Genomic DNA, 57,671 nt, shown 5'->3' with positions numbered 1-57,671 from the left:
TCGACTACGCGTTACGTGAACTGGTGGCCGGCGAGCCCCTGCCAGCCGAGCCCAAGCGACCGGTCGCCGAATTCGAAGTGTGCCACTCCATAGACGTTACCAGCGACACCTGGGAGTTCTTCATCCCGGACGATGCCCTCAACTTTACCGACTACGCCCCCGGTACTCTGATCTGGCGCGATGGCGACCAGGAATACCGGGTGGGCGACGAACCCGAATACATTGTGTTTCCAAACCCCAAAGTCCCGGTGGGGCAGCGCGCTGGCCTGATGCTTAAAATTCGTCGCTGACGCGGGTCTCAAGGCTCAAGTTTCGAAGTTCGCCCAGGGGCATACCCGGTATCCGGCGCAGACCAATGCCTCTCAGGTCACTCGAACTTCGAAACTTGAGCTAAAGCCCGGTCATCCAGTAAGGCACCAGCGGCGGCACCAGAAAAGCGGTCACAACGCCGGTGAGACTCATCGAAAGCCCCGCAAAGGCACCGCAGGTCGCTGACTTTTCAAACGCCTGGGCCGTGCCGAAACCATGGGCCGTGAGGCCCAGTACGTAACCGTACAGAGCATGATCGTCCAGTTTGCAAAAGCGCATGAGTGTCGGGAGCATCAACGTGCCAATGGCACCAGTCAGCAACACCAGTCCGGCCGCCAGCGAGCCACTGCCGCCAACGTTTTCAACCATGCCGATGGCGATAGGCGTGGTGATCGACTTGCCGCTCATGCTCAGCGACAGCACATCATCGCCCGTGATCAGGTCGGACAGGATCACCGCACTGCCGGCGGCTACTAATGCACCGGTGAAGCAGGCAACCAGCAAGGGCATCGCCATTTTGCGAATCAGCGCCATGTTCTCGTGCAGTGGCACCGCCAGGGCCACGGTAGCCGGGCCGAGCAGGAAGTGGATCATCTGGGTATCGCGTTGATATTGCGGGTAATCCCAGCCGAGCAGGGTTATCAGACCCATGATGGAGAAGATACTGACGATTACCGGGTGAACCAGAGCCGACCGACCGGCCCGACGGTACAGTTGTTCCGCCAACAGGTAGATACCCAGTGTCATGCTGATGGCCAGCAACAGATCAATCGAGACATTCATGTGTTTTTAACCCGAAACAGACGGAAGATGCCGACCATGGCCAGGGCCGAGAGGGCGGTGCTGGCGGCGATGATCAGCAGCATCCAGTGGCCATTGCTCATTAGCCGGTCCCAGTGTTCAATCAGCCCCACGCCAGCGGGTACGAACAGCAGGGTCAGGTAGCGGATCAGCATTTTACTGGCTTCGGCCACCGGTTTGGGCACCTTGCGGATGATGGTCAGGGTGACCCACAGCAGCACCAGCCCGACCACGTTGCCCGGAATTGGCCAGCCGATCCACTGCGATACCGCCTCGCCCGCGAGCCAGTAGACCAGCAATACCAGAAAACCCAGAACCATCGTCTTACCCTTTAAACAGTCGATCCGGGGTCAGTGTGCCTGAAACCCGGTATCGGATCAGCGCAAATGCCGCAACTGATTGATTCACAGAATGAATTCCTCTCATCAAGCGCTTGCGCCCGCCCGGGGGAAGGGCGGTATAATGCGCGCCATGAGCAAATCCAAGAAAAGCACCGTCCACACAGGCGGTACCATCGCCCAGAATAAACGAGCCCGCCACGAATATCATATCGAAGAAAAGTATGAGGCCGGGCTGGTACTGTTGGGCTGGGAAGTCAAAAGCCTGCGCGCAGGCAAGGCACAGCTGGTCGACAGCTACGTCATCTTCAAGGACAACGAGGCCTGGCTGATCGGTGCCCATTTTTCACCGCTGGAAGCCGCCTCAACCCACGTGATTGCCGATCCTACGCGCACTCGCAAGCTGCTGCTCAACCGCAAGGAGATCGATAAAATCTCCCGCCAGTCCGAGCAGGATGGCTATACAGCGGTCTGTTTGTCTCTGTTCTGGAAGAAAAACAAGGTCAAGGCCGACATTGCCCTGGTAAAAGGCAAGAAATTGCACGATAAGCGGGCCACTATCAAGGAACGCGAATGGGGCCGGCAGAAGCAGCGGGTGCTGAAGGCGTATAATACCTGACGCCTTCGTGTTAAACTGTAGGGCTGCTGAAAGGGGCTTGAACTGTGATGGTTCGGCACCATTTAATGGGTTGTAGAGAAATTGCATTACGTTTTAGAAAGTCAGGAAGAACCACCAGAGTTTGGTCATCACGGATGAATGACACACCAGTTTCGGGGGCGACATGGCTTCGACGCGGGTTACAAAGCTCAAGGTGCATGCCGAGATGGTAGCCAATCTCGTAAAACCAAAGCTGCAAACTCATAGTTGCAAACGATGACAACTACGAAGGTTACGCGCTAGCCGCATAATCCTTCAAACTGGACCCATTAACCGGTCCGGCGGTCACTGTCCTGTGCCTGAACGGGGCTGCTGACTGTCAATAATTCAGGATCGCAGTGTAAGGTTGTCTGGGCCGGAGCTGCTAAAACCTAATTCCAGGCTCCCCGAGTCGCACCTGTCCTTCGGTAACGGCAAGGGTAAATTAAAGAAGTGACTAAGCATGTAGGACCGAGAGTAGAGGGCTTGCGGACGCGGGTTCGATTCCCGCCGCCTCCACCAATCAAAAAAAAGGGCCACCCTCAGGGGTGTCGTTTACAGCATACCTTGTCACAAAATGACAAAGTATGCTGTAAACGACCAGGGTGGCCTTTTAATATCAATGAGTTACCTATTTTTGACATCGTATGCTGTAAGTAATGATTAATAATTTTGGGTTATGCCAGCATACTCTGTCATTAACCTGACCAAGCGGTCATCTTCTAGAAGTTTCTTCGGCTGTTTGAGCCACATCCAGATGACGGTATTCCCCTCCCATTGCTGCTTTCAATAAGCTGTTTACACTTCCCCCCATTCGAGAACCTTCAAGTTTTTTGGGAGCCGGGCAAAACAGTTGCCAGATAGCTGTCAATCCAGTTGCCTGCTAATATGATAGTCATGGTTTTGGCTCCGATGCGCGGAAGGGTCCTATGAAAAAGAAAGTGTACACTGAGCAGGAGTTATTAGAGGATCTTGACGCTGAGTCCGCCCAAGCCGACGAACTAGCCAAACTGCTTCCGCAAGAACTTACACCGTTAGAGCGCCTCAAAGGCTCGGTCTTAAGCTATGAGCAGCCATTTGATTCGGTATGGGTTGACTGTTCTGATTCAGAAGAACGCTCTAATGTGCAGGAACCATAGTAGGTGTTTTGACAGACCTTGGTGACAATATGAGTATATTTGACAGTCTTAAAGTGTCTTTAGAAGAAGCCGTAGAAATCAAGAACGGGGAGCAGACCGCCTCAAAAGTATCTACATTTGAGGTAACCGATGTACAAACGGGAAAGACACAGCAAAGTGGATTCAAATATGAATTTACTACAGCACTGGGCACCAGGATTGGTATTGTTAAAATAAAGTAGTACAAAAAAGCGAGCAACAGCACTTCAGGAACACCATTCCGTTTCATATATTAAAGCTATCATAAATATATTAGAGATAGATATGCTGTATGCGTGACTCTCCAAATCCTCCCCTCTGCCAAGTTTGACCTTCGACAACATAGGTTCACAATTTTATTAGAGTACATACTGCTCCGCTCAAATACCGACTTTAGAGCCCATTCAAGCATCAAAGAGTCTTGTGGTGTCGATTTCAGTAAAAGTCTGAACAATGGTAAGCGATCCATTAACCCCATGATCTCACTAAGCTGTTAAGTCAATGTTCCATGGCAGTAATGCATCGATCTCATCATCAGATGTAGCCAGCGGCAGCTGCTCAAAGACCCGCTTCAGATAGTGGTAAGGTTCCAGGCCATTGGCCTTCGCCGTTTCCATGATCGAGTACCGCACAGCACTAGCTTTGGCCCCGTTGACTGTGTCACTGAACAACCAGTTTTTGCGCCCCACAATGAACGGTCTTATTGCGTTTTCTGCACCGTTGTTGTCGATGGGCATAGCGCCATTATCCAGATAATGCATCAGACCATGCCGCTGGTTCAGCGCATAGTTGATCGCTATACGCAGTTTGCTTTTCGGTGTCACTGAATGCTGCTTTTTCTCCAGGTTCTGATAGAGCTTTTCCAGTATCGGCGTGGCTTCCTGCTGCCGGATGGCCTGCTTTTGCTACCGGTGGCAGCGGCTGGAGTTGCTTTTCAACACCGTAGAGCTTACTGATCTCAGCCAGGATGGCCGTGATCGCCGGGCTTTTTTTGCCCTTGGGTAATGCCTTTTCAGCGTCAATGAACTTGCGCCGTGCATGTGCCCAGCAGTGTCCATGCTGCAAGCCATACAGTTCGGCGGTTTTGTTGTAGCCGGCATAACCATCTGTGACCAGCACACCCTGGTAACCCCGCAACAACTGCGCGGCGATGGCTCCGCTTCGGCTCGGGCTGTAATGATAGAGAGTAACATCCGGCCTTCGGCCGTGTTCATCCGGGGGTGATAACCCGCGTCGGACCCACATGTAGGATTGGCTGCCAGGGTTTTTGTCGGGTTCCTTGTTGACCTGCAGTCGGGTTTCATCCATCAGGATGACCTGGGCGGTTTTTAGGGTCGCTTCGAACCGCTCGATCAGCGGCCCAACCTTGTCGCTGGCCTGGATGTGCCAACGCGCCAGGGTGTTGCGCGGGATATCAATGCCGTGACGGGCTAGGATGTTCGATTGGCGGTGCAGTGGGACACTGTCCTGGAAATTGCTGACCAGAGTGTACGCCAGCAGGCCGGGTCCGGCGTTGCTCTTTGGCAGCAAGCTGGCCGGTCTATCTGCCGTCTGGACGCCCCGTTATTCACAGCACGGGCAGGCATACAGATGACGCACGTGGTGTTCGACGTAGAGCTTGGCCGGAATGAACTCCAGCCGTTCACTGGTCTCGGCGCCGATGCGTGCTTTGGGTTGGCCACAGTCACACACTTTATCGGCTTCCGGGAGGTTTTGTTCGATGACTTCACGGGGTAGGTCGTCCGGCAGGGGCTTGCGACCAGAGGCCTTGTGGCGAGTGTCTGGGCGTCGTAATTCATGCGCCCAGATTATCACAAAGCCCGTTAAGCCGGGATCATAACAGTGTTAAAGTTCAGCGGGGAATGCGGCGTCAACCGTTCGATGTCGATGCCATCCAGCAGCCAACTGAACTGTTGGATGGTCAGTTCTGATAGCTGCTTGGGCCACTTGAAGCGTTGTTTTTCAAGACGCTTGTACCAGAGCACAAAGCCGTTGGTTTCCCAGTACAGCAGCTTCACTTTGTCGCGCTGGCGATTGCAGAACACGAACAGGGCGGGTTGGAACGGAGACAATTCCACTTCCAGCTCGACCAGGCCGTCAATGCTCTTGCGCATGTCGCATGGTTCGCGATAGACAAACACCTGCTCCACTGGCCATTGCCGAGGCCTCATGATGACAACGCAGCCAGGACAGCGCGTAACCGGCTCGCCGGTACAGTCATCCAGACCGGTTGGCCATTGGCCAGTTGTGTTTTGAGTTCAATGCCAGCGTCCGGTATTGAACTCGTGGACGTTGTGCTCGGGACCGCCACAATAGACGAGTCCGCACTTTTTACGCGACAGGATGCATGCTCTACCGGCACGAGCCAGCCCTTTTTGCGCAAGGTATAGCGGTAGTTGTAGATCGCATCGATCCGGATGCTCAGTTGTTTGGCCAGTGCTTTCATGGACTGGCCATTAGCTTCAGTATCTTGGAGCTGTTTCAGGTAGTACGCTTGCTTGGGGGTTAGAGGGCTATTGCTCATGGTAGTCTCCGTTGAGTGAACAGAGGCCACGCTATCGCATTAGACTGAGCATCTTTAGATGTGGTTTGTGGAGAGGTTACTGTTATTCTATTATCGTTAGCCATGGTATTGCTCATTAAATTAACGCCTGAAATAGTCAGCATATTCAGTTGTTTATAGTCTAATAGAACACTTTCCATTTCTGTCAGAAAACCGGCAGCAGTGGCAGTGGTTGTGGTGCAAACCTGATAAGTAGCTGTCGCGGTAGCCAGCTACTTGTTTGTATACCTGTTCGAATTTCTTATCCACTATAGTTTGAGAGCCTTAGAAATACCGAGCACTTCAAATCGGGCATATCCCGTATTTGTCATGGCAGGAATTTTTCGATAATAGCGATTTTCTCGTCACGCGCTCTCTCTAAGTGCCGAGTCAAATATTTGGACGCATCTCTCAGGTTTCCTGATTCAATAATATCCAGGATGTGAATGTGTTCTTCACACTCAACTTTGGAAGACTCGCGATGTGAATAAATATTGTATTCAATCAGTCGGCGGAGCCTATTAGCCCGTTTTATCCCCTCAAACAGGAAGTTGTTATTTGAGCAAGCGACAATACTCTCGTGAAAATAACTGCCTCGCTTATACATTTCACCATCGCTCTGCTTTTCTGCTCCATCTTTTAATCGCTGCTCCTGCATAAGTCGCAATTGGCGAAACAATGTCAAATCAACCGAATAGGTAGGCTCAAGCAATGCTGTTGGCTCTATCAATATTCGATAGCGGAAGCATTGATCATACGTCTCACGAGAAGTAAGAAAATCATTGAATTCCCACCCGTACCCGATTAGCCGTCGAATCCAGCCCTCAGCCTCCATGGCAGTAGTGGCGGTTTGGGCCACACTTCGGGTCGTGTTGTACTGTTTAGCGATATCCGCATCCGTGAAGGTAGCCGAAAGCTGTCCTCTCAAATAATCACGCGCTATGGTAAAACAGATTTGGGGTAGTGAACCTTCCCCCTGATGCAACACTGCCTCTTGATACAATGGGCTGGATTTTTCAGCGCGTATCAGGAAGAAACCCTTGTTCGGCTCTTTCCGAAGACACCCGCTCTCTGCCAGAAACTGAAACGCCGATCGGACCGGTGTTCTTGACACTTTTAACTGTTCGGCAAAGTAGGACTCAGGTAAATGACTACCTGGCTCATACCCCTTGTCGTAGATCATTTTATAGATGTTTTTCGCAAGCAGTTCTGTCGATCTTGATTTTTTAATTGATGTCGTCATATGCGAATAGCGCCTTGCTGCAAGCCTGACCCGCTCAGACTTGACTACCAAATATCTGGTTACTCTACATTATTTTTATTCCCTCGGAAATACCACACAGAACAACTAAAACACCCATAATTTGGTCCTTACAGCCGAAAAACTAATTGCTCAAGCCTACTTTTTGTATTACTGTTTCAAAAAATACAATAAATCAGGGCTACCTTAGCAAGCGGTTATCTGATGCACACACAGATTTTGAAGTCTAGCCACACTTGCTGGCGTGTCAATCAACCAGTGTTTGAGTGACGTTGCAGACTAATGTCAGAATTAGAAACAACAGGACAATGCATTTCTATGATTACAGATGCCACCGGCTCTTTAAACACAGGCAACCAGGTGTTCAATTACGTTGATCTGAAGCAGTGCTTTGGCGACAAACTGACCCAATTGCCCATAGTGCTGAGACTCCTGCTTGAAAATGTACTTCGCACAGCCACCGGGCTAGAGCGGGAAGAGGCCGCCAAAGCCATCGAAACCTGGCTGTCTGGAGGTTCAAGTTCAGCAGAGATTCCTTACCGTCCTGGCCGAATACTGATGCATGACACAACAAGTACGCCGGCTCTGGTTGATATTGCTGCCATGAGAGACGCAGTAGCTGAAGCTGGCGGGGACCCCAGTGCATTAAGACCTATGCTGCCGGTTGATGTGTCAATTGATCACTCCGTCGCTGTTGAAGCCTATGCAAGTCGCACCGCTGTACAGGAAAATCTGCAACACGAGATTCGTCGAAATAACGAGCGCTACCGGTTTCTTAAATGGGCTTCACAGGCATTGGAAGGCGTACGGATTCACCCTCCTGGTACCGGTATCATGCATACCATAAACCTTGAGCAGCTGGCTACGGTGGTAACCTATGATGCTCGTGAAGACAGTGTCTGGCTTGCACCGGATATGATGATCGGTACGGATAGCCATACTCCAATGATCAATGGCATAGGCGTACTGGGCTGGGGTGTTGGCGGGCTCGAAGCAGAAATGGTGATGTTCGGTATACCGCTAATGCTGCGATTACCAGAGGTTGTAGGCGTCAGGCTGGTCGGAAAGTTACAGGCAGGCACTCAGGCAACAGATCTGGCCCTGGTTGTCACCAAACGGTTGAGAGAACTGGACGTAACAGGGCAATTTGTGGAGTTTTTCGGGCCTGGGGTGAGTGCCTTGACGGCGGGTGATCGATCGGTGATCGCAAACATGGCACCAGAATACGGTGCAACAACCGGCTACTTTGGTGTTGACCTGCAAACAATCGACTATTTACGGTCTACGGGCCGCTCTGAGGAACTAATTTCACTAGTGGAAAGTTACTTCAAGGCTACCGACCTCTGGTTCGACCCGTTAGCGTTTCCTACCTATACGAAAACCATTGAAATTGACCTGGATCAAGTAGGCATTCACGTAGCTGGCCCAACACGGCCACAGGACTTGCATGATTATGGCGACGTGGCACATGTACTGTCGAAACTGAATTTTCAACCCCTACCGGGTTCACGGCTACCCCGGCATCCGGTAGCCATAGCCGCGATCACCAGTTGCACCAATACCAGCGACCCCAAATTATTGATAACTGCAGGGTTGTTGGCTCGTAATCTTCGCTTAGCTGGGCTCAAACCTCCAGCCTGGGTAAAAACGTCGCTGGCGCCTGGGTCACCTGCGGCGGCCAACTACCTAAAAAAGGCGGGCCTGATGGACGACTTATCGGCCATTGGATTTGACATCGTCGGGTACGGCTGCACAACCTGCATTGGTAATCCTGGCCCCCTGACCGAAATTATCCGTAAAGACCAGATCGACGGACATTGCAGGCCTGTGGCGATACTGTCCGGCAATCGAAACTTTCCAGGAAGGGTTCATCCAGATCTGGATCTTGGGTTTATCATGTCGCCGGCCATGGTGCTTGCATTTGCAGTAGCCGGTGATGCGGAGATCAACCTGAGACAAAACCCGGTTGGATTCGACAGGGAAGGCAACCCCATGATGCTTCGCGACCTTTGGCCAGCCAGTGAGGAGGTAGAGACCATTGTCAGCAGTATTGAGTCAACCATTTATCAGAAAGACTTTCTGATCGCGAGCCAGAATTCAGACTGGCAAGCACTGGAATCCTCTGAACAAGCCCTGTTCCCCTGGAACAGTGAATCGACCACCTTACGCAGACCACCTTTCGCGACCTCGACTGAAGGCTCTCAACTCGGCACCTATTCAGCCTACCCACTATTGTTACTTGGCGACGATGTAACCACCGATCATATCTCTCCAGCTAGCGCGATTCCAAAAGACAGCAATGTGGCGGACTTCCTTGTCGAGCGTGGTGATTCTAGAGATGACCTCAATGTTTTCGCTTCCAGGCGAGGAAATTGGGAAGTCATGATGCGTGCGACTTTTCACAACAAGGCCGTTCGTAATGGACTCACCCCCGACGGGCCTGTAGCACACACCCTGCACATCCCAACCGGAGAAGTTGTCCAGCTGGTAGAAGCAGCTCGGCGGTATCGCGAACACGACGACTCAGTCGTTGTTGTCGCAGGTGAACGCTATGGCATGGGCTCATCAAGAGACTGGGCGGCCAAAGGGCAGCGCCTACTCGGTATAAGAGCCGTTCTTGCCATCAGTTTTGAGCGCATACACCGCACGAACCTCATAGGAATGGGTATCCTGCCATTGCAAATCCCGCAGAATTACCGATCGGCCATGCTGTCGCTAAATGCGGGCTCTGTCATACACATTGATGTCCAGCCAGACGCACTGAGCCCGCGAGCAGCCGTACCAATTAAGGTCGAACAATCAGATGGCAGCTCGCTCGAATTCAATTGCGAAGCACAGGTTGATACCCAGGCTGAAGTGGCGCTTTTACGTGCAGGTGGCGCCATTCCGTTCATTCTGGCCAGAAACCAGGCTCACTGAGTCAATTGCACGGGGTCAACTAACATTGAGGTAGCACTATATGAACAAATCTCAGATACGCAATGCCCTAGCGCCGACGGGAAAGCTGCGCACCACGATCAATACCGGGAATCCGATACTCGCAAGAAAAGGCACAGCTACTGAAGAACCTTGTGGCGTTTCGGTTGACCTAGCTAAAGCAATCGCCGCTGACCTAGATATTGAGCTCGCTTTACAAGTGTTCGACTCCGCCGGAGAGGCAGTCACAGCCGTCACTGAACAAAGAGCAGACATGGGTTTCTTTGCACTGGACCCGGTTCGTGCTGAATCAATCACCTTTACTGAACCCTATATACTGATCGAAGGGTGCTACTTGGTTACACAAGACTCCCCCCTACAGAGCTCCAGGGAAGTAGACGCTCCAGGTATTCAGGTTGTGGTCGGCAAAGGCAGCGCTTATGACCTGTATCTCTCTCGCCAACTCCGACAGGCGCAGATTGTACGCTCGGAGACCTCTCCTGGCGTGGTCCCATACTTTATGGAGCACCAGGCCGACGTGGCCGCTGGAGTAAGACAACAACTGGAACAAAGCGCTGAAGAATTTGGACGACTAAGAATTCTGCCTGAACAGTTTATGATGATTCAACAGGCCATGGGCGTACCAGCGGCACGTCATTCCGTGGCGAGCAACTATCTTATTCGATTCATTCGGGAAGCAAAACAGTCTGGTCTGGTGAGCTCATTATTAACGCGTCACGGTATTCATGGCGCCTCTGTGGCACCGCTTTCCTGAATGAACCGCCAAAATTCTGCTTACGGGAGCTTGTCGGGCTCCTGACTTTTATACCTCCCGTAAGCATCAACTACAAAGAAGATACAAAATCGTGCCGACAGCAGGGTTGACGTGGTCAGAACTTCGCCTTAAAATGTATTTATATTAATAAAAATACAAAAGGTTTAGAGTGAAATACAATCCGAACCCAAGAATCTACCTGATTCATGCTGTTAAAGCCGCCATGCTACCTGTGCAGGAGCAACTCTCAGTACAATGGCCAGAAGCAGAGATATGTAATCTACTTGATGACTCGCTCGAACGGGACAAGACTAAACCCGGAGCTGACTTGTCTGGCAGAATTCTGGATCTGACCTACACAGCTGTCAAATCCGGGGCTAATGGCATTCTGTTCACTTGCTCTGCCTTCGGAGAAGCCATCGAGTCGGCTGCCGCCCAATTCAGAATCCCCGTCCTAAAACCAAACGAAGCCATGTTCCACCAGGCTATCAACACCGGCAAGCGCGTGGCTATGCTTGCAACCTTCGAGCCCGCCATGGCCGGCATGGAACGTGAGTTTCAGGAAATGCTCGGCACCCAACATCGACCGGTTGAGTTTCTACCCGTCTTTGTACCAGGTGCACGCGACGCGCTAAATGCAGGGGACATCGACACTCACGACAAGTTGGTTGCTGAATGCGCATCGAATCTGGAAGGGGTCGATACAATTATGCTGGCTCATTTCTCAACCGCTAGTGCGCTTTCAACCGTCACTGCCCTTACAAATGCCGCAGTACTTACAAGCCCGGCTACTGCTGTAGCGATGCTTAGGGAAAGTGTGCAACACGCTTTAACACAAACAAAACCACCGCAGTAAAACCACCCAAAATGCCGTTACTTATCAGCTACTCGGGTAGCTGCCAAGTCGGTAACGACTTTCAGCAAAGAGAGGAATCTATAATGAAGTTTCTTGTTTTGCCAGGTGATGGCATCGGTCCGGAAATCATCAGCGCTTCAGTCGATGTACTTGAAGCAGCCAACAAAAAATTCGATCTTGGCATCGAACTTGAGTATGACGAAGTCGGATTTGTCAGCCTGGAGAAATACGGGACCACCTTGCGCGACGAGGTATTGGAAAAAGCAAAAAGTTTTGACGGTGTAATCCTCGGTACACAGCAACACGCAGACTATCCGGCCCCAGAAAAAGGCGGACGCAACGTTTCGGCTGGCTTTCGCGTCGGCCTCGATCTGTATGCCAACGTAAGACCTGCACGTACCCGGCCGTTCATCGAATCCAACATGAGGGCAGGTAAGAGCATGGACCTGGTGATCATGCGTGAAGCTACTGAAGGGTTTTATCCGGATCGCAACATGGCGCGCGGTTGGGCTGAAGTCATGCCCGACAACGATATGGCTTTGTCAATCCGCAAGATCACTCGTAAGGGCAGTGAACGCATTGCCCGCCAAGCTTTCACACTAGCTATGAAACGGCGTAAAAAGGTCACTGCCATCCACAAGTCCAACAGCTTTCATATGACTGATGGCCTGTTTCTTGAGGCCGTATACGACGTTGCCAAGCAGTTCCCAGAAGTGGAGGTCGATGACATGCTGGTAGATGCCTCCACCGCACACATGGTAAGAAACCCAGAAAAATTTGATGTACTTGTTGCTACCAACTTCTATGGCGACATCATCAGCGATCTGGCCAGTGAACTGGCAGGCAGCCTGGGACTGGCAGGTTCAATAATGGCCAGCGATGACAACTGCTGTGCACAGGCACAGCATGGTTCAGCACCGGACATTGCAGGTAAGAATGTCGCCAATCCGGTTTCAATGATCCTGTCTGTCGCTATGCTTTTGCATTGGATCGGCGAGAACAAATCAATGGAAAAATACATACAGGCTGCCAAAGCCATGAACGATGCAATTGATAACGTTCTGCGTGATGAGTCAAAAAGAACCCGCGACCTCGGTGGACAATACGATTGCAGTGGCTTTGGCGAGGCGGTTGCTAAAGAAGTCTAAATGGTGCTTTTTTAAGCAAAATGAAAAGATGCCAAATATACATGTGTATGGCTCGCCGTCAGCTTTCACCACTCGGGCTGCTGACGGCACATACTGCCCTGTAGGCTCATGGCCATCAGAGCGGTAGTCATTTAATACAGCCGATATTAACTTGAAAACTGACTACTTAAGTGAGCGTAGGAATGAGCATAGTACTGGGTGTTGTTGCCGATGACTTTACCGGTGCAACCGATATTGCGAACAACCTTGTCCGTTCAGGCATGAAATGCATACTGTTAATCGGCGTACCAGGCTCGAAAACAGATATCACCGAAGCCGATGCTGTCGTAGTCGCTCTTAAGTCAAGATCCTGCGATGTCAATCAAGCCATCAATGATTCCGTGAGCAGCGTTTCCTGGCTTAAGGATCAGGGTGCAAAACAGATATTCTTCAAGTACTGCTCTACCTTTGATTCTACCGAAAAGGGCAACATTGGCCCTGTTTCTGACGCGCTGATGAAGCTATTGGTCACGAAGCAAACGGTTTTTGTACCCGCATTCCCTGAAAATGGGAGAACGGTATACCAAGGTAATCTGTTCGTCGGTGATCGCCTGTTAAATGAAAGCGGTATGGAACAGCATCCACTAAACCCAATGAAAGACTCAAACGTTGTTCGACTTCTGAAATCCCAAACGCAGTATGGCGTAGGTTTGATCAATCGCCAGCTTATCGAGCAAGGTGCTCAAGCTGTCCGAACAGCAATGGAAGACCTTAGAAGTGAAGATAAGTGTCACATAGTTTGCGACGCTATCAACGATGGAGACTTGGAAGTGCTGGCTACGGCCGTGGTAGATCTGCCCCTGGTAACCGGCGGTTCGGGATTGGCCAAGGCCCTGCCACACGCTTACCGGGCTCGTGGCTGGCTTCAGGATCGGAAACAACCCGGTTATTTGTCCAGTGACAGCGGTGCACAATTCATACTGTCAGGCAGCTGTTCGCGAATGACCCTTGCACAGCTGGATCACTTTTTGAAAGATCACCAGGGGTTTCCGCTCAACCCGCTTAAGCTTGCCTCAGAAGGTGAAGCACACATTGCAGAGGCGCTCACCTTTGCAACTAACAATATGAAGCGTGGGACACCGGCCATTATTTATGCGTCAGCCAATCCGCAAACGGTTGAGGCCGCACAGAAGTCACTTGGCCGAGAGAAATCAGGTGAACTGGTAGAAAATGCCTTAGGTGAACTGGCAAAAGCTCTGGTTGCTCTTGGCACAAGTCGCTTGATTGTAGCCGGCGGAGAATCGTCAGGGGCCGTGGTGTCAGCATTGGATATTGCACAACTGCGAGTGGGTGATCAGATCGACCCCGGCGTACCGTGGACACAGACCATCGCCGACGGCACCAGTAGACCCCTGCTACTCGCACTGAAATCAGGGAACTTCGGCACCGTCGATTTCTTCAGCAAGGCGTTCAAACTGCTGGATAATCCTAATACTGGGGAGCATTGAGCCATGACAACCGAATCCAAGCAACGAGAAGAGATTGCACTGATTGGACAATCACTGTTCGATCGCGGGCTGACCATGGGTTCCAGTGGCAACATCAGTGTTCGTACTTCCGATGGTGGCTGGTTGATGACCCCTACCAACGCCTGTCTGGGTCGACTCGACCCGGATCGAATCTCTAGACTTGATGAGCAGGGTCAATGGTGCAATGGTGATAAACCCACCAAAGAATCGTTTTTACATATGACTATGTACCAGGAGAATAGGAATTCTTCAGCAGTTGTACATCTGCATTCAACCCATTCAGTGGCTGTTTCCTGCCTGCCGGAGATTGATCATTCAGACTGCATCCCACCCATTACAGCTTACTATGTAATGCGCGTTGGCAGACTGCCACTGGTTCCCTATCACATACCAGGTGACCCTGAATTGGCTGATGCTGTTCGAGGACTGGCGGGCAAGCACAGTTCAATTTTACTTGCCAATCACGGGCCAATCGTTGCAGGAAAATCCCTGGAAGCTGCTACCTATGCTATTGAAGAGCTGGAGGAGACCGCAAAGCTCTTTTTACTGCTACGGGGACACAACCCCCGTGTTCTAACTGAACAAGAAGTGGAAGAGCTTTCCCGAAAATTTGGCTAATCTAAAAATTCATTTCTGTGGCTAGCAAAAAGCTAGCCATACAGTACTTCGTCACACTCCCTTCTACTAGTTGAAATATCCACTTCTCAATATCTCAGTTCGTCTGTTTATTCATGCTTCTACTCAGCATTTATTTTTATATTTTTGAAGCAGGAGAGGAGCAATTAAATTGATCAAAACATTGCGCAACGCTTGATGAACTGAAACATATGCTGGATTAACGCCCAAAACAGTAGCCAATACAGACATTTCCGCAACACCACCAGGTACCATGGCAAGAAAGGCAACTGGTAGTGGTATCTGGGTAAAATAGGCGATGATATATGCTCCTCCTGCAGATAGCCCGGTCATAATGACTAATCCGCCTGAGGCGTACACTATCACTTGCCTCATCTTCCTGAACGATATGGTCGAAAACCTAGTGCCGGAATAAGTACCGATTACGACAAAGACGGCCGCAAGAATGGTGCTAGGAACACTTATTGATAAACCCATGGATGACATGAGAGCACAGGCAATAAGACTGGCAGTAAATTCTGGCATAGGTATCCGTACTCTTATACCTATCCAAACAGCAATCAGGCTGATCAAAATTGCTATCAGAAACCCGATCCCATCATTCTGTTCTAAGTTAGGTTCAGGCTCGAATACACCCTCTATTACTGCATATTCAGTATATAATATGGGTATCAGTGTCAACAAAGTGACCACACGGAGTAAATGAGGCAGCAAGACGTGCTCCACTTTGCCACCTACTATTACCGTAAATGGAGGTATGGTCCCAAGCCCCCCTGGAAACGCAGAACCAATTGCTTCAACCCAAGAAAAATGGGCAATCTTTTTATAATAAAACGTTCCTGCTAACGTAGTTACTAATCCGGTTAGCAACAGTACTACTATGCTTACCTTCCAGTTGATCAAGTCTTCCAGTGCATCCCCTGTAATTGAGGAACCTACAACCACGCCCATCATAAATCTGGCTGATAAGGAGAGTTTTCGGGGTATATATACCTTCACACCTAATACAGCACACAAACCAACACCGGAAATTGGTCCCAGTAGCCATGGGAATGGTATATGAAAGTATGAAAATAGACATGCAAAGCAGAGAGCAATAAATAGTGTAAAACCTGCAGACAAAAAAAGGAGAGAGGCCGAACTCAGCTTCTCTCCAAAAGGGTCGTTATTCATAGTATATTTTCGATTATGCGTTCCTGGTTTCAGTTGTGGCAGACACTCTTCGTCTAATTTTCCGGCCGATATAGGGCCCGACAATCAATAGGATCAAGACGCTTGTCATGATTGCAGACAGCGGCCTCTGGAAAAATATCAACAGACTTCCATCTGACATAATCAGTGATTGTAACAAAGTGTTTTCCGCCATGGATCCCAATACCAGTGCCAACACCAGCGCTGCTGGTGAATAGCCATACAGTTTCATACCAAAGCCGAGCAAACCGGCTATCAGAAAAATCCACGTTTCGATAATACTGCCATGTAACGTATAGGAGCCGACCACGCACAGCATGACAATGATTGGGACTACAAACCGATACGGAACATCCAGGAATTTTACAAAGAACGGGATGGCTATGATGCTCATCAAAATCAAAGCCATATTACCGAGGTACATGCTCGCAATTAGCCCCCAAATGAACTCGGGCTCCTCCACGATCATCATAGGTCCTGGCCGCAAACCCCACATCATAAAAGCACCCAACAAAACGGCAGTAGAGCCTGAGCCAGGTATACCTAGTGACAGCAAAGGTACCATAGAGCCGGAAGATGCTGCGTTGTTAGCACACTCTGGTGCTACAAGCCCTCTCATATCACCTTTTCCGAACTTGGAGTCATCCTTGGCTACTTTCTTTTCGACTGAGTAACCCATGATCGAGCCAATGGTTCCACCCGAACCCGGCAATAGACCAGCGACAAAACCGATGATCGAGCCTCGTACAAAAGTATATTTTGAATCCGTAAAATCCTTCTTGGTAGGCCAAAAATTCTTACTTCTGAAGCCAATTCTCATTGGTTCAGGATCCAAGCGATGCTGGCCCTGATAGATACAGTACATCAACTCACCCATGCCAAACAATCCAATGGCGATGGGGACAAAGTAGATGCCTCCAATCAGCTCGGGAGATCCGAATGTAAAGCGCTGCATCCCACTGATTATGTCGACACCCACCATGGCGATCGCAAAGCCAATCAAGGCGGAGACTATGCCATTTATCTTATTTTCACCCATAACGGTAGTAAGCAATAACAAACCGAAAACAATAATCAAAAAGTACTCGGTAGGCCCAAATGACGCGGCAAAACTTGCAAGATAGGGGATGAGACCACATATCAGAATCACACCCGTAGTTCCACCAACGAAGGATGCTACTGCTTGCATAACCAGAGCGGGACCGGCCCTACCTTGCTTTGCAAGGGGATATCCGTCGAGCGTGGATGCAACTGTCGCCGACTCCCCGGGAGTATTGATTAGGATGGACGTAATGGTGCCACCATACATCGCACCGTAATAAATGCCAGCTAGCATAATGATGGCCGATGTTGGATCCATCCCAAATGTCATGGGAATCAGAATGGCGATACCGGCTGCAGGCCCAAAACCTGGAAAGAGACCAACGATCATTCCTACAACGGAACCAATCAGTAAGAAAAGGATGTTGGCTGGAGAAACAGCTACGCTGAACCCAAGCGCTAAATTAGAAAATATGTCTGCGATCACGACCGACTACCTTTTGTTATTTAAAGTCCAAGGATGCCTTCCGGCAAGCCCGCCTTTAGCCAGATTTCAAACAACCCATACACAGCAAGCGAGATTCCAATACTGAAAGAGATGTTCTTCAGGTGCGCGCCTTTGTTGAAAACTGCTAGTAATGAAAGATTAAATAGCAGCATTGCAAGAAGACCACCAAGAACATTCAATAGCAGAATGAATAGGCCTACGGTCAAAACCAGGTAAAGCACATCAAAAGAGCATGGGATAAAGCCCGACTCATTGTCATCAACACCACTGGCCAGCACTGTCTTCTTTTCTTTGAAAGCTAGAATAGTGTTGTAGGAAGTCAGAACAACTAACGATATGCCTACTACAAAAGGAAAGAACCCTGGACCTAAGCGACCGGTAAACGTTAAAAGGTCAAGTGAATAGATGCCGTAAGTGAAATAGAAAACAGACAGCACCAGGAGAGAAAGTGAAAACCATGGCTTCATAATGTATTCCAAAAGATAAAGAAGAGGCGGAGAACCGCCTCAAGTCATTATGGGACTTATCTGATAGCACCAATTTCCCGGAGGGTGGACTCGAACTTGCTATTGGTATCATCAAGATAGTCGGCGAATTCCTCACCCCAGATCGGATTGCCAGACAAGCCGTTCCGCTGCAAATACCCTTCCTGCCACTCAGGGGTTTGAATGACAGTCTGAAGGGTATCAATCCACCATTGCTGGGTATGTTCTGGAACATCCGCTGGCAACATTACACCACGTGGGAGGGAGAATACGACGTCGTAACCTTGCTCTACAAATGTTGGAATCTCTGGATAGATATTACTGCGCGTGTTTTCCGAGTAGGCCAGGATTCGGAAATTGCCGGCATCGACTTGACCGGCCACTTCAGAGGGGCCACCAAGCACGGCGTCAACACTGCCGGAGGTCAGTGAAGTTAACAATTGTCCACCGTCTTGCTGAGGTACATATTCCAGTGTAATCCCTGCGCTATCCTGCAATAACCCTGCTACTACCCGGTCTGGCCCGGCAGCGCCAATACCACCGATGGTTACTCGGCGATTCTTCGCTTCATTCACAAAGTCTTCCAATGTGGAAAACTCAGAGTCTGCAGCAACGGCAATTACCAGAGCATCGTTTGCAAGCAAGCCGACCGGTGTGAATGACTCATAATTCCAATCAGTGTTCGAGACAAGGGGTGTACCGATGAAATTTCCGCTTGTAGAAGTAATGTGGTAGGGATTGCCAGCCTGCTGATTTACATAACTCCAGCCGATGGCGCCACTTCCGCCCTCCCGGTTCCGAATGATGATGTCTTCCGGGTAGAGCTCGTACTTACGAATGACCTCTACCAGTGACCGCACCATGGTGTCATTGCCGCCGCCGGGTCCGAAAGCAATGGTAAAGTTCAGGGATTGTGAAGGATAGTCTGCATAGTCTTCCGCTGAGGCGATGCTCGCAAATGCGCACACCATTGTTGCAGCGGTAACCTTGAGAAGCTTGGTAGTTTTTATCATCTCTGTACCTTTAGGGGTCAGTTATTGTTGTAAGTAACTCTCAACCTCATAGCAACTGACCAGCGGGAATACAGAAACTATGAACTGCTGCTAAGCAGCCACGGTCTCCGATCCACTTAATGCGACAACAGTACTGTCAGTACTGTCAGGCCTATGAGCTAGGATGCTACTTCTTATTCACCAAATATTGTTTTTCTTGATGAATAAATACTATGTTACCTTGCGATTCCATACTGTCAACACCTGCTATTGAAATAAGGCGGATTTCAGTTGATTTTTCTTCAAGAGCCCCAGAACAAGGCCTATTTGAAGTAAGGCATTAGCCAGTTATTTTGACTTTCTAGGTAGGGAATCAGCTATCAATGACTATTTTCTGGTTCGATGAATGAAATCTTGGATGTATTTTCTATAAAGTTTGTACTTTGTACAGGAAGCACTTAAGTGTGCGCTATTTCGAACGTCACTGCCTATTGTTTTCATATAGCAACAGTTATGGCTCTTGCCAGGCCCTATTGGACTGATATAGCACAGTGTTCAAAAGGGGTGTTGTTTTAGGTCAGCTAGCGGAGAAAGCCGTCAACCTTTTTTGTTTTTTGGCCTCCTGGGTCTTTTATAGCGAGTCAACTATCTTGGCTGGTTTCACTGAGCCTATGACGCCTGCTTTTCAACTGACTGCTTCCTTTGATGACTGTCAACCTCACACTGAATGATTGCGGCGTGGTGCAACAGTTAATCAATGGCGGGGACCTACGGTATCGCCACGATTGACCCACTCTGAGCTTGAAAGATCAGTGAGTGCCCTGCTCCGTCGGCGGAAGCAGCCCGCTGGAGCCAACTAACAATCGAATACAAATGTCCAATTTGATCCTTCGTAGAAATAGTTGACATATCAACATAAAGCCTTAAGCTTTCCGTATGGTTGATGAGTCAACTATATAAAAACCTTAGGTTGAAAAACCGAGACCTCTACAAAAATAATTAGGAGGCGGAATATGCAAGTGTCCCCCACGAACGGCATCGGGGCTGATCGCCCGGTAAATGCTCAGGATCCTTTCGACCTCGAGATTCTGGCTAATCCCTATGCATTCCATGAGGAATTGCGTGAAGCAGGGCCCATTGTCTGGCTTGAACACTATGGACTCTGGGGCATGGGCCGCTTTGAAGAAGTGCACGCCACCCTGAACGACTGGCAAACCTTTTGTTCTTCGGCAGGCGTCGGCATCAGCGATTTCCGCAAGGAAAAGCCCTGGCGCGAACCCAGTATTCTGCTGGAAAAAGACCCTCCCGAACACGATCGCGCCCGGTCGGCGATGACCAAGGTGTTGTCCCCGGTTGCGATTCGGAAATTACGAGCCGACTTCGAAGCCTTTGCCGAGGAGCTAGTGGAACAACTGGTTGCCAAAGGCGAGTTCGACGCCGTCACAGACCTTGCTGAAGTCTTTCCTCTAAAGGTGTTCCCCGATGCGTTGGGCCTGGAGTCAGGCGAACGCGACTACCTGTTGCGCTACGGCAACATCGCCTTCAATGCCTTTGGTCCTCGCAATAGCCTGTTTGAGGAATCGATGGCGGAAATGCCGGAAGTGGCGAAGTGGATCAACGCACGCTGTGACCGGGCCAAGTTGAGCCCGGATGGCCTGGGAGCCGAGATTTTCGGTTTTGCCGATGAAGGTAAGATCACCGAGCACGAAGCCGGCATGCTGGTGCGGTCACTGTTGACGGCGGGTGTTGACACCACGGTCAACGGTATCGGTTGTGCGCTACGAAGCCTCGCCGCTCATCCGGAACAGTGGGCTGCGTTGCGTGACGATCCAACCCTGGTGCGCAATGCGTTTGAGGAAACATTGCGCTACGACTCCCCGGTTCAAACCTTCTTTCGTACCACCACCCGCCCGGTCGATATCGGCGGTGTGCAGGTTGGCGAAGGTGAAAAGGTGCTGATGTTCCTGGGTGCTGCCAACCGCGACCCGCGCAAGTGGGAAAATGCCGATCAGTTTGACATCCGTCGCAAGGCCGCCGGCCATGTCGGCTTCGGCTCCGGCGTGCACGGTTGTGTCGGTCAGATGATTGCAAGGCTGGAAGCGGAAGTGGTGCTCAAGGCACTGACGAAGCGAGTGCATACGCTGGAACTGACGGGCGAACCGACGCCGAAACTGAACAACACCTTGCGCGGCTGGGCTCACATTCCTGTGCGCGTTACGGCGAAGTGAACGCCGGGTAACGACCCGACTATCGAGTCGTAAGCCAACTTAAGGGTTAAGAGGAGAACATCATGCCTACCATCACGTTTATTACTCCGGATGGCGAGCGTCATCAGGTTGATGCCAAACCCGGTATCTCCGTCATGCAGGCGGCCATGGCCAACGACATTGGCGGCATTGTTGCCGAATGTGGCGGCTCTGCAATGTGTGCGACCTGCCACGTCTACGTTGGTGACGATCATGCCGACCGGTTGGATCCGGTGGGTGAGGTTGAACATGAAATGCTGGAATGCACGACCAGCGAGCGGACCGGTAGCAGTCGTCTGAGCTGCCAGATCGAAGTTAGCGATGAACTGGACGGTCTGGAAGTCTATCTGCCGGAGAGCCAGGTATGAGTCGGGCTGGCTGCGTCATCGTCGGCGCAGGGCAGGCGGGAACACAGTTGGCTGTCTCGCTGCGTGAGCGCGGTTATTCAGGCCAGGTCACGCTGGTGGGTCAGGAAACAGCCGATCCGTACCAGCGGCCACCACTGTCAAAGGCCTATCTTATGGGTAAGGTCGACGCCACAAACCTGACGCTTCGTTCGGCCAACTACTTACGCGAGCACGATATCGATTACCGCGCAGGGGTAGTCGTGGAGTATGTCGACGCCGAGAATCGGGTTGTGCAATTCAATTCCGGTGATGACTTGCCCTATGAGCACCTGGTGTTAGCCACCGGTGCACGTAACCGACGTTTGGCACTGCCAGGGTTTAACGCCCCGAATGTGCATTCGCTGCGCGATTTAAACGACGCACAATGTCTGCGCGATGTGCTCGGCCAACATCACAAAGTAGCCGTCATCGGTGCTGGTTTTATCGGTATGGAATTCGCGGCCGTGGCACGACAATCTGGTTTGGATGTCACCGTTATCGAATATGCGGAGCGACCTTTCGCCCGGGCATTGACTGACGTTATGGCTCGTCGTTTGCGCGAACTCCATGAAGCTGAAGGGGTGCGCTTTAAATGCCGCACGGAGTTGACCGGTGTTCACGTTAACGCCAAGGGACTGGTGAGCGCCATTACTGTTGCCGGGGGAGCGCCAATTACTGCAGATCTGGTTTTAGTTGGTGTAGGTGTTGAACCTAATACTGAACTGGCTCAGGCAGCAGGCGTTGCTGTAGACAATGGCATTCTCGTTGATGCTCAACTTGCCACCAGTCAACCCGGTATTTATGCCATCGGTGATTGCGCCCGGTTTCCAAGCGTCCACGCAGAGGGACGCAGCGTTAGGCTCGAATCGGTGCAAAACGCTGTCGATCAGGCAAAGACCCTTGCTCGAACACTCACAGATGAACCCACCGACTACTGTGCCATCCCCTGGTTCTGGAGCGATCAATACCGCAACAAATTGCAAATCGCCGGTTTGTCGGATGGGTATGACCGAACGGTGGTGCGGCAACTGCCTGACAAATTGGGCTTCTCAGTCTTTTGCATGAAAGGTTCCACTCTGCTGGCCGTCGAGTCGATCGACCGCCCGGCGGATCACTTGCTGGCCCGCAAACTGATCGGTCAGCGTGTGATCTTGAAGGACGAAGAGATTAAGGATCCGGATGTTGATTTAAAGGCGTTTCTATCTGGTTGACATATCAACCTAAACCCTTAATCTGTTCTATGGTTGATATATCAACAATAACGCAAGTCATCCATTACTCAGGGTGGTGTGCAGACGGCATTACCCAGTGAGGAATTTAATACCACTCTGAAGCTGTACCAAAACAAAACCTAAACCCCATCAGGCCCGGACACTAACAACAAGAGAGGATGCTATGGGTACTCTGATTAATATTCTGATCGATGGCGTAGTCTACGGTCTGCTCCTTTTCATGATCGCCGTTGGCCTGACCATCACCATGGGCCTGATGCGGTTTATCAATCTGGCGCACGGTGTGTTCGCCATGCTCGGTGGCTATGCTGCCATCTGGTTGATTCGCCAAATGGGTCTGCCCTGGTTGCCGGGCGTTATCATCGCCGTATTAGCGATAGCGGCGATTTCTGTGCCTCTGGAACGCTGGTTGGTCTCCAGGGTGTATCAGCGTCCACCATTGGACCAAGTACTGCTGACCATAGGCATCGTGTTTTGCATGGTCGCCATTAGTGGGCTGGTGTTTGGCACGCGAGTCTCGTCGATGCCGTTCCCCGAGTTTTTAAGCGGTTCTCTGGACCTTGGTTTCAAGGTATTGCCTGCTCAGCGAATACTGGTGGTCTCCGTTGGCGTAGCAAGCTTTGTTGGCCTTTGGCTGCTGCTGGAGAAAACCCGGTTTGGAATTCAGTTACGCGCAACGGTCGACAATGTACAAACTGCCAGTGCCATGGGTATCAATACCCGACGCGTAGCAACACTGGCGTTTGCGCTGGGTGCTGGGATGGCGGCCTTGGGCGGCATCGTCGGGTCAGCCTTAATGCCTATCGAACCCTATTACCCGCTCACCTATATGGTGTTGTTTTTAGCGGTGGTTGCTGTGGGTGGGCAGGGCAATTTGACCGGCACGCTGGTGGGTGCCTTGCTGCTGGGAATGATTGATACCGCTACCAAATATCTGGCGCCGCAGTTGTCTTCGATACTCTTCTTTGTCGCCATTATCGTCATTATCAGTCTCAGACCTAACGGATTGTTCGGGAGGGCCGCCGTATGACTCAAACCACTGTAAAGCCAAGTTTGGCGTTGGGCACCCTGCATACCGGGCGACTGCCAATACCGGAGCTGATTGCTCTGGTGGTTGGGCTTGGTTGTTTTTTCGCCTTTCCAAGTAATCTGGGCTTTATGACTGAAATTGTCATCATGATCCTGTTGGTGCTCTCGCTCGACCTGCTACTTGGTTATACCGGCATTGCTTCTTTGGGGCAGGCCGCCATGTTTGGTGGCGGTGCCTATTGTGCAGGCCTTTTTGCACTGCATATCCATAATGACCCATTGTTGGGTTTGATCATGGCCGCGTTATTCGGAGGACTGATGGCTGGTGTGTCGGGCCTACTGTTTCTTCGAGCCCATGGCTTGTCCTTTATCATTCTGACCATCGCGTTTGGCTCACTTACCTTCGCTGTTGCCAACCAGTTGAACTGGCTGACGGGCGGCGATGACGGGCTTTACGGCTACATAATGGCTCCACTCTTTGGCGCCTTTGAGTTTGACTTCTTTGGTCGCACCGGCTTTCTGTATTCCCTTGGTATATTACTGGTTGTGTTTTACGGACTTCGACGCCTGGTCAATTCTCCTTTTGGTCTGAGTGCTCAGGGTATCCGGGAAGACCGGCAGCGCATGACATCACTGGGCTTTCCGGTATATCGGGTCATGCTCATGATTTACATTATTGCGGGAGCCATCGCCGGTATTGCCGGTGCGTTATCGGCGCAAACCATTCAAGTGGTTGGCTTGCAAAGCCTCAGTTTCACTATGTCGGCTGAAGCATTGGTCATGTTGATTCTGGGAGGGACCGGCCGTCTTTATGGTGCCGTTATTGGTACGGTCGTGTTCATGGTGGTCCACCATTACGCCGCCGACCTGGACCCGTCCACCTGGATGCTGGTGATTGGTTTAATGCTGATCGCCGTTGTGTTGTTTCTGCCCAAAGGCATGGTGCAACTGGTCGATATGACCCGAAATAAAGTGTCACGCTTGAACGGAGGGGCTGGCCATGACAACTCTAAATGAGCAGCCCGCTGTAACCCCCACAGCCAGTCGCTTTTCGGTGCAGGGCCTGAGCAAGCGCTTTGGTAATCTCGTGGTCGCTGACGACATTCATATCGACCTGACCCCCGGGGCGCGCATGGCGCTAATTGGCCCAAACGGCGCCGGGAAATCCACCTTTGTAAACCTGGTAACGGGATTGCTGACGCCAAGCTCCGGACGCATTGTGTTGGACGGTGAAGATATCACCACAATGTCCGCCTCACGCAGGGTTCGCAACGGGCTGGTTCGCTCCTTTCAGGTAACACGATTGTTCAGGGAACTAACCGTTGCAGACAACATCCGTCTGGCGGTACTGCAAGAGCGTCAGCAATATATGCGACTGTTTTCCGGCCTTGCGAACACCCCCGGGTTGGACGAGGAAGTCCAGCGCATTCTGAATGAACTGAATATCAGAGATCGTGCCAGCAGCCTTGTCCACAACCTGGCGTATGGTGAGCAACGCCTTGTTGAAATTGCACTGGTACTGGCTCTAAAACCCAAAGTTCTGCTGCTGGATGAGCCAGCGGCCGGTGTGCCCGACAGTGAGAGTGATCTCATTCTTGAAGCCGTTGGTAACCTTCCAAAAGACCTGGCTGTTCTATTGATAGAGCACGATATGGATCTGGTGTTCAGCTTTGCCGAGCAGATCGCTGTTCTGGTCAATGGCGCGGTGATGGCCACCGGAACACCTCAGGAAATTGCACATAACGAAACCGTAAGAAACATCTACCTGGGCAAGGGGCATTGAGATGACTGAACTGAAACAGATGACCCTGACCGTCGATGATTTACTGGCCGGTTACGATGGCACCCGTATTCTCGAAGGTGTGTCGTTTAGTCTGAAGACCGGTGAGCGATTGGGGGTGCTGGGTCGTAACGGTATGGGTAAAACCACAACCCTGGCCTCCATTATGGGATTGACCGAATTTCAGGGAGGAAACATTGCCGTTGATGGTCAAAGCATATCGGCAATGAGCACCTTTCAGCGGGCTCGGCTTGGGCTTGGGTATGTTCCCCAAACACGCGATGTCTTTCCTTCACTAACCGTTGAGGAAAATCTCCTCTCGGCGCTTGGCAAGCAACCTGAAAGTCGAATAGAGCATGCCTATCAGCTCTTTCCGAGACTCAAAGAACGCAAGCAGAATTACGGAAACCAACTCTCTGGTGGAGAGCAACAAATGCTCTCGGTCGCCCGCGCGTTAATGGGCAATCCGTCCATCCTGATTCTGGATGAACCCCTGGAGGGGTTGTCGCCCCTATTGGCCGAGCAACTGATGACCGACATTGAACACCTCGTCGAGACAAGCGGTATGGGCTGCATTTTGGTCGAGCAGCATGTAGACGTCGTTTTGAGGTTCGCAACCCGAGTTATCATTCTCGAACGCGGTAAGGTCGCCTTTTACGGCACACCTGCCGAACTGGAACAGCAACCCAAGCTATTGGAGGAAACCATCGGACTGCAAAAAATATCGGCTTAACCCTATCATTCATTTGGAGATTCATCATGAAGGTAACAAAAACAACAATTGCCACCGTCATACTATCAAGCTCCCTGATAACAACGGCTGTGGCCGACACCATCAAGGTTGGCGTGTTAACACCCATGTCCGGTCCATTCTCGGACTACGGACAGCAGTTCAGCCAGGCCATTGAGGCTTACCAGACTCAGCATGGCCGTTCCGTTAATGGCACTGAGATTGAGTTTATCTATAAAGACCTCTCCGGGCCCAACCCAGCCCGTGCCCGTTCACTGGCACAGGAATTGATCGTCCGTGATGGTGTTGACTACCTGGCGGGTTTCGTCTTTACACCCAACGCCTTTGCTGTAGCACCGCTGATCAACCAGGCTAAAGTGCCTACCGTTATTTTCAATGCAGCCACCTCTGCCATTACCAAAGAGTCTGACTACTTCGTCCGTACTTCCTACACGTTGCCACAAGTTAGTGTACCCGTTGCACGCTATGCTCTGGACAACGACATTGAGAGTGTTGTGACTCTGGTTAGCGACTATGGCCCGGGTATTGACGCAGAAGTATCATTTGTAGAGGAGTTTGAAGCCAAGGGTGGTACGGTCGTGGAGACCATTCGTATGCCGCTCGATAGTACCGACTTCGGACCCTACATGCAGCGCGCTGGCTCTTTGAACCCGGACGCCATATACGCCTTCCTGCCGGGTGGTCCGCCAACGTATAGCTTCGTTCAGGCGTTCTCTGACAATGGACTAAAAGAAGCCGGTGTTACCTTCCTGGGAACCGCAGAAACACAGGAGCTGGATCTGCAGACACTGGGCGATTCTGCCCTGGGTCTGGTGACCGGGTTTCACTATTCGGAAGCTCACGATTCGGAAACGAATCGGGCATTTGTGAAGACGTTGAAGGATGCCGATGCTGATGCGGTAGCTAACTGGGCCTCTGTAGGTGCCTATGACGGGGCTCATGTGATTTATGAAATGGTACGTGCTACCGAGGGTCGTAAAGATCCTGATGCGGCGATTGATGCTGTGCGTGGTCTTAGTTGGGAAAGCCCACGAGGGCCAATGGAAATCGATGCAACCTATCGTAGCCCCATTCAGAACGTCTACATGCGCCGTGTTGAGCGCAATGACGAGGGTAACCTGGTGAATTTTGAGTTTGATGTACTTTCGGATCAGCCTGATCATGGCTGGAACCCTTAGGCGGTAGATTGTTAGTTCAATATAGGAGGCAAGTAACTTGCCTCCTAATCTACTTTTTTGGTGTGTTGCTTTGGGCTGTCAAGAGTCGGGACATAGTGCTCTATGGTTTCGTTTTCATAGGTCAGCAGATTAACCTTTTCGACCTGGCGATGCAGTCTTTGAAAGTAGTCTACCAGTTGCTCAGCTTCAGATTCTGAAAATGCTTCCAGCAGTTTCTGCTCACGCATTAAGGCCACCTTCATGATCTCATCATGAACATTTTTTCCGGAATCTGTGAGCTGGATAACGGTGCTGCGCTTGTCTGTATTGTGATGTTTCGATTCTTGGACGAAACCTCGTTTTCTTAAATTCAGAAGAGCTCTGCTGGTAGCTGCTTTGTCCAGACCAATAACCGTGCATATACGCGCAGCAGTAATATTTGGTTCAACCGCTAACATAGCCAGGATACGCCAATCTGTTATACCGATATCGAATTTTTCCCGGTAAACACGTGAAGCACCCGTAGACAGCTTGTTTGCCGTGGCAGTTAGCAAGAATGGAATATATCGATCTAAATCCAGCACGAAGTGAGACATAAGTATCCGGTTCTATAGAATGACGATATCACTATACAATAGAGAGGATAATAATGGGAGACACGAATTGATGAGTTTTTGAAAGGAAAATGGGTTCTACTAGTCACGCACTGGCGTGGAATAGGTGGCCATTGGTAGGTCGTAAACATCCATGCTAACCAGATTTTTGGCTACGTAACCTAAAGGTTTAACTTGTGCCTCAATATGATGCAAGATTTGCTTCGTAGCAGTTCAACTCTAAAAGAATAAGATGCGCATTTCATCGATTCTTAGCTGTAAAATCCAGAGTTTTCTGTCATCAGGTTGGTTATCATCGCTGTGCAGTTTGAAGGCCGCCTATTCTTTCCTTCCTGTATAGGTAGCATATCCGATCCGGTGTCGAAAAAGCTGTTGGGAGATGGTTGGCTTCACAGAAATGAAGAATTTGGTTTGAGTGTCCCTTAGTGTGCTGTTCCAGCGACAATGGAGGGAACACACGTTGTTAGTTCTCAGTACGGAGGATTCAACAGCCGTAAAATTGTGCTCAAAGAAACATCAAGAGCCATTTTCAATCCAAGGGCATTCCCTAGTGTATAGGTATTGATACAGTGGTAGTCAGGTCAAGTTTAAATGGGTCTACTACAGTACCTATGTTATGGAAGGTCAAAATATGTGACGGGCAGACATACGTAAATCTCGTGTAGTATATATCTATTAGAATTCGATCTCTGATAGATTTTTTTATTGCGACAGATAGGTATCTCGATAGCTCACGTGGCTCGTTTGAGTGATCGGAAAGGATGATATGCTCGGACGCATACATATTGTCAGCAATAGTAACAGGCAATAAGTAAATTTGACATGGTTTCATATCAGACGCACACTTATTGTTCTCGTTGGGATTGTTGTTGCGGTAAAGTCTTAACATAGCGAGTTGTTAGACAATGAAAGACAGTCTAGAAATGCTTAAGTTACAGCAACTTGTCGAAAATGGGCAAAACGTATTGTTGTTTGGACCGGAAACTCCCAAGTCACAATTAACAGTCAAGAATTATTTTCGTACGCTTCAGAGCCACGGTAAAAAAGTCACAACTGTTGAGATATCTGATAGTTGGAATGCTCTTGAATTTTCCAATCGCTTAAGTTCAGCTATTATAGAAACATTTCAAAGCATTCCAGTGCATATGCATAGTCGGAAGGATTTACGATACCAAGTCATATTGGAAGATGCTTTAAGCTGGGCAAATCATCAGTGCATGGAAAATGAATGTCATTTGGTTATAGTGCTAAAGGAGTTTCATCTTCTGAAGGACATGTTTGGTGGTAGAGTAGATGCGGCTTTTCGAACCGTCATTCAGAGAACCAGAAACATATCATTTGTGTTCATGAGCTCTGAGAAGGAAGCTCTGAGCCGGATGTTTATCCACAAGTCGCAGCCTTTGTACGGTATGGCCAGTTCAATCAATATTTCATAGTGGCCTTTGTTAAATTCGAAGGCAAGACTGAGTGAAGAATTGGATAAGCCGAAATACAAGAAACTATCGCCATCGGCATAGTTTTCGGTGGTAGAGTAGCAATCCTAATCTAGGAATAGTAAACGATTCTTAAACTGCAGCAATTCTACTGTAGCCATCTATTTTAAAACTAGTGGTTACACAACAGTCATTTAGAATGACTAGATAGACATGTGCGCTGACCAAGGCGTAACATTAGAAATCAGTGCGTTTATCAGCCGAGGTCGTCTTGTCGTTGATTTGGTGGAAGGATGAGGCTCCTCTGCTGAACCTGGCATAAGTGTGCCTGCTTTTGGTCCGGTTTCATTGGACACCCATTTTCTGAGATAGAAGCGTGTAACCGAATGCCTTCGAATCCAAGGTTTGTGTGCTGTTGGCTCCAGTTCGTCATTTGAGCTCACTGATTCACAGTACCACCAACCGGCGGGAGGTTTGCTTACGAACCTGAGAAAACGATATTAGAGTAAAAGTTAAGGATCCCAGGGTTTATTGTTGCGACCATAACTTGTCCGTTTAGGACAAGTTATGGTCGCAATTCGATTCTTTTTGTCCGCTAGAACTTTGTTCAATTATCTATCCTTGCCAGCATCGGCAATAGGGCCCTATTATTCTTGAGTTTCAGGGCTTCGTAACAGATCCACACTGGGAGTTCAGCCTACTATACCAATTGTGACTTCTGTGGAACAAGCTGCCAAATATGTTTCACGGAGGCTGATTATCATGCGCACCGCCACCGCAAAAACCGTCGGCTGAAGAAGATGTATGACGAAGAGCAACTCAAGTCCGAGCCGCGCAAGGAAGCCCTTGAGGGAAGTGGTAAAGCCATCTCTCCGTCGTGAAATGGCGTAAAAGGCAGTGGTAGCGGCCCATTGTAGCATTCGCCAGACCTGTGTGACCTTCGGAATCAGTGAGACCTGCTATCGCTATCAGGCCAAGCTCAGTACTGAGAACGCTGAGATTGCAGATCTGCTGGCTATGCTGACCCATAACCAGCGCTAAACCGGGCCGATCGACTATTGGACCACATATGGCGCGATGGGTTCAAGTACGCCAAAGCGGGAGTACTGCTGACGGACCTATACCCACTGACAGCCTGGCAGCCGGATCTGTTTCAGGAAGCAGGTAACCAACCCAAGCGTCAGGAACTGCTGAGTCTAGTCGACCGTTTGAATAGTGAATGTCGGGGAGCGGTAACTTTCGCCAGTGAAGGTACAAAGACGGGGCGTACTAATATGCGCCAGGATCGACTGTCACCCCGGTTCACCACACGTTTCAATGAGGTGCCGAGAGCGCGATTGGATTAGCCGTTGCCTGCCTTAGCACCTGGTACTAGCGGAACTGGATCTCCGATAGGTTCAAACGCTGGTTCGTTTACCGGTACCGCCTCCAGCGATCGTCTGTAATCAGTGATACTGAACAGCGGTTCGAATTCTTCATGAGGAATACTCTTGTCAAACCACCTGCTGAGCTCGTTCTGTTGCAACTCCAGAGGAAACGACTTGTAGTGAATGTCCAAGAAGTCAGGGTGCGGTAGCAAGGTGATGACCCTAGTGGACACTAACGGCTGCCCATCAGGCCCAATCCAGTGCTTGCACATTGCCCCGAACATCATAATCTTGCCTGGGTCGTAAATCAGATACCGGTGTTTGGCAATGGGGCGTGGAGGCTTTTTCTGTTCATCTGGTGTCAGCGCCGTTAAGAGCCAGCCCCCAGAGTATGTCGGTTGCCATTCGAAGAACTCACGGGCGAATACGACCGCCCGGTAACTGCGCGGCGGGATTGAATGCATCTTTGAAATCAAAATTCGGCGCGACTGGCAATTGAATGAAGCCCACTTGGTATCGGGCTGCAGTGTTTGCTTGTCGAGCTTCAGCCACCACACCGCGGACATAACCTGGCGGTCTTTCTTCGTGGGCACCATGCTTAGAACCCGGTCAGTAGGTCCATCTCGCGTTTCGGATTAACCACTGTGCCCAGGATTTTGTCTAAGTCACCCGCGGTGTAGCCCGCCTCAGACAAGATCCCGGGCAAGGCTGGGTGATCGTTCACGTTATAGATAGCACCGCATATCTATATCCCACCGTCATGTGGCTTTCTTAGAGATCAAAAAAATGAGTGTAAACTCTAGTCGCATATAAATGACGATTGATAAAAGATTATCTGATGTTTTTTGATCTATTCTTTTTGCGTTTAGCTTTTTGAGTATCAATTGCCTTTTGCAAAAAAACCAATAGCTCATAGTCCTGAAAGTTCTTTATAATTTCCTTTTGGGTGAAATAGTTCAGCGCATTCTCTAGTGTAATTGTACGATCTTTTGATATCAATGTAGAAACCGCTTGCTCCATCTGATATTCGATTCTCAGAACCTGCTGAGAGCGTATCGTAAAACGATGTTCTGAAAGCGCATCACTAACGCGCTGGCAAAGTCCGGAAAACCTCCTTTGCAGGTAAGACTCAGATACACCAAAGCGCTGAGCAATCTTAGTTCGGCTTATAGGTTCATGTTGACCAGCTATAACCCCATTCAAGAACTTTGATATCCTGCTTTCAAGCATAAGGCTATTGTATTCAGACTTTTTATTTAGCTTTAGAGCAATCCTTCCATTAAGTGCCACTTTTTTCAAAAAGACTTGGGTATCATAAAATAGTTGGTGTGGACCAAATAACCCTAAGGCTTTTTGCAGCAAAAACAGAGTATCAAGCTGGGGCTTCCTACTGCCAGAAATCCACTTTCGAACAATATCCTCAGAAACCCCCATTGCGTCACCTAAGTACCGGCTGGTAGCACTTGGGAATATGCTGCGCAGGGCCTTCAAATTTTTGACCAGCTGCGCCTTTCTAGGCCTGTATTCCGAGTATGTATTTGCATAGAAGAGAGTGAAAACTTCTCTCAGTTGAAGCCACTCTTGTTCGTTGATTGAAATAGTATTGCTGTTACCAAGGAATGCATGGCAATAATGACAATGACCTATCTCTACCGTAGTTGATATATATGGTTGACTCTTTTTGCACCAGGTACAAGAGCTACTTAACTTAACTGCATGCAACATACAAATATTTATTCTGTCCATAGACCAGTACAAATCATCAAATATCGCATTCGAGTTATCAAAGGGCCTGCGCTTATCTCTTCGCTCCTGATAGCAAAGATGGCACCACTTCCTTTGTTTAGAAATTAGACCATGAGCCTTGCTATCTACTACATCTTCTAAAAAACTATAGGAATTACATTTGTCAGAGTCTACTCCGAGAAGTATATTCAATTGCCGCTCCAAACGTTTAGTTTTTGGAGTGCAAGAATTCAGGCATGTAGCGACCTCAAATTGAAAAAATTCACGATTAAGTGCCTTACCGTCATTTAGGTAGTGCTGTACAAAGGCGGTTGGAGGAATACCGTATTTGAGGCTAACTCGCGATATTCTAGACGTATTGGACTCTGGTCCTGTTATCGATCGATCGTGAATCATGAAGATCGATGGATTGTAACCATAGTAACCTGCATATTCAAAGTGAATCACTTGATTGGGTCCCTTACTGGCTTTAACACTCCAGGCCTACCTTTTCGTTTCTTCGCTTTCTTGGTTGGCAATCCCATCAACGAAGCAATTTCGGTATAATCAGTTTGACTAAATTCAACTTCTCCTTCTTCTATTTCGTGGTATATCTGTCTAAGCTCACGAGCATCAAGGGAGTTCAGAATGATCTTACTATGAGTGAGAGTATCGTCTGTTGATAAATCTGCTAATGCCTTTTCAATCATCTGTTTTAAAATACCAATACAACCAAGGCATCGAACATATATTTCTGCGATATTCTCCGAGTTAAGCAATGCCTCATCTAAATCAAAACAGACGTGTGACAACAGGCCGCTATATGCTGTAAGAAATGCTTTTTGGTTGCTTTCCGTATCGAGCTTATATCGATGGAAATGGATCTTCTCGGCTCTTCTTGCTAACTGCCCGTTCCATTGGATTTTTGAGATTCCTTCATAGGTGCCCACAAGAACCATTTGGCACTTAGTAATGTTTGCAATACTTTTTAGAACATCAAGGTTTGTTTTAACATTTGCCTCAGTAAAGGCGAACATATGTTGTAACTCATCTAATATTATGACCTTGACATTTAGTTCTTTGATTCTGTCTTCAACTCTCTTTCGCAACTGATTTTCAGATAACGACTTTCCAGAAAACAAATGTACATCAGCCTCATACCCTGAGGTAATGACTTGACGCACTCTGTTGAGATCAGGATACATCATTGATTCAAGTAATCGACTATAGAACCCCTTCCAGGAAAACTGGGCACCTCCAAGTTTTGGTGTCTCTAGATAGATCGCTGGCAGTTTGGTTTCCATTTTAAGCTCAGTCGCCTGTCTGAACGTATCGTCCAATCCGTTCATGGCAACTACTGTTTTTCCCGCTCCGGTTGGCCCACTAACAAGTATTATTTGATATAGCTCTGGTTTGAATAATTTTTTATTGAGCGACTCATGAATTTCTTTCAGAATTTCATGCTGAAGTATAAAACCAGTAGAAAAATACTCGAGACGTTCTTTGTGAGAGGCTTCCAATAGCTCTTTTGGAAAACTAGGCGTTGGATGAAACATTCTATCACTTCCTTCGGTCAATAGAGTTGGGTACCTGAAGACTCCAGGGATCCAAGTATTCAGCTTCCTCTTTTATAGCAATAGTTGGCTTCACGGCTACCTTATCATTCACTGATTCGGACTCATCAACCTTATTATATTTATTCATCTTACTAGGTCCGTTAAATTTGACTATCGCTTCTTTTTCTTTATGTATTGAAGCAGTCAATTTATATGAATTATTTCGATTAGCTTTGTCTTTGGCGGTTTGCTCTATCGCAAGTTCCTCAGAAATAATTCGACGCTCCGTATTCACGTTGACCTTTGCAGTTGTTGTTGCTTTGATCCATCTTTTATCAAAGTAAATATATAGCGACCTATAGTCTTCCGGGTCCCAACGTGCATCACATTGCTCTCCTTTAGGTGAAGCTTGATGAAAGACAACATTCCAGTAGTCCATTTTCTCATATCGGACCGGTCTTCCTTTTCTAATAGTTACGTATCCCTTGTTAACGGTTGGAAGGGTATTAAAAAAGAATTCATCATCGCATGAAACTTTACAATCAGGTTTAATGCCAAACATCCTGATGCTCTGCCTAGACAACTCCAAACAACTCAGCTCACCTTTCTCGACATAAGTGCGATTGTATTCCTGCAGCAAATTTACCAGAAGCCTATCTATATCACTCAACCGCCAAACTGCTTGATTTGATGGTAAGTCCCTAGCAGTTAATTGCCTCACATTCTTACTTGCCTTGGAATTTCCTTCTAGGTTGTGGAAAAATTTCGAATTCAATACACCAAAAGCTCTTTCGATTGTAGTTCCGGCTTTGGGGTTGCCTTCTCTGGATGTCTTTGATATCGAGTATCTTGCACAAAGTCGTTCAATACTTCGGCAGTTCAATTCGCGGCCTCCATCAACAAATATTGATTCTGGAACCAAACCCCACTGGTCTACCATATTACGTATGCACATCATTACGTTAATGTAGCTCGGATGCCTGAAAGTCAAATAGTGACCTAAAAAAATACCTGTATAGCTGTCTCGTATGGCAGTGAGCCAAGGCTTTTGAGATTGTTTAAGGTTATCGGTCAACGTGAATAAGTCTATCTGCGTATGGTCCAGATGACAGTGTTGCAGGTATCGTGTTGCACGGCTGAAAGGTAGTTCACCTTCTAACCCACGGTTAAAAATATCCATCTGATATGATTTTTTTCCACTTACCCTTGAATATGCCAATTGAACATCTGAAAGTTGATTAAGATAAGTACTTACTGTGGTTATTGTGGGTGCTGGGAGATTCTTAGATTGGCATTTAATCTTAACAATTCTATGAACTTCACTTTTGGATACAGCAGTTCTAGACTGATAATATTCCTCACTTACTGCTTTAATAATTGACATAATCTGAGGATCAATTTTTGAATTTCTATTTCCCATGTGAGACTTTCGTGGTAACAGTGCTGCTATCGGCGATTTACTGTGTTCTTCAATTTTCTTTAGCTTGCGGTAAACTGAGCGTGTGCTTATCCCTAGCTGGACACCAACAGACTCAATGTCATTTGTAGATTCAATATTATGTAAAAGGCTAAATTCGTATGTCGCTCGCTCTAGATCTTTTCCATCAGCAGATAGCAACTCGCTATCTAAGTTTTCGACATTAAAATTGAAGTCGCTGTCTTTGGTATTCCCACTTTTATATGCTGATAGCAGCTTATAATGCGATTCAGATGCATACACTGTTCTATCATCTACATGCAATAGCGAGCGTGTACTAATAGGGAAAAAACATATCTTTGTTTGAATACAGTGATAGATTTCTGATAAGGAGACGCCTAAACCTACTAGAGTGTCTATGTGGACAAAGCCTTCCTCTTTCAAAATATTTCTCAAGCGATTGATGTTAGATTGAGTAGGGTTTTCTTGTTGATAACCATAAAGAAGGTCCAAATTTTCAGATTCTACTTTGTTTATGTCTTCTTCAGTAATAAAGCGATAGCCAATACCTGAACCGTCAAGATAACGATCAAAAGCAGGGCTGTAGAATCGATTACTGATTTCATCATATGAAACGTGATCTGGTCTTTTTCTTGATATTTTTAGTAGCTCCTCCTTTCGTTTGCATTCAACGTAATAAGCGCCACTATTAGTTATTGCAAAGTAGTCTAAAGTATTTCCTCCCGAGAATCTCCTGCCATTACTTGTTATGTACTGAAGAAAAACTGTGGGAGGCTGATCATAAAACTCTAATACATCAGGATCAAATTCCAAAGACAGTAAAACAGGATATTCTAAGGTTTTACTTTCAGCCTGAATTATACGGCTCATTTTCTTGCTTGGGAATCGTATGGCAATGTTACCCGAGACACCGTTGGCAGACACTCGCCTAGCGGGTTCGCTTGATCGGATAGTGTTGATAATTTCAACACCCCTTAATGTTAAACCCCACGACTTAGGTGCATTGTCAATTGTAAGATTTTTGAGCACAGTGGTCACCATGGCATTGAAGATAGTAATTGATACAATATCTAGTCTAGTTAAAGTCGATTGAGTATAACGGTAGAGTAGTTTCAACTATCTAATAAATCGAATTAGGTTACAACTATGCCTCAAATTATTTTCCCGAATCAGTTTCTTTAAAGGTCACGCCTGAACTACACATAAACCGGCACGCATATTTTGCTTTGCTGTTAGCAAAGTTCTAAAACGTTCTTTCGAATGGCCAGAGCTCTTGATTAATCTGAGTGTTCACATGTGAACACTTTAATAGAATGCTGGAGTTCATGTTTTAAGGAACTGTTGAGTGCTGACACATTAATTCGGTCTAGTTGTGTTGTATGACGGATTGCAGCCAGGGGGTTGAGGTTCAATATTGGCTCCCCCGTCTTAATCATTCAAAAGTGTTCACATGTGAACACTTTTTCAAGTTAGTCAGTAGATACTATGTTGAACCTATAGAGGTCACGAGAAAGCGGGGAATAGCTGAGTTGGTGCCTCAGGGTTGATCTGACTATTTGGCTCTGTATTTTAAATAGTCTTGTAAGTGAGGTGTGTTAATGGCATGAAGATTGCTTTGATTGCTACGCGCAAGTCTTCAAATTACTGTTCACTGCTGATTCTTTTGGTAACCTTTGTACTTGAATTGGTTAGATTAAAATTGACTGAATGCAATGGTGCACAATCATTACTGATAGTGAGAATGTCTCCTCATCCGTAATACAGACGCTCCGGTTAGGCCAAGTCATTCAGGCTGATTGGTTTAAATGGACAGTCCTGTACTAATAGTTTCCTTTACATTCGAGACGTGACTGCTAACTTAGAAGAGTAAATCTCTATGGAGAGTTGAACATGCTGAAATGGATAACAAAAATTCGAGTAGAAGGTGACTCGCGATTCATTTCACTGCCTGAGGACCTGCTACGAGAAACACAATGGAGAATAGGAGATGAGCTGGTTCTGACAGTAGCTGATGGATATGTTGAGCTTCATTCAAACAGAAAGCCAAGCCTTAAAGATTTAATGGCCAATGTCCCCGAGGGTGGACTACCATCAGTTGAAGAGCTCATAGGGTTGAGTTCCCCGATAAAAGCAGTCGGTCGGGAGGTTTAGTTTACGTTATCTGGGCAAGATTCATAAGGCTGAGTCTATTGTGAGAATATATACAGTTCCTCTGGGTAGCCTCTGCAGCCAACAAAGTGCTTCCATTGCGACATCAATCGACTCTATACCTGGAACTATTGGAGAATGCCACGCGGTTTCTCGATCAGCTTGCTCTACAGTAACTGCGCGCCCTGTCCATGCAACAGCCGATCGAAAACAATGGTGTGGAAAACCAGATACTGTTATGAGCACTGGGTTGTTCAAACTGGCTGTTCACCGGATCACAGCGAGTCTTATGCGTATCTGAAAGACTTGTACATCAGGTTGCCAATGCAGCGAGCGAGTGGGATCGACAAATTGGTGCTACAATGCTAGCAATAAACTAACAAGAGTTGATGATCGGACGATCAGCTCCTGATGCGCGAGCCATTCGTGCCGATCTTTCTTTTGGGGCCAAGTATCAGCCATGCTTGAATCTCTAACCAACTTGATTGCTAGCTTGTATTTCCCTTCCACAACTCGAAGAAGGGGAGTCCTCGTATTACTTCGCCCGATATATCGAATGACTTGTAGACGCAGTGGTGGTTTGGCAAGGTCTTGACTCGTTCGGATAGCTCCCCTAATTCAGAAGTAAAGCCCAAGGCGCCCATCTCGGCGGCGGTAGCATTTGGTACCTTGTGGATGAACCAGGTGAGCAGGGGTTCCCTGTAATCCGTGGCACCGGCCTTGAAGTGCCTCAGGTACTGAGATGCTAGTATTACCCCGGTACCAAATTCCCTGCCCTGCAGCAGTAGCTTACGGAGTACGTCGAACTCATAGCGCATGATGTTGTCGGCTTCGTCGACGAGTAGGTAGGAATCAATGACTCGCAATTGAGGGTTTTGGCCAAGAAAGGGACGCTTTGGAGTTTTGAGCATATTCTCGTAAAACATGTTCAGCATGATGACGACAAGCAAGTTCTTGCTACGGTCGTCTTGGCCAAGGGCGTCAAGAGATATAACCACGATACCGTCGAGGAAATCATCAAATGATTTTGTCCGATAATGTTCAGGCTCAAAGATCTCCATGTCTACTAAGTCGTCGATGATAGCCATCGGCGAATCGGATTTCCCGCCTAGCAGATCCCTGTATTCCGCATGAATGTCATATATCGTTGGCGCGTGACCCTGCGCGTTGCAAGTTGCATAGGCATTCCGGACTGCGCTTTTCAGCTTGTCCCGTTGGACCGGCCCTATACCAGAATAAACCTTGTCTAGAATGTCTGCGAAGAAGCGAAAACGATCCAGCCAAGGAGCTACTGACTCACCCATGTCGGCAGTGTCGAAAAGATTGAGTGGTAGCCGGGAGGGCCGTATAACCCGCGCCCCTGTGGCTTCCACGAATTCCGGGCTACTATAGTCCCGCTTATAGTCGAAGATCAGTAATCTCGGCTTGATATCCCTGTTCGATTCTCGCGCTGTTGCTATCTGAAGGATCAAGGACTTCAGTAACTGTGTCTTGCCGGTCCCTAGATCCCCTACTACTCCGATATTGAGCTGGTTAAGTTGGGTGTCCGAAATGTTTAAGTCAAGTTGCTGAGGCTCGAAACCATCGACTGTATTTCCTACTGACAGCGTAATCCCTCTACTTTTACTAGAAGGACCGGCCGGGTTGGTTTCGGTTATAGTCTCGGAGGGGAGGCCTCCTAATGACTTTTTATCTGCTTCGCTAGGAGCAAGTCCGGTTGGCTGGGTATTGGCATTATTTGGCTCCTTCTCTATCTTTTGTGTGTCGGCAGACGGTCGGCCTGGAGAAGGGGGTGGGGTGAGATCCGACGCCTTGGCCGCCTCGGGTATCAACCCCCAGGTGCCTACCTTTCCTCGTACGGCTTCATAAAATATGTGGGCGTCACCCGCCACGATCCGGCCAGCGTCTGGCAGGGAGATGAATATACTCTCTGGGTAGCCATCGCCGTCATGGTCGCGAGGACCGCTTTGTGACGAGTCATCCACGACTATCAATCGGCCACGCCCATCGACGCTTGTCACAGGTGTAGGGCCGAGGATCCCGGCTGCGATCATCTCGTGGTATTCAGCCCAACGAGCTCCTTGCATGGAAACGGATTCTTGCTGGCTATAGACACGTAGCCCAAAACCCACCATGGAGAGTAATAAGTGTTGGTAAGCGAGCTTCCAAGCAAGGGACTTCTCAGCGCGTTCCTGAATTGAGAGGAAAAGTTTCGAAAGGGCCTTGGCTTGGGCCAGGGCTTCCTTAGAATCGGATTGACTGAAGGTTGCTCCTTGCCTGCACTTTACTTCTACCGGGGTGAGATGCATCCGGATTTCTTTACTGCAAGCGCGGATTCCAATCACCAACAGGTCTGGACGCGAGAGAGATGCATCCTTCTTTTCCTTCCCAAGCGAACGCGCGAGATCGGCTAAGTAGCCCCGGAAGGGATCGACAGGCACGATCAAGGCTATTGTCGTATCTTCCTGAGATCCCGAAATTACCGGAAGGAGACTATCAGTATTGCCGGACACGCGGAATTGATCCTGAAGGAGGCGTACCGATAGGAAAAGTCCCAGATCCCCCGTGGCGCCGGTGTCATCACCAGAAAGTCCTCGGACTGTCGGTATTCCTCTTCGTGCTACTTCTAATAATATTTGCTCTACTTGTTCGTCAGCTAGGTCGTTGCAATTTGGCAGGAGCTCCAATACGCGCCTGAGGGCTTCCCGATCAGCTACTCGTATCTGGGACAGTAGGTAATAGCCGTTTGTGTCTCCCGCCCGGCTTGAGTATGAGGGAAGGTCATAGTCCCAAAGATAGGTTCCCTTAATACGCCCCCCAAGAAAACAAGCTGGATCAATGGCAGAGGATGAAACAGCGACGAAGCTGGTGTTTTTTTCCTCGAGCATGTTCGAGATGGCATGAACGTTCGGGGCAAATTGCAAACCTATCTTGTCATCGCTGGCACTTTCGATGGTAGTAATACAGCTAGCTATTTTGTCGGCGAGAACGTCTCCTGAAGGTGGCATCGAAAGACCTTCCCTAGACTCATTCAGAAAAGCATTGTGCAATTGGCGTCTTATACGATGCCGGAGCAGGCCGCCAATACCAAGTGGTGAACGAATACCGACAGGTGTTGCCTCCGGCTGTGCGGATTCAAGCTGGGCTATTATCCCAAGGTCTGGCTTGGTTCCCTTTGGTTGCCTATCGAACCAACGGACATGACTACCGGTGTCCTCGGATAGATTGGCTATGGTTGCCTGGTCAGGACGAGAACTATTTGGTCGCGTGTCGAATACTTCCAGTATTCTGGGACCCGTTCCCGGGAATGCTGAGCTTTTTTCTTTGTTGCCGAAACGTCTGGTACACCAGATTGCGAGTCCTTCATTACATGCGTCCGTGGTTCCTCCAGCGCTGGAGACAACGATACTTATGATTGGTTTCGCTGAAAGGAGATCTGAAACGTCTTCGAGAGCCCTTGATACCTGAGCAGGGCTGAATCCATTCGAGACGCCCCCAACTATCAGACCAAACGTGTCATCTAGAGGCGACTGGTTTGATTTGTCGGCGATCTGACCAAGTCGGGATCCATTCCAAAGGACAGACCAATAGTCAGAATTGCATTCGACGGACAGGAAGTCCACGCGGTCGATACCGTTAGGACCCCCGGGTGCCTGAAGTGACATGGTGAGGATGTCCGGTACGCATGAAGGATCTAGGATACTTGCTGCCGGGCAGGGACGGGGATCTTCTCCTTCCACTTCTTCATGGAGCACGTATTGGGCAAAGCAGTGCCATGCGAGGCGCAAGGGGTGCAGTGGAGAGAGGATAATCGCATCTGGGATCCGCGCGAGGGTCTGCCCGTCCATCTCTCTCGGACAAACGGCAATCGTATCTACCCAACACGCTATGTCGCGATCGCTGGAAAGCCAGTTCAGGTATGCACCCAAATAGTCCTCAACAAGGGATCGAAAACTAGTATCTCTTGCCAACCATTTGCCCAGCGGGGCGGATTCAACCAGTCCTGACTGGTCGTTCGTCAGCCTTATACGACTGAATATTTGTCGTCGGGCTTCGATGAACTCCTTTGGGGGTTGAAAAAAAGAGGTCTCTGGACGAGGATCGTGAAGGAACCGAGCTTTTGAAAGAATTGGGCCGTGGCTGCCACTCCAGTCTGGAGGAGCCCACTGGGAAGAATAGTCGTCCGATAATACAAGTGGAATGAAAGAGCTGGATATATTCTGTTCATCAAGTAGCCATCCTTGCAGGCTTGAGGATCTTGCGTGGCGCTCAAGCTGAACGATTGCCTTCGTATCGAGTTTCTCCAGATTGCTCCGGTTCAGCTTGATCAGGCGCTCAAACTCGCTCTTGCAGCCTTCCTCTTTTACTTCCTCGCAGGCGACGTTGATCTTGCAGGTTTCAATACCCTGTCTGGTAGCTGGCTGGAAGGAAACCTCCAGCTGGCAATTTCCATCGGCTTCAATTTCTACTTGGTATTGTCCACCCCCTATGTCGTGGACAGAGAGAGTCTGTTGGCCTCCGTCCGGTTTTTCTGTTGCATCATCAGGAATTCCCGTCGCGCTAACTACCGTGGCCCCGGGTGATGTGAAGAGAAGGATTTCGTAACGTCCTGGCCCAGGGAGGGATAACGCAGTTTCCCAATTCGCGGAGGAGCGGCCTTTGCGAGGTTTTCTCGGGGGGGTAAGTTTTCTTGCCATTCGGCAACTTACCATTATGCCCGGAACCCACGTTGCCAGCGATATAACCCTTGTTGTTGCGGCTTTGCGACCCTCTACTGCGATTTTATAGGTGATCGGGGTTTTCTGTCCGTTGGAAGGCGGGGTATCTTTTAGCGACCTTGCTCTATCCACAACTAATGAATGCGGCAACTTCCCATGGGAGCCACCAGTCAAGTGGACCTCAACCGAGGAGGCTTCATCGTCATCGCCTCCCACATCAACAGACAGCTCGACGACATCGCGAACGATGGCGGGCATGTTTCTAACTATGGGAAGCAGGGCATTTGTACACGTGATCGAGAGCTCTCCAGTCGCCTCATCTAGCCCTTCTGATAGCAGCTCTGTCCAGCACTCAGTATCTAGCGTTTTCCACCACTGCGGTGGTTGTTCGATTTCGAAAGAATCGGCAGGAATATAGAATGCTTGGGTCGCTCTTTCAAATGCCGTGGGTACTTCACAGTTTGATTGAATATGCTTTAAGAATGCCTCGAGTGCCTCCTTCGTGGTGTTTTCCAATGTTGCATCATTGGTAATGCCATCGATGCCTGTTTTGAATCCATCGGCCATCTCGCTAGCAACCTGATCAATAATGTTTAGCTGTTGCTTGGTGGACAGGTCCCCGCTGCGAGTAGGTGGTGTGCCGCATGCTAGTGCAAGCGCAACGCCTGCTGACAATCCATGTTCATTCTCCGGTATGGAATATATTCGAGATATTAATCTCCAAGCAGCTATCCTGCTTCCGCCATCTTCCTCCATTTCATCTAGAGCAGAGGCAGCACTCTCTATCAAATTAGTTGCATCCAGAATTGAACTCCTTTCAATGCCGGCGGCCTCAAGTCCTTGCCTGACCAGACTCTGTACAAACCCATCTTCCCACCATTGCTCGAAGGTAGAATGCTCGGTATTACTTGAGGCGCTGATGCCAAACTCATCGGTGGTAGAGGCGACTGATCGATTGTTGTGTTGGCCAGGCGGGACTAAGGCAATGAAACTAGAGCTATGGGGATCATTGCGTATATGAAGCAGGTGGTTCTCATCACACTTGCCAGACATTCCAATGCCGGGGTTTGGATCACTATGATGTCCCTGAGGCATTTGAAGCAGAACCGGGAGTAAGACTTTTTTGCCACCCACCAGGCTGATCTCTATTCCTCCATTCTTGGAAAGTTCGAGGAATAGGCGTTCCAGAATATCCATGGGAGGGCCATGGAATATGAATCGGGATTCCATCTTGTTGGTGTTCGTAGTGCGTCCTCGAACTGAACCTTGGACCTTCTGCGAAGTGATCCACGCAAGGCGTTGTACCAGTTTATTCATATACTTTCGCTTATGGACTGGGTGGCGGGGAAGGGGGGTAACAACAGCATGCCGCTTTCTGCATCTGGGCTATCGAGTACTAGCCCAAGCATCCTGAGTTGCTGGCCGAGGTCATTATGCGCAATATCGTGCCGGTCAATGGCGATGCCATAGTCAGCTAAATGCTGGGCTAGCCGGTGTATGGATCTCGGGCCTACCATGCCAAAGAGGGCGCAATGGACCAAGGCAAGGACAGACACTGGACCGAGGGATACTATCCAGGGGCTTGATGGACTATTGCCTTTTTTCTTAAGGACATATCCTTGGTCGTAACCCCTAAGCAAATGAATTGCTGTCTGCCTCTGTCCAAGAGCGTGACGAGCAAACTCAAGAAGATTTGAGCCAATGCCTTTCCTGCAATTCAAGGCGCGCGCCTCCCGCTCTCGGATTTCAACTAGATCTTCCATCGTACCGGCCTCTATTAGAGCTCCTTTGTTGGACTGGATATGGTGGCACAATTCAGTGATGTCCTTGCTAGAACAAAGATTTCCCTCGAAGGCCGCCCCTGCTTGTTCCAGCGACCAAAGTAGCGTGTTGATGCCAAGTCTTGCTGCAAGGTAGTTGGAAGCACGGTCACGGAATCCTGGCAAAGCCTTCCCGCCGTAAGTCATGTAATGGGGTGAAGAAGGGAAGATTTGTGCCCGGACCTCTGGCTCAGAAATGGGCTCACTGTTTTCATATGCGTCAGATAGACAACGCCAGATCCTTGCTTGAACGTCACAGAGCCATATCACATGTGTTGCTGCGCCGAGGCGTAGAATCGATTCCAGAAGACTTGTCCACTGACGTCGAGTCATTGCCCCCTTTGCATGGATAACAGCGCGCAAATCATGGGTGAATTGTCTTGATGGTAGGAACCGGATGCTGTCAAAATCTTTCCTTGATAAGGTGGCCACCTCGATAGAGGGGACAGGGGCTAGCTCCCAAGTTGCAGGACTATTCCAAGCTTGGGTTTCTTGGCCTAGCCAGCGTGCAAATACGTCGTCGTCTTCTCCTACGCTCATTGCGTCGAAAAGTTCTGCCCATAATTCACGAGCCGAATTATCGTTCTCTGAACCGAGCCATACCATGCGGCGCAGGAGGCTACCAGCGGGCCAGGAATTACTGCTGAGACGGGCAGACCCAGAAAACAGAGCGACTTCTGGCACTAGCGGTGTTATCTGAAGGAATCGCTTGGATGACTGGTTCGGTAGTTTGGGGCTTTCGAGGACACCATGAAGAACTGAATGCCACGTGTCAGCTTTTAAGGTTGCCCCATCAGGTGATTGCAAACGCTTGTCACGGAACCGCTGGATCTTCCTATCTAGGTCTCTTCCAGCTTGAGGTACGCTACCTTCGGTAGCGGAGTCGTATCCAATTGTGCGATATAATGATGCTACAAGGACCTCTGAACTGGCATATTCTGGCGCAGGGCTGATCGAAAGCGCGGACTGTCTGTATTTAGGGTGTGATGACTTCCACGGCGCCTGCTTGAAATTGGTATAAGTCACTGCTGGCCCTCCCCGAGGGTTGCGACAAACCCGTTCCAAGATTGGCCGATTTCAGTACCGTCGGTGCCAAGCTTAATCGTTGCATCCATTAGTATCTCCGGGTCCCTGACGATTGGGCCTGAGAGTCTTGCGCGCGTAGTATCGAGCAAGGCTACAACGGTGCGAGGCAGGGACGCGGGAGACAAACCCCTCTCCAATTCCTTTACTGCCTTAAAAAGTTCATAGGTCAGTGGAATCGGCTGCTGGGATCTTCCTGTGCCAATTTGCAAAAAACAGATGGGTGATCGGGGGCGGCCTTGCGTTGGAAGTTGCAGCATCTTTACGGGGCGAGGCTGAACTATAAGGGTTGCTTGGCGCTGAGAGGGTGGCAAAGGCTGACCAAAGGTCGTAGTCAGGGAGACCTCGAATCCTTGACGAGTGTTTAGAAGTTCCTTAACTTGCTTTGCAACTTCGTACAAGCTCTGTCCCGTATCATCGTCCTCGACTACTTGCTGGAATGATGCGAGAGTTTCGGAATCCGCAACGACAGCCGAGCGGCTACATATGCTGCGTCTCACCAGCCGACAGGCAAAATCACGCAGGATACGTTGCAACCGGTTCGCTGCCGTTGGTCTTTTGCGTCGTATCGATGGAGCCGAAAGCAAAGCGTCAGCTTCGGCTAGTCTCTTCAGCAGGTCGATCTCCATCTTCGATAGGATCTGGTATTTCCGTACAAAATCAATCCCTCCGGCAAGGGACCGACTGAACCTGATATCGAGCTCCCCTAGTTTGATTCGGCTTCGGCTACTGACTGTAACTTCGGTGTCGGGGCTGGCGAGGGCAGGATCCAGAAGGTTAGACAAATTTTCTAGTAGCGAGGCTATTGTAGCTGGTAAATAATTGCTCTTGCGGCTTGCCAAGAAATGCTGGAGCCCGCGCAAGGTTCGTGTTTGGGCAAGCGATTTGTCTAGTCCAAGGTCCTTGATATCTTGCCGTATTAAATTGGCAACACTACTGTCCCAGTCATGGAAAAGTGCGTGCTGATAGCCTGACGTTGCGATATGAAATATCGCCGTTAGTTGGCCTATGCGAGGCGCTTTGTTTAATTGCCCAGAGTTGTCTTGTTCGACAAGGTGCATGGCCCATTCGCACGGGGAACCCTGTTTTTCTTGCGTGGTCGCTTGATTACCTGCCAACAGGTAAGATAGTAAAGAAAACAAATCACGAAAGCTCCAGCGTTTCCCGCTCGCCAGTTCGTTCCAACGGAGTATCTGCAATAAGGCTTCCTGATGACTCTGTCGGGCCAGCAAAGACTGACTATGGCAGAAAGGACAAGCAACACCCGCTGGGCACTCATCTTTTCCAGGCCAAAGTTCTGGCTTGGTAGCATACTCAAGCAGGGCCGAAGCAGGGGAAAGTTTACTGTCTTCAGGGCTGATCAGAAGTGATTCAACGTCCATTGGCCAAGAGGCCACTTCCGGGAAGCCTTCGAGGGGCCAGCAGGACAAAGCGCTGGAAGAAAGACTCACGGAGCGAGTAATTGTTTCCAATAAGTCACGAGGAAACTTCAGCTTGTTTTCGACGGTATGAATTAGCGCATCGTCTAGAATGCCCCTATTTACACAACACAGGTATATGTTTGTGTCGGGGCCCTCAAACATTGATGAGAGCTCTTCGACCAGAAGTTCTGAAGCGGACCTTCCTTCCTGTCCGGCCGTTACAGATGCGTCTTGTACTACGAATAAGTCCAATTGGCTCGGTACGGCGGCAAGGCTCCCCGCATCCGCCTGTATGGTCCGAGGGACAGCCTGTCCCACTGGTGGGTGGAATGCTTGGGAAAGCTTCTCCAGCAGTTTGCCATCCGCATCGAGGCCTCGATCCATACATTTTATGGTGTGTTCGATAGCCTCAGTCTTGCCGTTACCCGGTCCCCCGACCAGTAGGAGTATCCTCGGAGTCCCCTTTGTCCCCGAAGCAATCTTTTCTGCCCACGTTTCCAGCATCGATATTAGGTTAGTTCTTAAGAGGCTCTTGCCCGGGCGTCCGCTATGGGAATCAAACAGTCGCTTTACACCACCGGAGTGATGTCCTGCCCACTCGACCAATTCACGTGGGAACTGGGTCTCGGTCACTCCGGTTGCATCCATGAATTTTACTCCTTATGTGGCTGCGACCACTTCTTCTTGTGTGGTTTGAGAGCTTGCACAGAAATTTGGTTTTATTACCTTAGACGCTTCTTCCAGAGCTGCTGTGACTGCGAGCCCGATAGCCCGAGCGAGAAAGGGAGGAACCGCGTTTCCGACTTGGGTGTAGCGGGGGCACTCCTGTGAACGCATTGGCCCTCCTGTTGTGAATTTTCCGCTGAAGCGGAACCAATCAGGGAAACTTTGTATCCTTGCGCTTTCCCGCACAGTCAGTATTCGTGGCTTTGCGTAGTGGAGCACGTCGTCTGGGAGCGTAGTAATCGTAGGTGCGGGAAGGTCTTTCGACATTAAGTAAATCCGATGCTTCTTGAGTCCAAACCTTTCTCGGCTTTCTTTATCCATCAGTACGCCAGGCTTACACTCTTCAAGAATTCTTGTGAAGCGTTCCCGAACTTCTTGCCGATGCCTGGCTAGGCGCATGCTATCCATTGCATCTTTGCGGCAATGTTTGTTCATCAGCTTCTGGTATGTGGTATTCGGGCCCAGGTAGACTGCCTCCTCGAAACCTGGCGGTGAATAAGGGTCGACACAAGGCTGGCGGAGCAAGTGATCGGTGTTAAGATCGGATATTGCATCACTAGCCGTGACGATCTCCGGAAGACGAAATTTGGATAACTGCTCCAGTCGCTTCTCTTCTAACAACTGAAAAACCCTGTGTACGCCGCCATCTAGCTTGGCCGAAATATCATTGTTAAGTCCAAGTACAATGAGGCGCGATCGTTTCTGGGGTACGCCGAACCGAGACGCATCCATTAGTTCGCAATGGACATCGTAGCCAATAGCTTCAAGGTCTCTCTTGAGCTTGTCATAATAGGATTCCGATGCTTGCAGGCGGATTCCGTCATCCGTCTTGGTTGCATGGGCAACCTTCATTCCCGGAACATTTTCGAGGATGAGCGCAGATGGGCGTATTGCTTCGACGACCTCAACATATCTCTTGAACAGTAAGTTGCGAGGGTCTGACTCTTGACGCCTACCGGCAAAACTAAACCCCTGACACGGTGGACCTCCAGCGAGGATTTCTATTTTACCCTTGAGGTGAGTTAGTTCAGTATGGTGTTCGGCAAGCAAATCATCGATGCCCCAGGCCTTTTGCTCTAACCAGAAGGGCCAGGCGAATTTCTTGGCTGGCAACTTCCGTTTGCCGAGAAAGTTCGCAGAGAATGTCTCGAACGCCATTGGATCCTTCTCAATAGCGAACAAACCTTCCAGTCCTGCCAGCGACAAGCCGAGAGAAAGTCCTCCGCACCCGGCGAAGAGGTCTATAAATTTATAGTGAGCCATTTTGCTGTTATGGTTCCTTTCGCAATACGGGGATGGCCCGCAGCGGTAAAACAAGCCGCACAACGCGGCTTAGAGGAATCTTGGGTTTTTGATGCGATCCAAAACCGAATCTCGAGGCGGGGGAAATCGTAACGCCGCATTAGTTCCACCTCGGAGCACGTTATGACAGGGCGCTGAAGGACCTAAGATCCAAGGCAGCCCCTGCCTTGTATAGTGCATCGTAAAGAGAGGTTGTTCAAGCGAGAGGGAAGGTATATCCAACTCGAGAAACCGCAAAGTTGAATGAATTCAACTACATAGAGATGTTCTATAGCATGAAAAGGCAACACGGAGCTAAGGGAGGTATAGCACCGGTAGAGTGCGAGCAACACTATTTTAACGAGCCTGACAGAGCTCTAGTGAATTAGTGGCGATTCACTACCATAAAGTTAGTGGGTGCTTACCTTGAAGGGTCCTTAGTTAAGCATTGTGACAATGTATGATACAAAACTGTGATGAAATATGCTGTGAAAGGAACAGATGCCGAGGTTTCGAAAGCGTGTTGCGCATAACCCTTCTTTGAATTTCACAGGTTAATCAATTGCATATGTAGTGTTGATTAGTAGCTAAATGCGCTTAAAGTTAGTGATTGCATACCTGGAAAGTATTTAATATAGGGTTTGTGACCTTCTATGCTATATAGTTGTGACAAAGTATGCTGTAAACGACAAGGGGTGGCCCTTTTTTTTGATCCGCGAAGCGGGGCGTATCGTTCGCTAAAGCGTCCGGGTTCGACAAATCGGCAGGAAAGCCGATTTGGACGCCCGAAGGGCGCCCCGTAGGGGTTAGGCCCATGGATGGGCCGAATCATTCCCGCCGCCGTGCCTTAAGGTGAATGTAAACTCACACCCCCTGGGGTGTTTTTTTTTGATCTGCGTAGCAGGGCGTACCGTTCGCTAAAGCGCCGGGTTCGACCATTCGCCGGGCGCGAATGGTCCCGCCGAAGGCGCCCGAAGGGTCGGGGCCATGGATGGCTCCGAGGCATTTTCGCCGCCGTGCCCAGGCCGGTATGGGCGCTGGCTAACGATGCGGGACCGTCAGTTAATCATCCCAGGCAACCAGGTCGCAATCGGCGGGAAAATGATCATCAGTGCCACCAGCAGCATGGAGCACAGAATATAGGGGATCGCCGCTGTGTAGATTTCCCTCATGCTGGTACCGGCCGGTGCCACGCCTTTCATCACAAACAGCAGCAACCCGAAGGGTGGGGTAGTGAAGCTGATTTCGAGCGCCAGCAAGATGATGATGCCAAACCAGATCAGGTCAAACCCCAGGGTTTCTGCCAGCGGGAAGAAGAACGGGACGGTGAGCATCATGATGGAAATCTGCTCCATGAAGGTGCCGAGCAGCAACAGCACACCGAACATGGCCAGGAGCATATAGATCGGGGCCAAATCATAGGAGGTCGCCCATTCGATCAGACCGCTGGAGGCTCCCGAGAAAGCCAGTAGCTGGCTGAACGTGGCAGAGCCGAAGACGATCAAATAGGCCATCAGGGTGACTTTCAGTGAACCGCTGACGGACTGGGTGAACACGGCCCAGCTCATTTTGCGGTAGACGAACCCAAGAATGATGACACCCAGCGCACCGAAAGCAGCGGACTCGGATGGGGTTGCCAGGCCAGTTAACATCATCATGACGATGATAACCATAACGCCTACCATCGGAATGATATCGGTCAGTATCAGTTTGATCTTTGCCAGGAAGGGGACGGGTTCCAGCTCATACACGGGCGCTGCATCGGGGTCGAGCCGGGTGCGGACCCATATGGTCACAATGTAAAAAAGTGCCAGTATCAAACCGGGTATGATGCCGGCAATGAGCAGTTGCGCAATGTCGATTTTTGCCAGAGTCCCCAGCAGTACGGCCAGCGCTGAGGGCGGAATAATGATAGCCAGCCCGCCGGTTCCCAGAATGGGGCCGATCGACATGTGCTTTTTGTAGCCTCGCTTGGTCATTTCCGGTACCAGCAACGAGCCCATCAATGCGGTTGACCCCATGGATGAACCACTCAGAGTGCTGAATGCCGTACCACCGACAACGGTGACGTAAGAAAGCCGGCCCGGCACCTTGCCCATAAGCTGATCGATGGCGTTGAACATCTTCATGCCCAGGCCCGAGCGGAAAAACAATTCCCCCATTAAGAGAAACAATGGAATGGGGACCAGACTGAATTTGGAGAGGGAGCCGAAACCATTATTAAGCAATTGAATAATGCCGTTCTGACCTCCCATGAAATACCAGGAGCCAATCACGTTGGCAGCTAGGAATGCTAGCGCGATGGGCGTGCCAATGCCCATGAAGAGAACGATGAGTGACAGCAGAAAACCGAGTGCAAAATACCATTCCATCATTCTTTGATCCCCGCTTCACCGCTGTGCAAGATGTCTTTTCCGACAACAAATTTAAAGAACTCTGTGGCCATCAGGAAAAAACAAAAAGGAAAGACGATGGTAAGTATCCATTTGGGTACAAAGAATGCCCGAACATCGTAGTCGCTCCGGGTGACGTTCTGAACGACGAGGTCATAGCCTTTCCAGGCCAGAACCAGACACACCAGGACACAGAACAGAGAGACTGCCCGGCTGTGAACGTTCAGGACGGATTTGGGCAATGTTGCTGTGAATAATTCGATATAGACATGCCCCTTTTCTCTAACCAGCCAGGGCGCGCCGAGCAGGGTAAGATAGAACATGGCGTATTCTGTTGATACGAAAAACCAGGCCGAAGGCTGTAGGCCAAGGTTACGTAATACGACCGTCAGTACAATGGCCACCATCAGCCACACCAGCATGGCGCCGGCGACGATGGCTAGAAAATCGATCAAAGCTTTGTAAGCCTTGCTGGCAATTCGCATGGTATTCACCTGCTAGCAACCAAAAAACAGGCACGGCAGATGGCTGCCGTGCCTGTTATGGCTTGGGTCGAGTTAAAGTTCGTTGAACATTTCTACCAGTGAATCATAGTGCTCCAGTCCCATTGGGTGGCGTTCCATCAGGCCGCGCATCCGGTTCCAGGTTGCTTCACGTGCAGACTCAGAAAATTGCGCGCGCACATCGCCTTCAAGATCTACAATCTGCATGCCATTGGCGATCATTTCTTCGCGTTGTACTTTGGCATCTTCCTGCAAGGTTAAGGCGCTGTTGCGCTCATGCTCGATGGCTACTTCCTGAAGGATGATCTGGGCTTCTTCGCTCAGCTCATTCCAGCTGTCGAGGTTAATGATGACGCCCATGTCAGTCGAGAAAAACGAAGGTTCAATCCGGTAGTTCAGGAAGCGATCCCAGTTTAGGTCCGCCAGGCCAATCTCAGTCCAGCCTGTGGCGTTTACCACGTTACGCTCCAGCGCTGAATACACATCGGTCGTTGGCAAACTGATGGGTTCGGCACCCAGGTAGTCGCGAAAGAATGCATCGTAAACCGGGTTGGAGCGCAGTTTCAGTCCGTCGACACTCAGACGGCCATCGTCGCCAATGGTGGGTTCGTCGACGGTGTACAGGTTGTAGCTCACACCGCTCTCAAACCAGCCCAAATAGTAGACGCCCATTTTTTCCTGGTGGATCTGATTCAACAGATCGATGCCGCCACTTTCACGGGCATAAATGGCGTTCGTATTAGAAGCAACCATGATGTCGCGTTCCGGTACGGTGCCGCCATAGAAGCTGGCCGCTGTATAGGCCATATCGACAATGCCGTTGCGCACAGCGTCGGGTTGTTCACTCAGGCCAATGACTTCCGGGCCACCACGTACATCAATTTCAATGATGCCTTCGCCACGCTCGTTCACCATATCGACAAATTGCAGAAAACTGCGGGTATAAATCAGCGAGGTGTTGAAGGCATGAACAGCGGTAATACGCTCTTCAGCCGAAGCGATGCTCGTGACCGACAGTGACGACACCAGGCCAATGGCCAGGGCCGTTTTTTTCAGGAATGACTGCTTCATTATTATTACCTCTCATTGTTATGAATCCGGGGCTGCCTGTTGTTCTGTTAGCCTGAATACTGGCTAGGTTGGCATGGTCCGGTTTTCTTGGGGTTTGCGTCATCGATTGTCGCGGGCGATCAGCCCGGGTGCTCCTTCCGGCTGGCCCTGTGTCCAGGGATACCGTGTTTGATACGTCAACAAAAAGTCGTCTATCTTCGATCTGTATCCTTCGGTCAGATCAATATCATCCCAACCATTGAGCAATTTGGTTTTCCAAACCGCGTTTATGTCGAATGGGATAACCTGGCCAGCAAAATGAATCTGTTGGCTTGCCAGATCCACGCTGATGGGGGTGGGTTCAGACCCGAGTGCGTTCAGCAGTCGGTCTGCGTCTGCCTCGTTCACGAGCGCTGGCAACAACCCATTGTTAACGGCGTTTGATGAGAAAATATCGCCAAAGCTGGGGGCAATGACACAGCGGAAGCCATAATCGACGAGGGCGTATACGGCCGCTTCACGCGATGAGCCCGCACCGAAATTGCGGCGTGCGACCATGATCTGGAAATGCTCCGCACCGGGCTGGTTTAATATGAAATCATCCGCCGGCTTACCGGTGTCATCGTGGCGAAGGTCGTACAGCAGGAATTGGCCGTAGCCCACCCGGCGGGGTTCTTTCATAAATCGGGCAGGTATCAGCTGGTCGGTGTCCACATTGCTTCTCACCAGCGGGCATGCGGGTGCCGTCAATTGGGTAAAGGGCGTCATGGCTGGGGGAACTCCTGAAGCAAGGGGCGTACATCGGTGAGGTGTCCGGCCACGGCCGCTGCCGCGACCATGGCGGGCGACATCAGATGCGTGCGGGAACCCAGACCTTGTCGGCCTTTGAAATTCCGATTGGTGGACGAGGCGCAACGCTCACCCGATGCTAACTGATCGCCATTCATGCCAACGCACATGGAGCAACCCGATTCGCGCCACTCCAGCCCTGCCTCTATGAAGATGTGATCGAGCCCTTCGGCCTCGGCCTGAGCCTTTACCTGCGTTGACCCGGCCGAAATCAAACCGGGTACCTTGCTCTTGCGACCTTTAAGTACAGCCGCTGCTGCGCGAAGGTCCTCGATGCGAGCGTTGGTGCAGGAACCAATGAACACCCGGTCTATGGCAATGTCAGTTAGAGCCTGACCCGGCTTCAGGCCCATGTAGTCAATGCTGTCCCGATGTTGCCGGGCTTTGTCCGTCGCGTGCGCATCATCCGGGTAGGGCACACAGGCGGTGATCGGCAGGGCTTCTTCAGGCGACGTTCCCCAGGTGACCTGAGGGGCGATCTCGGAGGCATCCAATTCGACCTCACGGTCAAAGACCGCGTCTGCATCGGTGACCAGGGTTCGCCACCAGGCCGTGGCCTGCTCGAACTCGTCGCCTTTTGGCGCCATTGGGCGGTTTTTGAGGTAAGCGAGGGTTTTGTCGTCCGGTGCGATCATGCCGCAACGAGCGCCGCCTTCAATGGACAGGTTGCACAAGGTGAGCCGGGCTTCAACACTGAGGTCGTCGATGGCTGACCCGGCGTACTCGATGGCGTAGCCCCGGGCGCCGTCCGCGCCCAACTGCGAGATCCAGGCCAGGGCAATGTCTTTGGCGGTAGCGGCCGGCGACAAGGCGCCATCGATGCGTATGCGCAATTGTTTGGGTTTGTTTTGCCACAGCGTCTGTGTCGCCAGAACGTGGGCCACTTCCGAAGCGCCAATACCAAACGCCAGTGCACCCAGTGCACCGTGGGTCGAGGTATGACTGTCCCCACAGACCATGACCAGACCGGGCTGCGTAAGCCCGAGCTCAGGGCCAACAACGTGAACAATACCCTGGCGCGAATCGTCCAGTCCGATCAGGGGTATTCCGTGGGCTCGGGTGTTGGTGATCAACTGTTCGATGACGCTGCGTGTCTTGTCATTCACAGTCGCCAGGGAGCGCGAATGGGTTGGCACATAATGATCGGCAATGCCCAGCGTCAGTTCCGGGTGACGCACGGACAGACCGCGTTCGGCCAGTTTGTTAAAGGCGTGAAACGATCCCTCGTGAGCCAGATGCCGATCGACCCACAGCAAGCTCTGGCCTTCATCATTCTGGCAAATTTCATGGCTTTGCCAGATTTTGTCGAACAAGGTCTGTCTGCTCATGTCGCTTCCACGCTGCCCGCAAGGCCAGGCTACTTTGATCGCTGATCCTTTGCCGGAAAGGCTGAGACCATTAAGGTGATCATTTAAATGTATTAGATATAGTACAATTAAAGGTATACCAAGGATTTTAGGTCTGTCAACTCTCTCAATGCAATCGGGGGTGAGGGGCGAGCGATTTACCCCTCCAGAGGGTCAATGGTTTGCCAGTAGCGGTCGTCCTCTGAGCCGGCCCGGTTGAGGTCGATCTGAATGCGATAGCGATCGGGGCGGTAGAGGGCTTGCAGGTGTTCGACCCCATTCCCGGCTTTATCGAATACAACCCGGGTGAGTGATATCAAGGGTGAACCCACGGAAACATCCAGGGCGCGGGCCACTTCTTTGGTGGCCAGCGTCGCCGAAATACTTTGAGACGCGTGATCCACGTGTACGCCGCTGCGTTCAAGCAAAACGAACAACGGGGTGCTGGCCAGATCACTTTCGCTGTAGTTGAGCGCAATGCGCTCAGGCACATTGGTAACCAGATAGGAAAAGGGTTTGTCTTCCGATAACCGTACCCGGATAGAGCGCTGGGTTCGATCACCATCGCCAAGCCCAAGCCGTTCGCGAATCGTTTCAGACGGTTGCTCATACACGAATTCAAGCAGTCGAACCCGAGAGTTTTCGCCCAGCTTGACCATGTTTGGCAGCAGATTTGAAACGCTCGCGGTCATCACCGTAGCGCCAACCGGCCGTTCGCAAACGCGGGTGCCAATGCCTGGTTTTCGATAAATCAGGCCTTCTTCGGTCAGGGCGTCCAGGGCCCGGCGAACGGTAACGCGTGATACCCGATGTTCTTCCGCCAGCTTCAGTTCGCCCGGTAACTTGGTGCCCGGTGCCATGCGGCCATTCACGATCGCGTCTTTGAGCAGCAAAAACAACTGATGCGACTTGGTGCCGCCAGGTCCGCCTGAGTGAAGGGGTGCATCCATGTAAGGTCCTCGTTAGCGCTGAGACTGTCTTTACTTGACAGGTCACAGGTATAGCACATATAAATGTATTAAGTATAGTACATTAAAATAAGACAAAGGCAGTGGATGCCCGCTACATTACCACGGCCGCTGCGGAGAGAATCCCCTATGCCAATGCTTCAGGTCAACCTGCTTAAAGGCTACAGCCCGGAGATCAAACACCGGCTGATGCGTGCGCTGACGGGCGTGGTCAGAGGCATCACCCAGGCCAAACCCGACGCTATTACCGTTTGGATTCATGAAGTTGGGTCCGATCAATACAGCCGGGGAGGGGAATCACGTCAGCCGGGTGCTGGTGCGCCCGACGCGGCGGCCGTTGTTGCTGAATATCTGGCAGCGATGGAGGCGCGGGACCTCGAAAAGGCGCAGACCTATCTGGCGGCCGATTTCGTTATGTCGTTTCCCGGTAGCGGTGAGCTCCGAACATTGGCGCAATTGGTTGACTGGGCCAAGGGGCGTTACCGGCACGTCAGCAAAACGATCATCTCGACCGATGTTGCCTACGGCATGGACAGCACCGTTGTTACCACTCACGGCACTCTGTCCGGTGAATGGCTGGATGGCCTCGCGTTCAGCGGCATTCGGTTCATTGATCGCTTTGAACTGCAGGCGGGCCTGCTGGTTCGACAGGACGTTTGGAATGATCTGGCCAATGCGAATGAGTAAGGTCGCGTTATCGCTCTCGGAGTGTGACGTGAAAAAAGGCCCGGTGTAGCAGGCGCCGACCGACACATACCGCGACAAACCGCGTTGGCTTGTCGCGCCAGTTCGCACATTACATTGAACTTATCTGGATGAAATGACTTATGACAGCAGACCAGAGCACCTCGCACGCTTCGAGCCTGAAAACTCGGTTACACCATTCTGATATCGTCGTAGCGCCGGGTGTTTACGACGCTCTGAGTGCTTCTCTGGCACAGCAGGCAGGCTTCGACACCGTTTACCTGTCCGGCGCCAGCCTGGCCTATACCAAGCTGGGACGGCCAGACATTGGCCTGATGAGCTTGTCGGAAGTGAATGACACACTGGGGCACATTCGTGAACGCAATGACGTCTCCATCGTGGTGGATTGTGATACCGGTTTTGGTAACGCCCTGAACGTCATGCGCAGTGTGCGCCTGCTGGAACGTTCCGGAGCCAACGCGATACAACTCGAAGATCAGACATACCCTAAACGCTGTGGGCACCTAAAAGGTAAGAGCCTGGTCAGTGCCGGTGAGATGGCTGGAAAAGTGAAGGCGGCTGTCGATGCCCGCGACAGTGACCAGACGCTGATCATCGGTCGAACGGATGCCATCGCCACCGACGGCATTGAGGTCGCGCTAGAGCGGGCTCACGCCTATTATGAAGCCGGCGCCGATATGGTCTTCGTGGAAGGTATTCGTTCGGCGGAGCAGATTGCCCGGGTCATGAACGCCTTCCAGGGTAAAGTGCCGATAATGGCCAATATGGTCGAAGGCGGTGATACGCCTTTGCAGGATGCATACTCGCTTCAACAGTTAGGGTTTTCCATGGTGATTTTCCCGGGG

The 57,671-nt window shown here is 50.1% G+C and carries 48 protein-coding genes, 1 other RNA gene and 3 pseudogenes (2 of these 52 only partly in view); 25 read left to right on the top strand and 27 right to left on the bottom strand.

Translation table 11 applies throughout. The features are described from left to right. Window positions 1-290, top strand: the final stretch of a protein-coding gene (gene astE, locus EP166_RS10340; protein WP_220432544.1) for a succinylglutamate desuccinylase. 754 nt of this gene lie to the left of the window's left edge; 290 of the gene's 1,044 nt are visible here — the last part of the coding sequence; its start codon lies beyond the left edge, outside the window; its stop codon occupies window positions 288-290. Window positions 291-390: 100 nt separating this feature from the next. Here astE and EP166_RS10335 read toward each other — a convergent pair whose 3' ends face one another. Both EP166_RS10335 and EP166_RS10330 read right to left on the bottom strand, forming a co-directional pair. Next, window positions 391-1,092, bottom strand: a complete 702-nt coding sequence (locus tag EP166_RS10335; RefSeq protein WP_127556731.1) for an LrgB family protein — start codon at window positions 1,090-1,092, stop codon at window positions 391-393. Then, window positions 1,089-1,430 carry a CidA/LrgA family protein gene (locus EP166_RS10330; protein WP_127556730.1) on the bottom strand — a complete coding sequence of 114 codons (342 nt, stop codon included), beginning with the start codon at window positions 1,428-1,430 and terminating at the stop codon, window positions 1,089-1,091. The genes EP166_RS10335 and EP166_RS10330 overlap by 4 nt, the downstream gene beginning before the upstream one ends. Window positions 1,431-1,581: 151 nt before the next feature. Here EP166_RS10330 and smpB point away from each other — a divergent pair, with 151 nt between their 5' ends. From smpB to EP166_RS10310, 4 genes are all read left to right on the top strand, one after another. After that, window positions 1,582-2,067, top strand: coding sequence for an SsrA-binding protein SmpB (gene smpB / locus EP166_RS10325; RefSeq protein ID WP_127557919.1), 486 nt, complete (start codon window positions 1,582-1,584; stop codon window positions 2,065-2,067). A 154-nt stretch (window positions 2,068-2,221) separates the two neighbouring features. Then, window positions 2,222-2,607, top strand: a transfer-messenger RNA (tmRNA) gene (ssrA, locus tag EP166_RS10320). Window positions 2,608-3,014: 407 nt separating this feature from the next. Then, a complete protein-coding gene (locus EP166_RS10315) occupies window positions 3,015-3,224 on the top strand; it encodes a hypothetical protein (protein ID WP_127556729.1) in 210 nt (69 codons plus the stop codon). Between the two features lie 29 nt (window positions 3,225-3,253). Further along, complete coding sequence (locus EP166_RS10310) at window positions 3,254-3,445, top strand: hypothetical protein (RefSeq protein WP_127556728.1); 192 nt, start codon at window positions 3,254-3,256, stop codon at window positions 3,443-3,445. Between the two features lie 282 nt (window positions 3,446-3,727). On the opposite strand, the gene EP166_RS21630 is transcribed toward EP166_RS10310, so the two are convergent. The 6 genes and pseudogenes from EP166_RS21630 to EP166_RS10280 form a co-directional block, all read right to left on the bottom strand. Next, window positions 3,728-4,087 (bottom strand): IS66 family transposase, encoded by a 360-nt coding sequence (locus EP166_RS21630; RefSeq protein WP_281276797.1) that lies wholly within the window; start codon window positions 4,085-4,087, stop codon window positions 3,728-3,730. After that, window positions 3,987-4,790, bottom strand: a pseudogene (tnpC, locus tag EP166_RS10300) (IS66 family transposase); the annotation flags it as partial. The pseudogene tnpC and the gene EP166_RS21630, both read right to left, overlap by 101 nt. Before the next feature lie 15 nt (window positions 4,791-4,805). Beyond that, window positions 4,806-5,057 (bottom strand): IS66 family transposase zinc-finger binding domain-containing protein, encoded by a 252-nt coding sequence (locus EP166_RS10295; protein WP_127556726.1) that lies wholly within the window; start codon window positions 5,055-5,057, stop codon window positions 4,806-4,808. A gap of 8 nt (window positions 5,058-5,065) precedes the next feature. After that, the gene (gene tnpB / locus EP166_RS10290) at window positions 5,066-5,413 is read right to left on the bottom strand and encodes an IS66 family insertion sequence element accessory protein TnpB (RefSeq protein WP_127556725.1); all 348 of its coding nucleotides are present in this window, start codon (window positions 5,411-5,413) and stop codon (window positions 5,066-5,068) included. Then, window positions 5,410-5,766 (bottom strand): hypothetical protein, encoded by a 357-nt coding sequence (locus EP166_RS10285; RefSeq protein WP_127556724.1) that lies wholly within the window; start codon window positions 5,764-5,766, stop codon window positions 5,410-5,412. Before EP166_RS10285 ends, tnpB begins: the two co-directional genes overlap by 4 nt. Before the next feature lie 346 nt (window positions 5,767-6,112). Next, the gene (locus EP166_RS10280) at window positions 6,113-7,027 is read right to left on the bottom strand and encodes a GntR family transcriptional regulator (RefSeq protein ID WP_127556723.1); all 915 of its coding nucleotides are present in this window, start codon (window positions 7,025-7,027) and stop codon (window positions 6,113-6,115) included. Between the two features lie 336 nt (window positions 7,028-7,363). Here EP166_RS10280 and acnA point away from each other — a divergent pair, with 336 nt between their 5' ends. The 6 genes from acnA (at window position 7,364) to otnC (ending at window position 14,866) form a co-directional block, all read left to right on the top strand. Continuing rightward, the gene (gene acnA / locus EP166_RS10275) at window positions 7,364-9,964 is read left to right on the top strand and encodes an aconitate hydratase AcnA (protein ID WP_127556722.1); all 2,601 of its coding nucleotides are present in this window, start codon (window positions 7,364-7,366) and stop codon (window positions 9,962-9,964) included. A gap of 40 nt (window positions 9,965-10,004) precedes the next feature. Beyond that, a complete protein-coding gene (locus EP166_RS10270; protein ID WP_127556721.1) occupies window positions 10,005-10,736 on the top strand; it encodes a transporter substrate-binding domain-containing protein in 732 nt (243 codons plus the stop codon). A 169-nt stretch (window positions 10,737-10,905) separates the two neighbouring features. Next, the gene (locus EP166_RS10265) at window positions 10,906-11,592 is read left to right on the top strand and encodes an aspartate/glutamate racemase family protein (RefSeq protein WP_220432542.1); all 687 of its coding nucleotides are present in this window, start codon (window positions 10,906-10,908) and stop codon (window positions 11,590-11,592) included. Between the two features lie 83 nt (window positions 11,593-11,675). Continuing rightward, window positions 11,676-12,740 (top strand): isocitrate/isopropylmalate dehydrogenase family protein, encoded by a 1,065-nt coding sequence (locus tag EP166_RS10260; RefSeq protein ID WP_127556720.1) that lies wholly within the window; start codon window positions 11,676-11,678, stop codon window positions 12,738-12,740. A 182-nt stretch (window positions 12,741-12,922) separates the two neighbouring features. Next, entirely contained in the window at window positions 12,923-14,227 is a 1,305-nt protein-coding gene (otnK, locus tag EP166_RS10255; RefSeq protein WP_127556719.1) for a 3-oxo-tetronate kinase, read from the top strand. Between the two features lie 3 nt (window positions 14,228-14,230). Continuing rightward, complete coding sequence (otnC, locus tag EP166_RS10250) at window positions 14,231-14,866, top strand: 3-oxo-tetronate 4-phosphate decarboxylase (protein ID WP_127556718.1); 636 nt, start codon at window positions 14,231-14,233, stop codon at window positions 14,864-14,866. A gap of 123 nt (window positions 14,867-14,989) precedes the next feature. Here the strand turns inward: otnC and EP166_RS10245 are convergent, their stop codons facing one another. Genes EP166_RS10245 through EP166_RS10230 form a run of 4 tightly spaced genes read right to left on the bottom strand, consistent with a single transcriptional unit; the run spans window position 14,990 to window position 19,122 of the window. Continuing rightward, the gene (locus tag EP166_RS10245) at window positions 14,990-16,057 is read right to left on the bottom strand and encodes an AbrB family transcriptional regulator (RefSeq protein ID WP_127556717.1); all 1,068 of its coding nucleotides are present in this window, start codon (window positions 16,055-16,057) and stop codon (window positions 14,990-14,992) included. 13 nt (window positions 16,058-16,070) lie between these two features. Next, on the bottom strand, window positions 16,071-17,603 hold the full coding sequence (locus EP166_RS10240) for a tripartite tricarboxylate transporter permease (protein WP_127556716.1): 1,533 nt from the start codon (window positions 17,601-17,603) through the stop codon (window positions 16,071-16,073). A gap of 20 nt (window positions 17,604-17,623) precedes the next feature. Next, entirely contained in the window at window positions 17,624-18,091 is a 468-nt protein-coding gene (locus EP166_RS10235) for a tripartite tricarboxylate transporter TctB family protein (protein WP_127556715.1), read from the bottom strand. A 56-nt stretch (window positions 18,092-18,147) separates the two neighbouring features. Beyond that, window positions 18,148-19,122, bottom strand: a complete 975-nt coding sequence (locus EP166_RS10230; protein ID WP_127556714.1) for a Bug family tripartite tricarboxylate transporter substrate binding protein — start codon at window positions 19,120-19,122, stop codon at window positions 18,148-18,150. Window positions 19,123-20,114: 992 nt separating this feature from the next. Between EP166_RS10230 and EP166_RS10225 the strand changes: the two genes are divergently transcribed. The 8 genes from EP166_RS10225 (at window position 20,115) to EP166_RS10190 (ending at window position 27,703) form a co-directional block, all read left to right on the top strand. Then, a complete protein-coding gene (locus EP166_RS10225; RefSeq protein WP_127556713.1) occupies window positions 20,115-21,329 on the top strand; it encodes a cytochrome P450 in 1,215 nt (404 codons plus the stop codon). Window positions 21,330-21,391: 62 nt separating this feature from the next. Next, window positions 21,392-21,715 carry a 2Fe-2S iron-sulfur cluster-binding protein gene (locus EP166_RS10220; RefSeq protein ID WP_127556712.1) on the top strand — a complete coding sequence of 108 codons (324 nt, stop codon included), beginning with the start codon at window positions 21,392-21,394 and terminating at the stop codon, window positions 21,713-21,715. Beyond that, window positions 21,712-22,944 (top strand): NAD(P)/FAD-dependent oxidoreductase, encoded by a 1,233-nt coding sequence (locus EP166_RS10215; RefSeq protein WP_127556711.1) that lies wholly within the window; start codon window positions 21,712-21,714, stop codon window positions 22,942-22,944. The genes EP166_RS10220 and EP166_RS10215 overlap by 4 nt, the downstream gene beginning before the upstream one ends. Before the next feature lie 184 nt (window positions 22,945-23,128). Then, window positions 23,129-23,995 (top strand): branched-chain amino acid ABC transporter permease, encoded by an 867-nt coding sequence (locus EP166_RS10210; protein WP_127556710.1) that lies wholly within the window; start codon window positions 23,129-23,131, stop codon window positions 23,993-23,995. Continuing rightward, complete coding sequence (locus EP166_RS10205; RefSeq protein ID WP_127556709.1) at window positions 23,992-25,011, top strand: branched-chain amino acid ABC transporter permease; 1,020 nt, start codon at window positions 23,992-23,994, stop codon at window positions 25,009-25,011. The genes EP166_RS10210 and EP166_RS10205 overlap by 4 nt, the downstream gene beginning before the upstream one ends. Beyond that, the gene (locus EP166_RS10200; RefSeq protein WP_127556708.1) at window positions 24,995-25,777 is read left to right on the top strand and encodes an ABC transporter ATP-binding protein; all 783 of its coding nucleotides are present in this window, start codon (window positions 24,995-24,997) and stop codon (window positions 25,775-25,777) included. Before EP166_RS10205 ends, EP166_RS10200 begins: the two co-directional genes overlap by 17 nt. Window position 25,778: 1 nt before the next feature. Further along, window positions 25,779-26,507 (top strand): ABC transporter ATP-binding protein, encoded by a 729-nt coding sequence (locus EP166_RS10195; protein WP_127556707.1) that lies wholly within the window; start codon window positions 25,779-25,781, stop codon window positions 26,505-26,507. Between the two features lie 26 nt (window positions 26,508-26,533). Further along, window positions 26,534-27,703 carry an ABC transporter substrate-binding protein gene (locus EP166_RS10190; protein ID WP_127556706.1) on the top strand — a complete coding sequence of 390 codons (1,170 nt, stop codon included), beginning with the start codon at window positions 26,534-26,536 and terminating at the stop codon, window positions 27,701-27,703. A gap of 44 nt (window positions 27,704-27,747) precedes the next feature. On the opposite strand, the gene EP166_RS10185 is transcribed toward EP166_RS10190, so the two are convergent. Beyond that, the gene (locus tag EP166_RS10185; RefSeq protein ID WP_127556705.1) at window positions 27,748-28,278 is read right to left on the bottom strand and encodes a MarR family winged helix-turn-helix transcriptional regulator; all 531 of its coding nucleotides are present in this window, start codon (window positions 28,276-28,278) and stop codon (window positions 27,748-27,750) included. A 923-nt stretch (window positions 28,279-29,201) separates the two neighbouring features. Between EP166_RS10185 and EP166_RS10180 the strand changes: the two genes are divergently transcribed. The 3 genes and pseudogenes from EP166_RS10180 to EP166_RS21735 all read left to right on the top strand — a co-directional run bounded on the left by EP166_RS10180 (window position 29,202) and on the right by EP166_RS21735 (window position 31,075). Continuing rightward, window positions 29,202-29,732, top strand: coding sequence for an ATP-binding protein (locus tag EP166_RS10180; RefSeq protein ID WP_127556704.1), 531 nt, complete (start codon window positions 29,202-29,204; stop codon window positions 29,730-29,732). Window positions 29,733-30,508: 776 nt separating this feature from the next. Further along, window positions 30,509-30,767, top strand: a pseudogene (locus tag EP166_RS21490) (IS3 family transposase); the annotation flags it as partial. Between the two features lie 20 nt (window positions 30,768-30,787). Next, window positions 30,788-31,075, top strand: coding sequence for a DUF4113 domain-containing protein (locus EP166_RS21735; protein WP_127556703.1), 288 nt, complete (start codon window positions 30,788-30,790; stop codon window positions 31,073-31,075). On the opposite strand, the pseudogene EP166_RS10170 reads toward EP166_RS21735, so the two are convergent. The 4 genes and pseudogenes from EP166_RS10170 to EP166_RS10155 form a co-directional block, all read right to left on the bottom strand. After that, a pseudogene (locus tag EP166_RS10170) lies at window positions 31,072-31,701 on the bottom strand (SOS response-associated peptidase family protein); the annotation flags it as partial. The gene EP166_RS21735 and the pseudogene EP166_RS10170 sit on opposite strands and share 4 nt — an antisense overlap. A gap of 226 nt (window positions 31,702-31,927) precedes the next feature. After that, window positions 31,928-33,289 (bottom strand): helix-turn-helix domain-containing protein, encoded by a 1,362-nt coding sequence (locus EP166_RS10165; RefSeq protein WP_127556701.1) that lies wholly within the window; start codon window positions 33,287-33,289, stop codon window positions 31,928-31,930. After that, window positions 33,286-34,377: a TniB family NTP-binding protein gene (locus EP166_RS10160; protein ID WP_127556700.1), complete on the bottom strand. Its 1,092-nt coding sequence runs from the start codon at window positions 34,375-34,377 to the stop codon at window positions 33,286-33,288. The genes EP166_RS10165 and EP166_RS10160 overlap by 4 nt, the downstream gene beginning before the upstream one ends. A 4-nt stretch (window positions 34,378-34,381) precedes the next feature. Continuing rightward, entirely contained in the window at window positions 34,382-36,844 is a 2,463-nt protein-coding gene (locus tag EP166_RS10155; RefSeq protein WP_164743895.1) for a PDDEXK family nuclease, read from the bottom strand. An 861-nt stretch (window positions 36,845-37,705) separates the two neighbouring features. Between EP166_RS10155 and EP166_RS10150 the strand changes: the two genes are divergently transcribed. Next, entirely contained in the window at window positions 37,706-37,966 is a 261-nt protein-coding gene (locus tag EP166_RS10150; RefSeq protein WP_127556698.1) for an AbrB/MazE/SpoVT family DNA-binding domain-containing protein, read from the top strand. A gap of 485 nt (window positions 37,967-38,451) precedes the next feature. Here the strand turns inward: EP166_RS10150 and EP166_RS10145 are convergent, their stop codons facing one another. The 10 genes from EP166_RS10145 to EP166_RS10100 form a co-directional block, all read right to left on the bottom strand. After that, window positions 38,452-43,878, bottom strand: a complete 5,427-nt coding sequence (locus tag EP166_RS10145; RefSeq protein WP_220432541.1) for a hypothetical protein — start codon at window positions 43,876-43,878, stop codon at window positions 38,452-38,454. Window positions 43,879-43,994: 116 nt separating this feature from the next. Then, complete coding sequence (locus EP166_RS10140) at window positions 43,995-45,527, bottom strand: hypothetical protein (RefSeq protein ID WP_127556696.1); 1,533 nt, start codon at window positions 45,525-45,527, stop codon at window positions 43,995-43,997. Continuing rightward, window positions 45,524-47,653, bottom strand: coding sequence for a hypothetical protein (locus EP166_RS10135; protein WP_127556695.1), 2,130 nt, complete (start codon window positions 47,651-47,653; stop codon window positions 45,524-45,526). Before EP166_RS10135 ends, EP166_RS10140 begins: the two co-directional genes overlap by 4 nt. 12 nt (window positions 47,654-47,665) lie before the next feature. Next, complete coding sequence (locus EP166_RS10130) at window positions 47,666-48,994, bottom strand: DNA cytosine methyltransferase (protein ID WP_127556694.1); 1,329 nt, start codon at window positions 48,992-48,994, stop codon at window positions 47,666-47,668. Between the two features lie 1,076 nt (window positions 48,995-50,070). Further along, a complete protein-coding gene (locus EP166_RS10125; protein WP_246026270.1) occupies window positions 50,071-51,387 on the bottom strand; it encodes a TRAP transporter large permease in 1,317 nt (438 codons plus the stop codon). After that, window positions 51,384-51,890 carry a TRAP transporter small permease gene (locus tag EP166_RS10120; protein WP_127556693.1) on the bottom strand — a complete coding sequence of 169 codons (507 nt, stop codon included), beginning with the start codon at window positions 51,888-51,890 and terminating at the stop codon, window positions 51,384-51,386. The genes EP166_RS10125 and EP166_RS10120 overlap by 4 nt, the downstream gene beginning before the upstream one ends. A 72-nt stretch (window positions 51,891-51,962) precedes the next feature. Then, window positions 51,963-52,979: a TRAP transporter substrate-binding protein DctP gene (gene dctP / locus EP166_RS10115; RefSeq protein WP_246026269.1), complete on the bottom strand. Its 1,017-nt coding sequence runs from the start codon at window positions 52,977-52,979 to the stop codon at window positions 51,963-51,965. Between the two features lie 99 nt (window positions 52,980-53,078). Further along, the gene (gene leuD / locus EP166_RS10110; RefSeq protein ID WP_127556692.1) at window positions 53,079-53,726 is read right to left on the bottom strand and encodes a 3-isopropylmalate dehydratase small subunit; all 648 of its coding nucleotides are present in this window, start codon (window positions 53,724-53,726) and stop codon (window positions 53,079-53,081) included. Continuing rightward, window positions 53,723-55,135, bottom strand: coding sequence for a 3-isopropylmalate dehydratase large subunit (gene leuC, locus EP166_RS10105; protein WP_127556691.1), 1,413 nt, complete (start codon window positions 55,133-55,135; stop codon window positions 53,723-53,725). The genes leuD and leuC overlap by 4 nt, the downstream gene beginning before the upstream one ends. Window positions 55,136-55,311: 176 nt before the next feature. Next, a complete protein-coding gene (locus tag EP166_RS10100) occupies window positions 55,312-56,103 on the bottom strand; it encodes a GntR family transcriptional regulator (RefSeq protein WP_127556690.1) in 792 nt (263 codons plus the stop codon). A gap of 147 nt (window positions 56,104-56,250) precedes the next feature. Here EP166_RS10100 and EP166_RS10095 point away from each other — a divergent pair, with 147 nt between their 5' ends. Beyond that, window positions 56,251-56,808 (top strand): tautomerase family protein, encoded by a 558-nt coding sequence (locus EP166_RS10095; RefSeq protein ID WP_127556689.1) that lies wholly within the window; start codon window positions 56,251-56,253, stop codon window positions 56,806-56,808. Window positions 56,809-56,948: 140 nt separating this feature from the next. Then, on the top strand, window positions 56,949-57,671 hold the 5' portion of the coding sequence (locus tag EP166_RS10090) for an isocitrate lyase/PEP mutase family protein (protein WP_127556688.1). Its footprint extends 174 nt past the window's final position; the window shows 723 of its 897 coding nt (coding positions 1-723); the start codon lies at window positions 56,949-56,951; its stop codon lies beyond the right edge, outside the window.

It is taken from the genome of Saccharospirillum alexandrii, assembly GCF_004000275.1.
GTDB lineage: Bacteria > Pseudomonadota > Gammaproteobacteria > Pseudomonadales > Natronospirillaceae > Saccharospirillum > Saccharospirillum alexandrii.
This window is presented reverse-complemented; position numbering and strand designations above follow the sequence as displayed.

Coding starts and splice junctions, on each gene's coding strand:
- EP166_RS10335 (WP_127556731.1), bottom strand. CDS start 1,092: ATGAATGTCTCGATTGATCTGTTGCTGGCCATCAGCATGACACTGGGT.
- EP166_RS10330 (WP_127556730.1), bottom strand. CDS start 1,430: ATGGTTCTGGGTTTTCTGGTATTGCTGGTCTACTGGCTCGCGGGCGAG.
- smpB (WP_127557919.1), top strand. CDS start 1,582: ATGAGCAAATCCAAGAAAAGCACCGTCCACACAGGCGGTACCATCGCC.
- EP166_RS10315 (WP_127556729.1), top strand. CDS start 3,015: ATGAAAAAGAAAGTGTACACTGAGCAGGAGTTATTAGAGGATCTTGAC.
- EP166_RS10310 (WP_127556728.1), top strand. CDS start 3,254: ATGAGTATATTTGACAGTCTTAAAGTGTCTTTAGAAGAAGCCGTAGAA.
- tnpB (WP_127556725.1), bottom strand. CDS start 5,413: ATGAGGCCTCGGCAATGGCCAGTGGAGCAGGTGTTTGTCTATCGCGAA.
- EP166_RS10285 (WP_127556724.1), bottom strand. CDS start 5,766: ATGAGCAATAGCCCTCTAACCCCCAAGCAAGCGTACTACCTGAAACAG.
- EP166_RS10280 (WP_127556723.1), bottom strand. CDS start 7,027: ATGACGACATCAATTAAAAAATCAAGATCGACAGAACTGCTTGCGAAA.
- acnA (WP_127556722.1), top strand. CDS start 7,364: ATGATTACAGATGCCACCGGCTCTTTAAACACAGGCAACCAGGTGTTC.
- EP166_RS10270 (WP_127556721.1), top strand. CDS start 10,005: ATGAACAAATCTCAGATACGCAATGCCCTAGCGCCGACGGGAAAGCTG.
- EP166_RS10260 (WP_127556720.1), top strand. CDS start 11,676: ATGAAGTTTCTTGTTTTGCCAGGTGATGGCATCGGTCCGGAAATCATC.
- otnK (WP_127556719.1), top strand. CDS start 12,923: ATGAGCATAGTACTGGGTGTTGTTGCCGATGACTTTACCGGTGCAACC.
- otnC (WP_127556718.1), top strand. CDS start 14,231: ATGACAACCGAATCCAAGCAACGAGAAGAGATTGCACTGATTGGACAA.
- EP166_RS10245 (WP_127556717.1), bottom strand. CDS start 16,057: ATGAATAACGACCCTTTTGGAGAGAAGCTGAGTTCGGCCTCTCTCCTT.
- EP166_RS10235 (WP_127556715.1), bottom strand. CDS start 18,091: ATGAAGCCATGGTTTTCACTTTCTCTCCTGGTGCTGTCTGTTTTCTAT.
- EP166_RS10230 (WP_127556714.1), bottom strand. CDS start 19,122: ATGATAAAAACTACCAAGCTTCTCAAGGTTACCGCTGCAACAATGGTG.
- EP166_RS10225 (WP_127556713.1), top strand. CDS start 20,115: ATGCAAGTGTCCCCCACGAACGGCATCGGGGCTGATCGCCCGGTAAAT.
- EP166_RS10220 (WP_127556712.1), top strand. CDS start 21,392: ATGCCTACCATCACGTTTATTACTCCGGATGGCGAGCGTCATCAGGTT.
- EP166_RS10215 (WP_127556711.1), top strand. CDS start 21,712: ATGAGTCGGGCTGGCTGCGTCATCGTCGGCGCAGGGCAGGCGGGAACA.
- EP166_RS10210 (WP_127556710.1), top strand. CDS start 23,129: ATGGGTACTCTGATTAATATTCTGATCGATGGCGTAGTCTACGGTCTG.
- EP166_RS10205 (WP_127556709.1), top strand. CDS start 23,992: ATGACTCAAACCACTGTAAAGCCAAGTTTGGCGTTGGGCACCCTGCAT.
- EP166_RS10200 (WP_127556708.1), top strand. CDS start 24,995: ATGACAACTCTAAATGAGCAGCCCGCTGTAACCCCCACAGCCAGTCGC.
- EP166_RS10195 (WP_127556707.1), top strand. CDS start 25,779: ATGACTGAACTGAAACAGATGACCCTGACCGTCGATGATTTACTGGCC.
- EP166_RS10190 (WP_127556706.1), top strand. CDS start 26,534: ATGAAGGTAACAAAAACAACAATTGCCACCGTCATACTATCAAGCTCC.
- EP166_RS10185 (WP_127556705.1), bottom strand. CDS start 28,278: ATGTCTCACTTCGTGCTGGATTTAGATCGATATATTCCATTCTTGCTA.
- EP166_RS10180 (WP_127556704.1), top strand. CDS start 29,202: ATGAAAGACAGTCTAGAAATGCTTAAGTTACAGCAACTTGTCGAAAAT.
- EP166_RS10160 (WP_127556700.1), bottom strand. CDS start 34,377: ATGTTTCATCCAACGCCTAGTTTTCCAAAAGAGCTATTGGAAGCCTCT.
- EP166_RS10150 (WP_127556698.1), top strand. CDS start 37,706: ATGCTGAAATGGATAACAAAAATTCGAGTAGAAGGTGACTCGCGATTC.
- EP166_RS10145 (WP_220432541.1), bottom strand. CDS start 43,878: ATGGATATTCTGGAACGCCTATTCCTCGAACTTTCCAAGAATGGAGGA.
- EP166_RS10135 (WP_127556695.1), bottom strand. CDS start 47,653: ATGGATGCAACCGGAGTGACCGAGACCCAGTTCCCACGTGAATTGGTC.
- EP166_RS10130 (WP_127556694.1), bottom strand. CDS start 48,994: ATGGCTCACTATAAATTTATAGACCTCTTCGCCGGGTGCGGAGGACTT.
- EP166_RS10125 (WP_246026270.1), bottom strand. CDS start 51,387: ATGATGGAATGGTATTTTGCACTCGGTTTTCTGCTGTCACTCATCGTT.
- EP166_RS10120 (WP_127556693.1), bottom strand. CDS start 51,890: ATGCGAATTGCCAGCAAGGCTTACAAAGCTTTGATCGATTTTCTAGCC.
- dctP (WP_246026269.1), bottom strand. CDS start 52,979: ATGAAGCAGTCATTCCTGAAAAAAACGGCCCTGGCCATTGGCCTGGTG.
- leuD (WP_127556692.1), bottom strand. CDS start 53,726: ATGACGCCCTTTACCCAATTGACGGCACCCGCATGCCCGCTGGTGAGA.
- leuC (WP_127556691.1), bottom strand. CDS start 55,135: ATGAGCAGACAGACCTTGTTCGACAAAATCTGGCAAAGCCATGAAATT.
- EP166_RS10100 (WP_127556690.1), bottom strand. CDS start 56,103: ATGGATGCACCCCTTCACTCAGGCGGACCTGGCGGCACCAAGTCGCAT.
- EP166_RS10095 (WP_127556689.1), top strand. CDS start 56,251: ATGCCAATGCTTCAGGTCAACCTGCTTAAAGGCTACAGCCCGGAGATC.